This is a genomic window from Pseudomonas sp. S2_E02 (assembly GCF_054668355.1).
Map to the genome: position 1 here is coordinate 4,271,473 of NZ_CP162761.1, position 56,210 is coordinate 4,327,682.

55 protein-coding genes and 1 pseudogene (2 of these 56 only partly in view) are annotated in these 56,210 nt (G+C 59.4%); 30 read left to right on the forward strand and 26 right to left on the reverse strand.

The features are described from left to right. The 4 genes in view from dapF to AB4O01_RS19285 are tightly spaced (at most 13 nt apart) and all read left to right on the forward strand, a layout consistent with a single transcriptional unit that may run on beyond the window. Positions 1-677 carry the 3' portion of a diaminopimelate epimerase gene (dapF, locus tag AB4O01_RS19270; RefSeq protein ID WP_257356594.1) on the forward strand. 154 nt of this gene lie to the left of the window's left edge, so 677 of the gene's 831 nt are visible here — the last part of the coding sequence; its start codon lies beyond the left edge, outside the window; it ends in the stop codon at positions 675-677. A 13-nt stretch (positions 678-690) separates the two neighbouring features. Next, positions 691-1,416, forward strand: a complete 726-nt coding sequence (locus AB4O01_RS19275; RefSeq protein WP_064116398.1) for a DUF484 family protein — start codon at positions 691-693, stop codon at positions 1,414-1,416. Between the two features lie 2 nt (positions 1,417-1,418). Then, entirely contained in the window at positions 1,419-2,318 is a 900-nt protein-coding gene (xerC, locus tag AB4O01_RS19280) for a tyrosine recombinase XerC (protein WP_007950060.1), read from the forward strand. After that, a complete protein-coding gene (locus AB4O01_RS19285; RefSeq protein WP_460089249.1) occupies positions 2,315-3,022 on the forward strand; it encodes an HAD family hydrolase in 708 nt (235 codons plus the stop codon). The genes xerC and AB4O01_RS19285 overlap by 4 nt, the downstream gene beginning before the upstream one ends. 189 nt (positions 3,023-3,211) lie before the next feature. Here the strand turns inward: AB4O01_RS19285 and sutA are convergent, their stop codons facing one another. From sutA to glnK, 4 genes are all read right to left on the reverse strand, one after another. Beyond that, complete coding sequence (sutA, locus tag AB4O01_RS19290; RefSeq protein WP_093429713.1) at positions 3,212-3,538, reverse strand: transcriptional regulator SutA; 327 nt, start codon at positions 3,536-3,538, stop codon at positions 3,212-3,214. Positions 3,539-3,640: 102 nt separating this feature from the next. Beyond that, complete coding sequence (locus tag AB4O01_RS19295; protein WP_102901435.1) at positions 3,641-4,066, reverse strand: secondary thiamine-phosphate synthase enzyme YjbQ; 426 nt, start codon at positions 4,064-4,066, stop codon at positions 3,641-3,643. Between the two features lie 215 nt (positions 4,067-4,281). Continuing rightward, the gene (locus AB4O01_RS19300; protein ID WP_186620136.1) at positions 4,282-5,619 is read right to left on the reverse strand and encodes an ammonium transporter; all 1,338 of its coding nucleotides are present in this window, start codon (positions 5,617-5,619) and stop codon (positions 4,282-4,284) included. 38 nt (positions 5,620-5,657) lie between these two features. Beyond that, entirely contained in the window at positions 5,658-5,996 is a 339-nt protein-coding gene (glnK, locus tag AB4O01_RS19305; RefSeq protein ID WP_002555808.1) for a P-II family nitrogen regulator, read from the reverse strand. A gap of 413 nt (positions 5,997-6,409) precedes the next feature. On the opposite strand from glnK, the gene AB4O01_RS19310 reads away from it, so the two are divergent. After that, positions 6,410-6,670, forward strand: a complete 261-nt coding sequence (locus AB4O01_RS19310) for an accessory factor UbiK family protein (RefSeq protein WP_008086041.1) — start codon at positions 6,410-6,412, stop codon at positions 6,668-6,670. A 359-nt stretch (positions 6,671-7,029) separates the two neighbouring features. Then, complete coding sequence (locus AB4O01_RS19315; protein WP_460089252.1) at positions 7,030-7,557, forward strand: BRO-N domain-containing protein; 528 nt, start codon at positions 7,030-7,032, stop codon at positions 7,555-7,557. On the opposite strand, the gene AB4O01_RS19320 is transcribed toward AB4O01_RS19315, so the two are convergent. Continuing rightward, the gene (locus tag AB4O01_RS19320) at positions 7,552-7,821 is read right to left on the reverse strand and encodes a HigA family addiction module antitoxin (protein WP_460089253.1); all 270 of its coding nucleotides are present in this window, start codon (positions 7,819-7,821) and stop codon (positions 7,552-7,554) included. The genes AB4O01_RS19315 and AB4O01_RS19320 overlap by 6 nt on opposite strands. Before the next feature lie 913 nt (positions 7,822-8,734). Between AB4O01_RS19320 and AB4O01_RS19325 the strand changes: the two genes are divergently transcribed. The 3 genes from AB4O01_RS19325 to AB4O01_RS19335 all read left to right on the forward strand — a co-directional run bounded on the left by AB4O01_RS19325 (position 8,735) and on the right by AB4O01_RS19335 (position 11,057). Beyond that, positions 8,735-9,187 carry an N-acetyltransferase gene (locus AB4O01_RS19325; RefSeq protein ID WP_224794712.1) on the forward strand — a complete coding sequence of 151 codons (453 nt, stop codon included), beginning with the start codon at positions 8,735-8,737 and terminating at the stop codon, positions 9,185-9,187. A gap of 34 nt (positions 9,188-9,221) precedes the next feature. Next, positions 9,222-9,392, forward strand: a complete 171-nt coding sequence (locus AB4O01_RS19330) for a hypothetical protein (protein WP_163004674.1) — start codon at positions 9,222-9,224, stop codon at positions 9,390-9,392. Between the two features lie 171 nt (positions 9,393-9,563). Next, positions 9,564-11,057 (forward strand): YifB family Mg chelatase-like AAA ATPase, encoded by a 1,494-nt coding sequence (locus tag AB4O01_RS19335; protein WP_405122666.1) that lies wholly within the window; start codon positions 9,564-9,566, stop codon positions 11,055-11,057. Here the strand turns inward: AB4O01_RS19335 and AB4O01_RS19340 are convergent. The 3 genes from AB4O01_RS19340 to AB4O01_RS19350 all read right to left on the reverse strand — a co-directional run bounded on the left by AB4O01_RS19340 (position 11,054) and on the right by AB4O01_RS19350 (position 15,569). Beyond that, the gene (locus AB4O01_RS19340) at positions 11,054-12,268 is read right to left on the reverse strand and encodes an aldose 1-epimerase family protein (RefSeq protein WP_460089255.1); all 1,215 of its coding nucleotides are present in this window, start codon (positions 12,266-12,268) and stop codon (positions 11,054-11,056) included. The genes AB4O01_RS19335 and AB4O01_RS19340 overlap by 4 nt on opposite strands. 219 nt (positions 12,269-12,487) lie before the next feature. Then, positions 12,488-14,464, reverse strand: a complete 1,977-nt coding sequence (locus AB4O01_RS19345; protein ID WP_007920409.1) for a methyl-accepting chemotaxis protein — start codon at positions 14,462-14,464, stop codon at positions 12,488-12,490. A 184-nt stretch (positions 14,465-14,648) separates the two neighbouring features. Beyond that, on the reverse strand, positions 14,649-15,569 hold the full coding sequence (locus tag AB4O01_RS19350; protein WP_186620141.1) for a LysR substrate-binding domain-containing protein: 921 nt from the start codon (positions 15,567-15,569) through the stop codon (positions 14,649-14,651). Positions 15,570-15,727: 158 nt separating this feature from the next. On the opposite strand from AB4O01_RS19350, the gene AB4O01_RS19355 reads away from it, so the two are divergent. Further along, positions 15,728-17,122, forward strand: coding sequence for a NorM family multidrug efflux MATE transporter (locus tag AB4O01_RS19355; protein ID WP_093429680.1), 1,395 nt, complete (start codon positions 15,728-15,730; stop codon positions 17,120-17,122). Positions 17,123-17,230: 108 nt separating this feature from the next. Here AB4O01_RS19355 and AB4O01_RS19360 read toward each other — a convergent pair whose 3' ends face one another. Then, a complete protein-coding gene (locus tag AB4O01_RS19360; protein WP_093429679.1) occupies positions 17,231-18,904 on the reverse strand; it encodes a putative bifunctional diguanylate cyclase/phosphodiesterase in 1,674 nt (557 codons plus the stop codon). 262 nt (positions 18,905-19,166) lie between these two features. On the opposite strand from AB4O01_RS19360, the gene rep reads away from it, so the two are divergent. Beyond that, positions 19,167-21,176 carry a DNA helicase Rep gene (gene rep / locus AB4O01_RS19365; RefSeq protein ID WP_038359196.1) on the forward strand — a complete coding sequence of 670 codons (2,010 nt, stop codon included), beginning with the start codon at positions 19,167-19,169 and terminating at the stop codon, positions 21,174-21,176. Between the two features lie 59 nt (positions 21,177-21,235). Continuing rightward, complete coding sequence (locus AB4O01_RS19370; protein ID WP_007920398.1) at positions 21,236-21,808, forward strand: xanthine phosphoribosyltransferase; 573 nt, start codon at positions 21,236-21,238, stop codon at positions 21,806-21,808. Between the two features lie 137 nt (positions 21,809-21,945). On the opposite strand, the gene AB4O01_RS19375 is transcribed toward AB4O01_RS19370, so the two are convergent. The 6 genes from AB4O01_RS19375 to dadA all read right to left on the reverse strand — a co-directional run bounded on the left by AB4O01_RS19375 (position 21,946) and on the right by dadA (position 28,278). Then, positions 21,946-23,868, reverse strand: coding sequence for an acetyl-CoA hydrolase/transferase C-terminal domain-containing protein (locus AB4O01_RS19375; protein ID WP_460089258.1), 1,923 nt, complete (start codon positions 23,866-23,868; stop codon positions 21,946-21,948). A 377-nt stretch (positions 23,869-24,245) separates the two neighbouring features. After that, a complete protein-coding gene (locus AB4O01_RS19380; protein ID WP_175555627.1) occupies positions 24,246-24,662 on the reverse strand; it encodes a c-type cytochrome in 417 nt (138 codons plus the stop codon). 181 nt (positions 24,663-24,843) lie between these two features. Further along, the gene (locus AB4O01_RS19385; RefSeq protein WP_007920393.1) at positions 24,844-25,392 is read right to left on the reverse strand and encodes a cupin domain-containing protein; all 549 of its coding nucleotides are present in this window, start codon (positions 25,390-25,392) and stop codon (positions 24,844-24,846) included. 88 nt (positions 25,393-25,480) lie between these two features. Further along, on the reverse strand, positions 25,481-26,554 hold the full coding sequence (alr, locus tag AB4O01_RS19390; RefSeq protein ID WP_186620152.1) for an alanine racemase: 1,074 nt from the start codon (positions 26,552-26,554) through the stop codon (positions 25,481-25,483). A 94-nt stretch (positions 26,555-26,648) separates the two neighbouring features. Next, positions 26,649-27,002 carry a RidA family protein gene (locus AB4O01_RS19395; RefSeq protein WP_093429675.1) on the reverse strand — a complete coding sequence of 118 codons (354 nt, stop codon included), beginning with the start codon at positions 27,000-27,002 and terminating at the stop codon, positions 26,649-26,651. Further along, positions 26,974-28,278, reverse strand: coding sequence for a D-amino acid dehydrogenase (gene dadA, locus AB4O01_RS19400; protein ID WP_460089260.1), 1,305 nt, complete (start codon positions 28,276-28,278; stop codon positions 26,974-26,976). Before dadA ends, AB4O01_RS19395 begins: the two co-directional genes overlap by 29 nt. A 156-nt stretch (positions 28,279-28,434) precedes the next feature. Between dadA and AB4O01_RS19405 the strand changes: the two genes are divergently transcribed. Beyond that, positions 28,435-28,923, forward strand: a complete 489-nt coding sequence (locus AB4O01_RS19405; RefSeq protein ID WP_003177284.1) for an Lrp/AsnC ligand binding domain-containing protein — start codon at positions 28,435-28,437, stop codon at positions 28,921-28,923. A gap of 110 nt (positions 28,924-29,033) precedes the next feature. Here AB4O01_RS19405 and AB4O01_RS19410 read toward each other — a convergent pair whose 3' ends face one another. Beyond that, entirely contained in the window at positions 29,034-29,387 is a 354-nt protein-coding gene (locus AB4O01_RS19410) for a YkgJ family cysteine cluster protein (RefSeq protein WP_064389779.1), read from the reverse strand. A 147-nt stretch (positions 29,388-29,534) separates the two neighbouring features. Here AB4O01_RS19410 and AB4O01_RS19415 point away from each other — a divergent pair, with 147 nt between their 5' ends. After that, positions 29,535-30,845 carry an NAD(P)/FAD-dependent oxidoreductase gene (locus AB4O01_RS19415; RefSeq protein WP_460089262.1) on the forward strand — a complete coding sequence of 437 codons (1,311 nt, stop codon included), beginning with the start codon at positions 29,535-29,537 and terminating at the stop codon, positions 30,843-30,845. Between the two features lie 143 nt (positions 30,846-30,988). Here AB4O01_RS19415 and AB4O01_RS19420 read toward each other — a convergent pair whose 3' ends face one another. Continuing rightward, a complete protein-coding gene (locus AB4O01_RS19420; protein ID WP_095049332.1) occupies positions 30,989-31,234 on the reverse strand; it encodes a DUF1127 domain-containing protein in 246 nt (81 codons plus the stop codon). A 178-nt stretch (positions 31,235-31,412) separates the two neighbouring features. Between AB4O01_RS19420 and AB4O01_RS19425 the strand changes: the two genes are divergently transcribed. After that, entirely contained in the window at positions 31,413-32,834 is a 1,422-nt protein-coding gene (locus tag AB4O01_RS19425) for an aminotransferase-like domain-containing protein (RefSeq protein ID WP_186620155.1), read from the forward strand. Positions 32,835-32,894: 60 nt separating this feature from the next. Then, positions 32,895-34,463, forward strand: coding sequence for a phospholipase D family protein (locus AB4O01_RS19430; protein ID WP_093429670.1), 1,569 nt, complete (start codon positions 32,895-32,897; stop codon positions 34,461-34,463). Between the two features lie 86 nt (positions 34,464-34,549). Here AB4O01_RS19430 and AB4O01_RS19435 read toward each other — a convergent pair whose 3' ends face one another. After that, a complete protein-coding gene (locus AB4O01_RS19435; protein WP_093429669.1) occupies positions 34,550-35,692 on the reverse strand; it encodes an MFS transporter in 1,143 nt (380 codons plus the stop codon). Between the two features lie 188 nt (positions 35,693-35,880). Continuing rightward, positions 35,881-37,374: an aldehyde dehydrogenase gene (locus AB4O01_RS19440; RefSeq protein ID WP_016985821.1), complete on the reverse strand. Its 1,494-nt coding sequence runs from the start codon at positions 37,372-37,374 to the stop codon at positions 35,881-35,883. Between the two features lie 238 nt (positions 37,375-37,612). On the opposite strand from AB4O01_RS19440, the gene AB4O01_RS19445 reads away from it, so the two are divergent. Both AB4O01_RS19445 and AB4O01_RS19450 read left to right on the forward strand, forming a co-directional pair. Beyond that, the gene (locus tag AB4O01_RS19445; protein ID WP_093429667.1) at positions 37,613-37,975 is read left to right on the forward strand and encodes a cupin domain-containing protein; all 363 of its coding nucleotides are present in this window, start codon (positions 37,613-37,615) and stop codon (positions 37,973-37,975) included. Positions 37,976-38,208: 233 nt separating this feature from the next. Continuing rightward, positions 38,209-38,412: a hypothetical protein gene (locus AB4O01_RS19450; RefSeq protein WP_186620158.1), complete on the forward strand. Its 204-nt coding sequence runs from the start codon at positions 38,209-38,211 to the stop codon at positions 38,410-38,412. 147 nt (positions 38,413-38,559) lie between these two features. Here the strand turns inward: AB4O01_RS19450 and rpmG are convergent, their stop codons facing one another. Together rpmG and rpmB are read right to left on the reverse strand one after the other, a co-directional pair. Beyond that, on the reverse strand, positions 38,560-38,715 hold the full coding sequence (gene rpmG / locus AB4O01_RS19455) for a 50S ribosomal protein L33 (RefSeq protein ID WP_003177274.1): 156 nt from the start codon (positions 38,713-38,715) through the stop codon (positions 38,560-38,562). Between the two features lie 11 nt (positions 38,716-38,726). Continuing rightward, positions 38,727-38,960 carry a 50S ribosomal protein L28 gene (gene rpmB / locus AB4O01_RS19460; protein ID WP_007920377.1) on the reverse strand — a complete coding sequence of 78 codons (234 nt, stop codon included), beginning with the start codon at positions 38,958-38,960 and terminating at the stop codon, positions 38,727-38,729. A 448-nt stretch (positions 38,961-39,408) separates the two neighbouring features. Between rpmB and AB4O01_RS19465 the strand changes: the two genes are divergently transcribed. Continuing rightward, positions 39,409-40,995 carry an ABC transporter substrate-binding protein gene (locus tag AB4O01_RS19465; RefSeq protein WP_460089265.1) on the forward strand — a complete coding sequence of 529 codons (1,587 nt, stop codon included), beginning with the start codon at positions 39,409-39,411 and terminating at the stop codon, positions 40,993-40,995. Positions 40,996-41,128: 133 nt separating this feature from the next. Here AB4O01_RS19465 and radC read toward each other — a convergent pair whose 3' ends face one another. Next, on the reverse strand, positions 41,129-41,803 hold the full coding sequence (radC, locus tag AB4O01_RS19470; protein WP_093429665.1) for a RadC family protein: 675 nt from the start codon (positions 41,801-41,803) through the stop codon (positions 41,129-41,131). A 135-nt stretch (positions 41,804-41,938) separates the two neighbouring features. Here radC and coaBC point away from each other — a divergent pair, with 135 nt between their 5' ends. The 4 genes and pseudogenes from coaBC to argB all read left to right on the forward strand — a co-directional run bounded on the left by coaBC (position 41,939) and on the right by argB (position 46,226). Beyond that, a complete protein-coding gene (gene coaBC, locus AB4O01_RS19475; RefSeq protein WP_007920365.1) occupies positions 41,939-43,147 on the forward strand; it encodes a bifunctional phosphopantothenoylcysteine decarboxylase/phosphopantothenate--cysteine ligase CoaBC in 1,209 nt (402 codons plus the stop codon). A 5-nt stretch (positions 43,148-43,152) separates the two neighbouring features. Next, entirely contained in the window at positions 43,153-43,608 is a 456-nt protein-coding gene (gene dut, locus AB4O01_RS19480; protein ID WP_038359240.1) for a dUTP diphosphatase, read from the forward strand. A 318-nt stretch (positions 43,609-43,926) separates the two neighbouring features. Next, positions 43,927-45,303, forward strand: a pseudogene (locus AB4O01_RS19485) (phosphomannomutase/phosphoglucomutase); the annotation flags it as partial. Between the two features lie 17 nt (positions 45,304-45,320). Further along, complete coding sequence (gene argB, locus AB4O01_RS19490) at positions 45,321-46,226, forward strand: acetylglutamate kinase (protein WP_003229488.1); 906 nt, start codon at positions 45,321-45,323, stop codon at positions 46,224-46,226. Between the two features lie 167 nt (positions 46,227-46,393). Here argB and pyrE read toward each other — a convergent pair whose 3' ends face one another. Then, the gene (gene pyrE, locus AB4O01_RS19495; RefSeq protein ID WP_008078597.1) at positions 46,394-47,038 is read right to left on the reverse strand and encodes an orotate phosphoribosyltransferase; all 645 of its coding nucleotides are present in this window, start codon (positions 47,036-47,038) and stop codon (positions 46,394-46,396) included. A gap of 82 nt (positions 47,039-47,120) precedes the next feature. Here pyrE and AB4O01_RS19500 point away from each other — a divergent pair, with 82 nt between their 5' ends. After that, the gene (locus AB4O01_RS19500) at positions 47,121-47,900 is read left to right on the forward strand and encodes an exodeoxyribonuclease III (protein ID WP_007920349.1); all 780 of its coding nucleotides are present in this window, start codon (positions 47,121-47,123) and stop codon (positions 47,898-47,900) included. A gap of 78 nt (positions 47,901-47,978) precedes the next feature. Here the strand turns inward: AB4O01_RS19500 and gltS are convergent, their stop codons facing one another. From gltS to rph, 3 genes are all read right to left on the reverse strand, one after another. Then, positions 47,979-49,190 (reverse strand): sodium/glutamate symporter, encoded by a 1,212-nt coding sequence (gene gltS, locus AB4O01_RS19505; protein WP_093429662.1) that lies wholly within the window; start codon positions 49,188-49,190, stop codon positions 47,979-47,981. A gap of 357 nt (positions 49,191-49,547) precedes the next feature. After that, positions 49,548-49,916, reverse strand: a complete 369-nt coding sequence (locus tag AB4O01_RS19510) for a DUF4870 domain-containing protein (RefSeq protein ID WP_007920344.1) — start codon at positions 49,914-49,916, stop codon at positions 49,548-49,550. Between the two features lie 28 nt (positions 49,917-49,944). After that, on the reverse strand, positions 49,945-50,667 hold the full coding sequence (rph, locus tag AB4O01_RS19515; RefSeq protein WP_016985814.1) for a ribonuclease PH: 723 nt from the start codon (positions 50,665-50,667) through the stop codon (positions 49,945-49,947). Between the two features lie 271 nt (positions 50,668-50,938). Between rph and AB4O01_RS19520 the strand changes: the two genes are divergently transcribed. The 6 genes from AB4O01_RS19520 to AB4O01_RS19545 all read left to right on the forward strand — a co-directional run. Continuing rightward, positions 50,939-51,802 (forward strand): YicC/YloC family endoribonuclease, encoded by an 864-nt coding sequence (locus AB4O01_RS19520; RefSeq protein ID WP_093429970.1) that lies wholly within the window; start codon positions 50,939-50,941, stop codon positions 51,800-51,802. Positions 51,803-51,814: 12 nt separating this feature from the next. Beyond that, entirely contained in the window at positions 51,815-52,435 is a 621-nt protein-coding gene (gmk, locus tag AB4O01_RS19525; protein ID WP_008078609.1) for a guanylate kinase, read from the forward strand. 167 nt (positions 52,436-52,602) lie between these two features. Beyond that, positions 52,603-52,866: a DNA-directed RNA polymerase subunit omega gene (gene rpoZ, locus AB4O01_RS19530; protein WP_003177259.1), complete on the forward strand. Its 264-nt coding sequence runs from the start codon at positions 52,603-52,605 to the stop codon at positions 52,864-52,866. A 57-nt stretch (positions 52,867-52,923) separates the two neighbouring features. Further along, positions 52,924-55,029 carry a bifunctional GTP diphosphokinase/guanosine-3',5'-bis pyrophosphate 3'-pyrophosphohydrolase gene (gene spoT, locus AB4O01_RS19535; protein ID WP_064589822.1) on the forward strand — a complete coding sequence of 702 codons (2,106 nt, stop codon included), beginning with the start codon at positions 52,924-52,926 and terminating at the stop codon, positions 55,027-55,029. A gap of 24 nt (positions 55,030-55,053) precedes the next feature. Then, positions 55,054-55,434 (forward strand): RidA family protein, encoded by a 381-nt coding sequence (locus tag AB4O01_RS19540; RefSeq protein ID WP_003229509.1) that lies wholly within the window; start codon positions 55,054-55,056, stop codon positions 55,432-55,434. A 69-nt stretch (positions 55,435-55,503) separates the two neighbouring features. Continuing rightward, positions 55,504-56,210, forward strand: partial view of a hypothetical protein gene (locus AB4O01_RS19545; protein WP_460089267.1) — the 5' portion only. The gene runs 34 nt beyond the window's last position; the window shows 707 of its 741 coding nt (coding positions 1-707); the start codon lies at positions 55,504-55,506; the stop codon falls past the right edge of the window.

The window sequence follows — 56,210 nt, forward strand, 5'->3', positions numbered from 1 at the left end:
CACCGAGCAATCCGGACGTGGATTTCCGTTACCGGATCTTCAATTCCGATGGCTCGGAAGTCGAGCAGTGCGGCAACGGTGCGCGCTGCTTTGCACGCTTCGTGCTCGACAAGCGTCTGACCGCCAAACGGCAGATTCGCGTCGAGACCAAGGGCGGCATCATCGAACTGGACGTGCGTAACGACGGCCAGATCGGCGTGAACATGGGCGCCCCGCGTCTGGTGCCAGCGGACATTCCGTTCGAAGCGCCGGCGCAGGCCAGCAGCTATCAACTGGAAGTCGACGGCACCACGGTCGAATTGGCCGCCGTGTCGATGGGCAACCCGCACGCCGTGTTGCGCGTGCAGGACATCAACAATGCACCGGTGCATGAACTGGGGCCGAAAATCGAACACCACCCGCGCTTCCCGGCGCGGGTCAATGTCGGCTTTCTCCAGGTCATCGACCGCAACCGCGCGCAACTGCGCGTGTGGGAACGTGGCGCCGGGGAAACCCAGGCCTGCGGCACCGGCGCGTGTGCAGCGGCTGTCGCTGCGATCAGCCAGGGGTGGATGGATTCGCCGCTATTGATCGACCTGCCCGGCGGGCGCCTGTCCATTGAATGGGCTGGCCCTGGCCAACCGGTTCTGATGACCGGTCCGGCAGTGCGTGTATACGAAGGACAAGTACGTCTTTGAGTGAGCAGAAACCATGACCGATAAGCCTCAGGTACCCGCCCGACAGTCCGACGAATCAGCGTCCGAGAGCCTGGAGGCGGCAGCGGTTGCCGCATACCTGGAGGCGCATCCGGACTTCTTCGTCGAGCACGAAGAACTGCTGCCCGCCCTGCGCATTCCTCACCAGCGTGGCGATACCGTTTCGCTGGTCGAGCGGCAGATGACCATTCTGCGCGACCGCAACATCGAGATGCGCCATCGCCTCTCGCAATTGATGGACGTCGCCCGCGACAACGATCGACTGTTCGACAAGACCCGCCGTCTCATACTGTCCCTGATGGACGCCGCTAGCCTCGAAGACGTGGTGATCAGCGTCGAAGACAGCCTGCGCCAGGATTTTCAGGTGCCCTTTGTCAGCCTGATTCTGCTCGGTGACAACCCGGCACCGGTCGGTCGCTGGGTCACTCACGCCGACGCACAAGTCGCCATCGGTGGCTTGCTCACCGAAGGCAAAAGCGTCAGCGGCAGCCTGCGTGAGCATGAGCTGGATTTTCTTTTCGGCGAAGAACAGCGCAAACAGATCGGCTCCACCGCCGTGGTTGCGGTCAGTCATCAAGGCATCCACGGCATTCTGGCGATCGCCAGCCGTGATCCGCAGCACTACAAGAGTTCGGTCGGTACGCTGTTCCTCAGCTATATCGCCGAAGTCATGGGCCGTGTGCTGCCACGGGTCAATAGCTCCCTGCGCTCGGTACGCTGAGCATGGAACGGCAACTGGACGCTTACTGCGAACACCTGCGCAGTGAGCGACAGGTGTCGCCGCACACGCTCTCGGCCTATCGCCGCGACCTCGATAAAGTCCTTGGCTGGTGCGTCAAACAGAACATCGGCAGCTGGGCGGCGCTAGACATTCAGCGCCTGCGAAGCCTGATCGCCCGTCTGCATGCGCAGGGCCAATCCTCGCGCAGTCTCGCGCGGCTGCTCTCGGCAGTACGCGGGCTCTATCACTATCTGAATCGCGAAGGTCTTTGCGACCACGATCCGGCGACCGGTCTGGCGCCGCCGAAGGGCGAACGTCGCCTGCCGAAAACCCTCGATACTGATCGCGCACTGCAACTGCTTGAAGGGGCGGTCGAGGATGATTTTCTTGCGCGGCGCGATCAGGCGATTCTTGAGTTGTTCTATTCTTCCGGCCTGCGCCTTTCCGAACTGACCGGACTCAATCTCGATCAACTCGACCTCGCCGATGGCATGGTTCAAGTCCTCGGCAAGGGCAGTAAGACCCGGCTGCTGCCGGTGGGCAAAAAGGCCCGCGAAGCCCTCGAACAATGGCTGCCTCTGCGGGCCATGACCAACCCCGCAGACGACGCCGTGTTCGTCAGCCAGCAAGGTCGGCGCCTCGGTCCACGGGCGATTCAGGTGCGAGTGAAACTGGCCGGCGAACGCGAACTGGGGCAGAACTTGCACCCGCACATGCTGCGCCACTCCTTCGCCAGCCACCTGCTCGAATCCTCGCAGGATCTGCGCGCGGTGCAGGAATTGCTCGGCCACTCGGACATCAAGACCACGCAGATCTACACCCACCTGGACTTCCAGCACCTGGCGGCGGTCTACGACAGTGCCCACCCACGGGCTAAACGCATGAAAGGCGATGATTCATGAGCATCCAGTTGATCACCTTCGACCTCGACGACACCTTGTGGGACACCGCTCCGGTGATCGTCAGCGCCGAAGCGATATTGCGCGAATGGCTGAGCGAACATGCGCCGAATCTGGGTGCGGTGCCGGTGGAGCATTTGTGGGGGATTCGTGAGCGGGTGCTGGCCAATGAGCCGGGGCTGAAACATCGCATCAGCGCGCTGCGCCGGCGGGTGTTGTTCCATGCACTGGAAGAAGCCGGGTACGCCCATGACGAGGCGTCGGCGCTGGCGGACAAGAGTTTTGAAGTGTTTCTGCATGCTCGGCATCAGATCGAAGTGTTCCCTGAAGTCGAACCAGTACTGGAGATTCTCGCCAATCACTATGCGCTTGGCGTGGTCACCAATGGCAATGCTGATGTGCGTCGATTGGGCCTGGCGGACTACTTCAAGTTTGCGTTGTGCGCGGAAGATATCGGCATCGCCAAACCGGATGCTCGGTTGTTTCATGAAGCTTTGCAGCGCGGTGGTGCTACAGCCGAAACAGCCGTGCATATTGGCGATCACCCGGGCGATGACATCGCTGGAGCACAACAGGCGGGGTTGCGGGCAATCTGGTTTAACCCGGCGGGGAAGGTCTGGGAAGCGGATCGTCTGCCGGATGCCGAGATTCGCAGCCTGAGTGATTTGCCAGCCGTACTCGCACGCTGGAATGCCACCTCGAAATAATCCACAAACCCTGTGGGAGCGAGCTTGCTCGCGAAAGCGTCAGGTCAGTCACTGCAATGCTGTAAGACCTACCGCATTCGCGAGCAAGCTCGCTCCCACAAGGGAACTGCATTCACTTCAGCTCATTTATTCCAGGCATGAAAAAGCCCGCAGCGACGGCGGGCCTTTTCAGCAAGCCAGCGGCACGCCTCAGATAGGGCGGCTGCCGTACTTGTTGTCCGGCTTCTTGGGCGGATCGGCGACCACATTGGCCTCCACTTCCTGCACTTTTCCGCCACGCGACAGGAACTCTTCCATGGCCTTGGCCAGGGCGTCGCGTTCCTTGTTCTTGGCTTCAATGCTCGGCAATTCATCTACCGACACCGCGGCCTTGGCTTTGCCTTTGGCAGCCGGGGCCGGCGTATCGTCGCCACCATCGTCTTCAGCAACGTCTTCCGCTGCTGCTTCCAGACCTTCCTCGGCCTCGTCTTCGTCGCCTACTTCGAGGTCGTCGTTTTCCAGATCATCGTCGCTCATGTTCTACCTCATGACTTGCGAAAAGCAGATTAGTTATAGACCAGCTTTGGCAACTGTCGAAAGTCGCCGTTAAAAAATCAGTAACCATTGGTGACCAACGGTTTACGCCCCTTCACCGTGCAAGGTGGCGAGGACTTTTCGGGCACCGCCATGATCACGGTGCTCGCCCAGATAAACGCCTTGCCAGGTTCCCAGTGCCAGGCGACCTGCCGAAACCGGCAGACTGATCTGGCAGCCAAGCACGCTGGCCTTGAAGTGCGCCGGGAGGTCGTCCAGGCCTTCGTCGTTATGCTCATAGCCGTCTGTTCCTTGTGGGATCAGACGATTGAAAAATCGTTCGAAGTCGCGACGTACCGCCGGATCGGCGTTCTCGTTGATGGTCAACGACGCCGAGGTATGCTGCAGCCACAAATGCAACAGACCGACCCGGCACTCCCTGAGTTCAGGCAGCCCTTTGATCAACTCGTCCGTCACCAGATGAAAGCCCCGGGGCCGTGCCCGCAGGGTTATCAGAGTCTGTTGCCACATACAGTTCTCCGCACGTTCGGGGCGCATTCTAGCGCGCTCTGGGAAAAAACAAAGGCCCTAATATTCCTGCAATGATGTAAGCCATTGGCCGTAGAAAAACGCTCGTCGTAAACACGACCAAAGCCGTACGAAAAATCCTTTCAGCTGCTCTCTTTGCGACAAATTCCAGACAAAAAAATGCCCGGCGAACCGGGCAAGTTTTTTGCTGCGCGTACTTACAGGTTGTAGCCGCGTTCGTTGTGCTGTGCCAGATCGAGGCCGACCGATTCTTCTTCCTCGGTCACACGCAGACCCATCACAGCGTCCAGCACCTTGAGGATGATGAAGGTGACGATCGCGGTGTAGATCACCGTGAAGCCGACGCCTTTGCACTGAATCCACACTTGCGCGGCGATGTCGGTCACGGTGCCGAAACCACCCAGCGACGGAGCAGCGAATACGCCGGTGAGGATCGCGCCGAGGATACCGCCGATACCGTGTACGCCGAACGCGTCCAGGGAATCGTCATAACCGAGTTTGCGTTTAAGGGTGGTGGCGCAGAAGAAGCACACCACGCCTGCGGCCAGACCAATCACCAGTGCGCCCATCGGGCCCACGGTGCCGGCCGCCGGAGTAATCGCTACCAGACCGGCAACCACACCCGATGCGATACCCAGTGCGCTTGGCTTGCCGTGGGTGACCCACTCGGCAAACATCCAGCCCAGCGCGGCAGCAGCGGTAGCAATCTGAGTGACCAGCATAGCCATACCGGCAGTGCCGTTGGCCGCCGCAGCGGAACCGGCGTTGAAGCCGAACCAGCCGACCCACAGCATCGCCGCGCCCATCAGGGTGTAACCGAGGTTGTGCGGAGCCATCGGCGTGGTCGGGAAGCCTTTGCGCTTGCCCAATACCAGGCAGGCAATCAGACCAGCCACACCGGCGTTGATGTGCACCACGGTGCCGCCCGCGAAGTCGAGTACGCCCCAGTCCCACATCAGGCCGCCGTTGCCGGACCAGACCATGTGCGCGATCGGTGCATAAACCAGGGTGAACCAGACGCCCATGAAGATCAGCATCGCGGAGAACTTCATCCGCTCGGCGAACGCACCGACGATCAGCGCCGGGGTGATGATCGCGAAGGTCATCTGGAAGGTGATGAACACCGCCTCAGGGAACAGCGCCGCTGGGCCGGTCAGGCTCGACGGCGTGACACCGGCGAGGAACGCCTTGCCCATGCCGCCGAAGAACGAGTTGAAGTTGACGACGCCCTGCTCCATGCCGGTGGTGTCGAACGCAATGCTGTAGCCATAAATGACCCACAGGATGCTGATCAGACCGGTAATGGCGAAGCACTGCATCATCACGGAAAGAATGTTTTTCGAGCGAACCATGCCGCCGTAGAACAGCGCCAGGCCCGGGATGGTCATGAACAGCACGAGGGCTGTCGAGGTGAGCATCCAGGCAGTGTCGCCGGAATTGAGGACCGGGGCCGCCACTTCGTCTGCCGCCATTGCAAGGCTTGGCATTACGATGGACAACAGGGCTCCTAGCCCTGCGAATTTACGCAGAGTCATATTGTTTTCTCCTGGGGCGTTGGGGTTTGTGGCGGCGCTTAGATCGCGTCGGTATCGGTTTCGCCGGTACGGATGCGAATCGCCTGTTCCAGATTGACCACGAAGATCTTGCCGTCACCGATCTTGCCGGTGTTGGCCGCTTTGGTTATCGCCTCGATAACCCGATCCAGATCCTTGTCGTCGATGGCCACGTCGATTTTCACCTTGGGCAGAAAATCGACCACATATTCCGCGCCGCGATACAGCTCGGTGTGACCCTTCTGCCGGCCGAAGCCTTTGACTTCAGTAACGGTAATGCCCTGCACGCCGATTTCGGACAGCGACTCGCGCACGTCGTCCAACTTGAACGGCTTGATGATGGCAGTGACTAGCTTCATGAAACTCTCTCCCGAATTGGTGGACTTGCCCCAGGAAAACAAACCCGACTCAAGTCTAAGCGCAGTGCCTGGCTTTGTAACGCATCGTCGGCCTTACCTGCCCGACTGACGCCAGCTAACCGCTGCCGACGAAACTCCCCGCTCCGTCTGCCGCACTGCATTCGTCACAGCGACTGCATCAGTGCATGGGTCACTACCGACTAAGCAGAAAGCTTGCCATCTCGCCAAATTCCCCTGATTTCAATCCCTTGGCCGCTGCCACAGGCGTTAGCGCGAAAAAGGCCCGACGGTTACGCACAACAACGGTGCGTCGCCGCCCGCCCTCTTGCGCGAAAAGCGTGCATCCATGCCTACATCAGTGACTATAGACACTGCGTGATACACTGCCCGCCACTGTTTACAGGACACATTCCATGCTCGCGCCCAAAGACTTCCTCGACGCCCTGAGCGGCACCGCCTCCCGCCTGTTCAACGGCGACACCCCGCTGCCGAAAGCCGAAATCGAAAGCCAGTTCAAGATGCTGCTGCAGAGTGCCTTCAGCAAACTCGACCTGGTCAGCCGTGAAGAGTTTGATAGTCAGATGGTTGTGTTGGCGCGTACTCGCGCACGCCTTGAGAGCCTTGAAGCCAAGGTTGCCGAGATGGAAGCGAAGCTGACGCCGCCCGCGGAATAATCCGCGCCCCCTGTAGGAGCTGCCGAAGGCTGCGATCTTTTGATCTCCAGCCCTTCAACCATCCCGGCAACGTCCTACAACCTGAATGACCGCCGTCCGATTGCGCCGAAAAGCCCAGGTTTCTAAGCTCACCCGATGCTGAATGTTCAGCAGCGGGTTTGGCGACCCGAACAGCTTAAGGCGCACGACAACCATGATGGCGGCTACATTTACCGCCACATCGTTTCATGGCGGTTGTGCGTGGGAGACCTTCGGGTCTGCCGGGTTCCTTTTGCTCCGGTTCGCCAACCCGCGTACAACTGCCACCCAATCGTTTGGCGACGATTGAGGGCAGCCCCTTAAGCAAGAGGAACTGCTCAATGAATCAAGAAGAGACTTATCTGACCCCGCACATCTTTACCCGCCACAAACTCCCCCTCCACGCCCTCCTCATCCAGAACCAACCCTGGTTCTGCGCCCGAGACCTGAGTCGCCTGCTACACATCTACCTCAACGAACGCATGCTGCGAAAACTCGACCCCGACCAATACCAGACCCGCAAAACCCTGATCCACAATCAAATCGAAAACACCCTGCTGATCAGCGAATCCGGCATCTACGCCCTCCTCGTCTACCACTACTGCCCCGAATACCGAGCGCTACGCGAATGGCTCACCCACCAGGTCATCCCCACCCTGCGCGACGCCCAACACCCCACCACAAGCGAACGCCCACACCTGAGCCTGCTCAGTTGGCCGGACATGTCTTTGAGTTTGTTGCACTGGAATAACCAGCCGTGGATACGGCTGCAGGATGTGCCGTTGATGGTGGTGGAACGGGAACAGACCAAGCGCCCAATGACGGGGCCATGGTGGAAAAGGGCTTCGCGGATGCTGCAATCGCTATAAACCCGCATGCCGGAGCTGGACCCTGCGCAAATCGTAAGTCGATTGCAGATTCATCCAGAACTCAGGCGTAGTGTTGAGATGAGAGGCAAGGCTGATTGCCAGATCGGCGCAGATCCTGAGCTGGCATTTCACAAGCTTTTCGATCTCACTTTCGGGCCATTTCGTGGGCATGGCCAGATCCATGACAGTCATGCCCAACGGCTCCATGAATTCCTTACTCAGAACCTCGCCCGGATGAATCGGGCGCATACCATTGCGGTCCATTGTTCGCCTCCAGAGACTGCGTTGAGTGGCCAAACTGGAGCATCCGACTCCGCGATACAAGACCGTCGAAACCCTTTCGCCGACGTCCTACAACTATTAGGGCATTGCCCTACAAACATCAGAGTCTGCGCCCAGTTACGCAGCCCTTACGCATGTCATTACATTGGCAAACGAAATACGCCCATCAAAATGGAGGTATCTGTGAAGGATAAGAAGAGGAAGGAAAAGCTATTTCAGATTGTTGATTTGCACCTCGAAGCACTCCGTTTGGCTGGGGATATGTCAGCCAACCAACGGCGATTTATTGAAGTTGCTGTTACATGTGGGCCAGCGCTTGAGCCAAGCGGCGCGCTGGCCGGTAGAAGGTCCTGAGTGAAAAATAAAAAAGGCGTCCATAGGACGCCTTTTTTTGTTCGGAGGAATAGTCGCAGCGATTCTTTAGCTCCTGGCTTTACGGCCTTGGGTTCAGAATCCGACAGGCTAGCCCGTCGTCACTACTTCAGAGAAACCAGCTTTCTCTGCTGCCAAAAATGCGGGGGAGCTTTTGCTGGTGCCCAGTCCCGACGAATGCGCAGTTGCAGTCCTCGAACGTGAGGATCCTTCAGTACCGCTCAGGAGTCAAAGCTCATTTACGATCGAGAGCAGCGCAAAACCCTCATCCATGCCGGTATAAGGTATTGCCTCTCCGCCCTCTCACAATCTGAACTGGCCATCTCCAACGTCCTTCACTAACGCAAGCACAGTCCTACGAGGACCGTCCCCTACGTCTGATTACGTAAGCATCAATGCCTTCGATATCGTCTGCAAATTGATCCCACAGAACAAGACGATGCGAAGAAAAGGCAAAGGTACCGAACTTCGAAATCAGACACTCAAATCTGAATCCCGAAAACTCGCACATCAAACAATGTCCATGGACCCAGAAGCCCTGGCAGCTGGAGTTGATGCTCTATCACTCAGGATCGATCCGATTACTCCAGTAGCAATCAACGCATTCCACCAGTGGACCGGCCCCGTTGGGTATCCATGGGACGCTGTTTTGGACTGGAAGACCAAAGATGCAAAAGGGCTGGACTTGGCGTTCTGGTACGAAGAAGAACTGTGCGGACTGTGCTACGCAACGCCGCGAAGAAGCACGATCTGCATGAAAATCGTCCTTTTGCAGGGACACACCTGCAAGACGAATACCTTGCGGGGCTGGATCGCTCCGATGGCATTGCTGACAACAGAGTTCTACGCCCGGAAGCTGGGGTGCACACAAATCGAAGTACAAGAGCCAGATTCAGGTGCCATCCCTTACTATCAAACGCTGGGATTTTATTTTGATACAACCGGTCGCCTTGTCTTTCCATTGGACGACCAATAAGATCGAATCAAGCATCCCGGCACGTGAGGTGTTTATGAAGCAGAAGAAGCAGAAAACCCAACCGGCACGGGTTTCCAAACCGGGTACCGAGGAACTCGGTTTGCCGGACAGAGTTTCAGCCAGTCAGCGGCATTTTCTGAAAGTGGCCGCGACCTATGGCAAGGAAATGGAGCCCGATGGTTGGCTCGCCGGTGGTGGAACCTGAGTACCGCAAAAATGACCGCCAAACAGGCGGTTTTTTTATGCCTGAGGATTAGTGCCTTCAGCAACATCCAGTGAAAGTTCGCCCTTAAAACTGTCCGACCAACGCCCTCTCCCCAGACTACCCTTCAAAAACCCGCAGGAAGCGGCCCCCGATTCAGCTCAAGGAACGACCATGTCCCTCTCCATCGTCCACAGTCGCGCCCAGATTGGCGTGGAAGCCCCCGCTGTCACCGTCGAAGTCCATCTGGCCAACGGTCTGCCGTCGCTGACCATGGTCGGCCTGCCCGAGGCGGCGGTGAAGGAGAGCAAGGACCGGGTGCGCAGCGCGATCATCAATTCCGGGCTGCAGTTTCCGGCGCGGCGGATCACTTTGAATCTGGCGCCGGCGGATCTGCCCAAGGATGGCGGGCGGTTTGATCTGGCGATTGCCTTGGGGATTCTGTCGGCGAGTGTGCAGGTGCCGTGTCTGACGCTGGACGATGTGGAATGTCTGGGAGAGTTGGCATTGTCCGGCGCAGTAAGGGCGGTGCGCGGGGTTTTGCCGGCAGCATTGGCGGCGCGCAAGGCGGGGCGTGCGCTGGTGGTGCCGCGGGCGAATGCCGAAGAGGCCTGCCTGGCCTCGGGGTTGAAAGTGTTTGCGGTGGATCATTTACTGGAGGCGGTGGCGCATTTCAATGGGCATACGCCGGTTGAACCTTATGTCTCCGACGGGCTGATGCATGCCAGCAAGCCTTATCCCGACTTGAATGAAGTACAGGGGCAAGTGGCAGCGAAACGAGCGTTGCTGATTGCTGCTGCTGGTGCCCATAACTTGCTGTTCAGCGGGCCGCCGGGGACGGGTAAGACATTGTTGGCGAGTCGCCTGCCGGGGCTGTTGCCGCCGCTGGCCGAAAGTGAGGCACTTGAAGTGGCGGCGATTCAGTCCGTCGCCAGTGGCGCACCGCTGACCCATTGGCCGCAGCGTCCCTTCCGTCAACCGCACCACTCGGCATCCGGGCCGGCACTGGTCGGCGGCAGTTCGAAACCGCAACCCGGTGAGATTACCCTCGCCCACCATGGCGTGCTGTTTCTCGATGAGCTTCCGGAGTTTGATCGCAAGGTCTTGGAGGTTTTACGCGAGCCTTTGGAGTCGGGTCATATTGTGATTTCCCGAGCCAAGGATCGCGTACGTTTTCCCGCGCGCTTCCAATTGGTGGCGGCGATGAACCCGTGCCCCTGTGGATATCTTGGCGAGCCGAGCGGCAAGTGCTCGTGCACACCGGACATGGTGCAGCGCTATCGCAACAAGCTTTCGGGGCCGTTGTTGGATCGGATTGATCTGCACCTGACGGTGGCGCGGGAAGCGACGGCGTTGAACCCGCAGGTAAAGCCGGGAGAAGACAGCGCCAGCGCCGCAGCGTTGGTGGCCGAGGCGCGAGAACGGCAGCAAAAGCGTCAAGGCTGCGCCAATGCGTTTCTCGATCTGCCGGGATTGAAGCGACACTGCAAGTTATCCACAGTCGACGAAGCCTGGTTGGAGTCGGCCTGTGAGCGTTTAACGCTATCGCTGCGTTCCGCGCACCGGCTTCTCAAGGTCGCCCGCACGCTGGCAGACCTTGAGCAAGTCGATGCAATCAAGCGTGAGCACTTGGCCGAGGCGCTGCAATATCGGCCGGCGACACCTTAATGCTCGGTCAGATCCACCAGCGGCGTCTGCCGCACTTCAGTTTCGCGCCCAGACTGAATCTCGCTCACACGCTTCAAGGCGTTATCCACAGCACCTTTGTCCGCGAGCAGACTGTAGCTGATCTGGAACTGTTTTTGTTCTTTGGGCGCGATGGTCGGCACCAGATTCAGCGGACGCTGATAGCGACGGTTGTAGGAAAAACTGGTTCCCGGCTCCAGCCCGGTGACATAGCCCTGGCCTTGAGTGTCAGTGTTTTTCCACAGGGAGAACACCGGCAACTGCTGGGTATTGAAGCCAACGGAAACACCGAGGCTGCCCGCTTTGTTATGCAGAACAGTCAGGGTTTCGCCTTTGGCGTCGGCGTAAGGCACGACGTTGTAGACGGTTTCGTCATAGTCCTTGGTCGGCGCGCGATAGGTCTGCCAGTCCGCAAGATCACCCTTGGCCTTGTCGTTGAAAGGCGAGACCTGTTTTACCGGTGCAGCAAAACGGGCGCCTTGCTCGAGAAACGGCGTACTGAAGTTGCTGTGATACAGCGCCTGGTATTCCTTCGGATAATCACCGTTGTTGGTCAGCGTGTCATTGAGGGCGAAACGCGCAGTGCCGGGTTCGGTGACCAGCTCGGTGACGACCGAGAAATCGACTTTCTTGAACGCCTGCTCCTTCAGCTCGCCGCGCAGGCTGATGGCGTAGGGCGGCTTTTCATCGATGTGCAGGGTGACGGCGCTGGCCGGGATGTTGGCGGCGCGGCCGTGCAAGGTCAGCAGTTCGCCATTGTCGATGCCGGGATGGCCGACCCATTCGTAACCGCAGCGGGCGACCAGTTCATTGAAGCCCTCCAGCCAACCCAGCCCACCACGCCCGTTGAGCTCGATAAAGGCCGGGTTGACCACGTCCTTGACCGGCGAATCCCAACCCATCCGCACGTCGCCGACAGAAGCCTGCAAGACGTTCATGCCTCGGGTGGGCACCACCGAGAGTTTCATTGTGCCGTTATCGATATCAACAATGCTGACGCCTTCCTGCCGCCCACCGTGCAAGGTACGCAGGCTCACGGAGAAGGGTTTGGCGGTTTTCACGCCGAGCTGCTCACTGGTGATGGTCCAGTTTTGCGCGGGCTTGTTGGTATCGAGAAGGACGTAATCCCAAGCCATGGCGTGGGAAGCAGCAGAGAATGCGCCGAGGGCGACGGCGAGTTTGAGCGGGGTCATGGCAGCAGCCTTTATTGGAGTTGTGCCATTTTTATAGCGCTGCGGAAACGTTTCAGCAAGTGTAGCGGAGCTTGCGATCGTGTGATTTATCAAGAATTGGCATGGATGCATTCGCGAGCAAGCTCGCTCCCACAAGGTTTTCGGGTGTTCACACAATTTGTGAGCTACCCCGGAAAATGTGGGAGCGAGCTTGCTCGCGAAAGCTATATCAAGGCTGTATCAACGGAAGCGATCAACCTCGGAACGCAAATCCGCCGCCAGTTTCTCCAGCTCTTTAGCCGTCACCGCCAGGTTCGACACAACCTCACGCTGCTCACTGTTGGCCAGCGCAATGCTCTGCAAATTGCTGCTCAACAACGTCGCGGTGCTGCTCTGCTCCTGAGTGGCCGTGGTAATCGCGGCAAACTGCTGTCCCGCCGAACGGCTCTGTTCATCGATTCGCGCCAGCGCCGACGCCACGTTGGCGTTGCGCGACAAGCCTTCCTGCATCAGCACATTGCCCTGCTCCATGGTGCTGATCGCGTTGCCGGTTTCCTGCTGGATGCTGTGGATCATGCTGGAAATTTCATCAGTCGCCTGACGAGTACGCGAGGCCAGGCTGCGCACCTCATCGGCCACCACAGCAAAGCCACGACCCTGCTCACCGGCACGGGCAGCTTCGATTGCTGCGTTAAGTGCCAGAAGGTTGGTCTGCTCGGCGATCGAGGTGATCACACCCACGATGCCGCCGATCTCCTGCGAGCGCTGGCCAAGGGTGTTGATCACCGTCGCAGTGCTATTCAGGGCGCCAGCGATTTGCTCCAGCGAGGACGACGCTTCTTCCATCGAGCTGCGGCCAATCTGCGTTTGCTGGGCATTTTCCTGCGCCAGACGCTGGGTCGCGCCCATGTTGTCGGCGATGTTCAACGACGTCGCACTGAACTCTTCCACCGCGCCGGCCATGCTGGTGATTTCGCCAGATTGTTGCTCCATGCCTTCATACGCACCACCGGACAAACCGGACAGGGCCTGGGCACGGCTATTGACCTCTTCCGAAGAGCGGCGGATGTGCTCGACCATGGTCGACAGCGCCTGGCTCATCTGGTTGAACGCGCGCGACAACTGACCGATTTCATCGTTGCTCGATACGTTCAGGCGAACGCTCAGATCACCGGCGCCCAAGGCCTCGGCCTGACGCACCAGATCCCCCAGAGGCGCCAGTTTGCTGCGCAGCAGCCAGACCACAGATCCGACCGCCAGCAGCATCGCCAACAGACTGCCAATGGCCAGTTGCGTACCCACGCTCCAGGTCACCGCGCGGATCTCGGCTTTCGGCATGCTCGCCACGACCGACCATGGCCCGCCATCGAACGGCACGGCAATGCTGTAGAAATCTTCCGAGGTGTCGCTCCAGAACTCACCCTTGCCCGGCTTTGCAGCCAAACCTTTGATCACCGGAACGGCTTGGTCCAGCGCCTGCACCCCCGCCGGCGCGACCAGCCATTTGTTTTGCTCGTCGAGCAACGCCAGCGAACCGCTCTGGCCAATGCGGAAGCGCTTGAGGTTATCGAACTGGATGTTCTGCGCGTCGGTGTAATCGAAGCCGACGAACAGCACCGCAATCACCTTGCCGCTGCCATCGCGCACCGGGGTGTATTGGGTCATGTAGGAGCGATCGAACAGCAAGGCGCGACCGACGTAACCCTGCCCCGCCATCAACTTCGCGTAGGCCGGGTGCGCGTGATCGAGCAAGGTGCCGATGGCACGGGTGCCATCCTGTTTGGTCAGCGAAGTGCTGACGCGGATGAAGTCTTCGCCGCTGCGCACGAACAGTGTGGCGACGCCGGCGGTCATCTGCTTGAACTCGTCGACTTCCTTGAAGTTGTTGTTCAGCACTTCGCTGCCCAGATGCAGACCCGGGGTCTGGGTGCCGGCAACATTCACCGGCTCACTCGGGTGAATGCTCAGACCTGCGCTAAAGCGCTTCTCGAACAGCCCGCTCAGGCGCTGGGTGCTTTCACGCAGCGTGCCGTGGAAGGTGCTCAGTTGGTCGGCCAGCAGCCGCGCCTCACTGGCCAGATGCTCTTCACGAGTGGCGAGGTTGGCGGAGTCCAGCGAACGCAAGGCGAACACCGTACTGCCACTGATAACTATCGCCAGTATTACAGCGAGCGCGAGGCCCAGCTGCGAGGCGATCCGAGCGCGAGGTTGAGACATGGACAGCTCCTGGCCGAGCCACGGGATCCTCCTTGATCTCGACTCGGAAATTTTTCTGGTTGTGGGGGTGAATCGTGGATACCGGCACGACGGTTCCACAAGCACGTATTCGGCGGTGGATCCAAATACTTGAGCGGAAAACAAGGTTATGGCACAAGGCCGGCATTGTGGCGGCTCTAACGTTTCAGCTCAAGCGCACGACCGCCGGCAACTCCATGGCGCGGACTTCGCTTTGCAGAAAGTCGCTGAGACGGCGCAAACGTTCACCTCCCGGGCGGGTCTTTGGCCACACAAGGTAGTAATTCAAGCCGCTGGCGACCGCGGTTGGCCACGGCAGGCTCAGCCTTCCCTGCGCCACATCTTCGGCGACCATTAACAGGTCGCCCATCGACACACCGTACCCGCGCGCCGCCGCGATCATGCCCAATTCGAGGGTATCGAACACTTGCCCACCCTTGAGTGACACCTGATCGGACAGCCCCATGTGTTCCAGCCAACTGCGCCAATCGCGACGGTCCGGTGTCGGGTGAAGTAATTCGGTGCAAGCCAGTCGAGCCAGATCCCACGGCTGATCATTCAGCAGGTTCGGCGCCCCCACCGGAATCAGCTCTTCGGGAAACAATAAACTCGCCTCCCAATCCGGCGGAAAATGCCCGTCACTCAACAAAACAGCGCAGTCGAAAGGCTCATCGTTGAAATCCACCGAATCGACGTCCATCCACGCACTGGTCAGTTGCACTTCGTTGCCAGGCTGCAAATGGCGGAAGCGACTCAGGCGCGCGAGCAACCAGCGCATGGTCAGGGTCGAGGGCGCTTTCATGCGCAAAATGTCGTCCTCGGCACGCAAGGTATTGCAGGCCCGCTCCAGCGCACTGAAGCCTTCGCGGATCCCGGGCAGCAGCAACCGCGCCGCTTCGGTCAGTTGCAGATTGCGCCCGCTGCGATGAAACAGCCGACAGGCGAAGTGATCTTCGAGGGTCCGAATATGCCGACTTACCGCACTCTGGGTGATCGACAATTCCTCGGCAGCCCGGGTGAACGAACTATGTCGCGCCGCCGCTTCAAATGCGCGCAGGGCATACAAGGGAGGAAGACGACGAGACATGCAGAAAGCTCCGATAGCGGGATAAAGCCAATCTTAAACCGTTTACCTAGGATGAGTTTTAATCATGCCACCCATCCTTTTTATCCCTTTGTGCAAAGCCCGCCAAGCGCCGAGAATCGACGGTCTCCTGTTCCCTCTGAAATTGAGTGGTGATGACCATGCAGCATCCTGTGCGTACCGAACTCTGGGCCATTCTGCGGCTGGCAGGGCCGTTGATTGCTTCACAGTTGGCGCACATGTTGATGGTGCTGACTGACACGTTGATGATGGCGCGCCTGAGTCCTGAAGCGCTCGCGGGCGGCGGTCTCGGTGCGGCGACTTACTCGTTCGTGTCGATTTTCTGCATCGGCGTGATTGCAGCGGTCGGCACATTGGTGGCGATTCGCAAGGGCGCCGGCGACATCATTGGCGCTGCGCGTCTGACCCAGGCCGGGTTGTGGCTGGCGTGGCTGATGGCGCTGGGCGCCGGGTTGCTGCTGTGGAACCTGAAACCGGTGTTGCTGCTGTTCGGCCAGACCGAAACCAACGTCAACGCGGCCGGGCAATTCCTGATTGCCCTGCCCTTCGCCCTGCCCGGCTACCTCAGTTTCATGGCCCTGCGCGGTTTCACCAGTGCAATCGGCCGGGCGACACCGGTGATGGTCATCAGCCTGGCCGGCACGGTGGCGAATTTCCTGCTCAATTACGCGCTGATCACCGGCATGTTCGGTCTGCCGAAAATGGGCCTGACGGGCATCGGCCTGGTCACAGCGATTGTCGCCAATTGCATGGCGTTGGCGCTGGCCTGGCATATTCGCCGGCATCCGGCCTATGACGCTTATCCATTGCGCGAAGGCTTGTCGCGACCCAACCGACAGTACCTGAAAGAGCTGTGGCGCCTCGGCCTGCCAATCGGCGGCACCTACGCGGTGGAAGTCGGTTTGTTCGCCTTCGCGGCGCTGTGCATGGGCACCATGGGCAGCACGCAATTGGGCGCGCACCAGATTGCCCTGCAAATTGTCTCGGTGGCATTCATGGTGCCGGCGGGGATGTCGTACGCGATCACCATGCGCGTCGGCCAGCATTACGGCGCCGGGCAACTGAGTGATGCGCGGATGTCCGGACGGGTCGGGATCGTCTTCGGCGCCGTGGTGATGCTGGGTTTCGCCATGGTGTTCTGGCTGTTGCCGAACCAGTTGGTCGGGTTGTTCCTCGATCACAATGATCCGGCGTTTGCCGAGGTGATTCGCCTGGCGGTGAGCCTGCTGGCAGTGGCGGCGTGGTTCGAGCTGTTCGACGGCACGCAGACGATTGCCATGGGCTGCATTCGTGGCCTCAAGGATGCAAAGACCACGTTTCTGGTCGGGCTCGCTTGCTATTGGCTGATTGGCGCACCGGCGGCATGGTGGATGGCGTTCCATTTGAACTGGGGGCCGACGGGTGTCTGGTGGGGATTGGCGCTGGGCCTGGCGTGTGCGGCGGTGAGTTTGACGCTGGCGTTTGAATGGAAGATGAAGCGGATGATTCGGCTGGAGCCGCAATCTCGGGGCTTCAACATCCCTCAACCTGAATGAAGTTCCCCTGTGGGAGCGAGCTTGCTCGCGAAAGCGGTGTACCTGACACATGTGTATTGAATGTGTCGCAGCCTTCGCGAGCAAGCTCGCTCCCACAGGGTTATGCGTTCAGCTCACGATTTCGAGGGCTGACTGTTGGCTTGAGCCGAAGGTTAGATATTCAACCAACTCCGCCAACGGCAACGGCCGGCTGATCAGATAACCCTGCACCTGATCGCAACCAAACCCGCGCAACAGTTCTAGCTGTTCAGGGGTTTCCACCCCCTCCGCCACCACTTCCAGATGCAGGTTGTGCGCGAGATTGATCATCGCGTGCACCAGTTTGCGGTTCTCTTCGCGCTGCTCCATGCCGCCGACAAAGCTTTTGTCGATCTTCAACAAGGTGATCGGCAGGCTGTTGAGGTGCACGAACGACGAGAACCCGGTGCCAAAGTCATCCAGCGAGAAGCGCACACCGAGACGGCCGAGAGCGTCCATGGTCTGCTTGACCAGATCGCTACGGCGCATCACGGCGGTTTCAGTCAGTTCGAATTCCAGCCACTGGGCCTCAACGCCACGCTCGGCAATCAACCGGCTCAGCGTCGGCAACAACTGACTGTCTTGAAACTGGCGGAACGACAGGTTGATCGCCATGTGCAGCGCCGGCAGTCCGCGCTCGCGCAACGCCTGCATGTCACGCAAGGCCCGGGAAATCACCCAGTAACCCAGCGGCACAATCAAACCGCTCTGCTCGGCCAAAGGGACAAATTCACTCGGCGGCAGCAAACCGCGCTCGCCATGACGCCAGCGCACCAACGCTTCGAGGCCGACAATCTGGCCATCCTCAAGATTCAGGCGTGGCTGGTAATGCAATTCCAGCTCATCGCGACGCAACGCTCGGCGTAGCTCGCTTTCGAGGTCGGCCATGCTCCGCGCATTGCGGTTGATCCGTTCGTTGAAGATATGGAAGGTGCAGCCCTGGGTGCTCTTGGCCTGCTGCATGGCGATGTGGGCGTGCCACATCAGCGGATCAGCGCCGCCCTGCGCACGGGCGTGGGCGATGCCGAGACTGGAGCCGATCAGCAGGCTTTCGCCATCGACCCAATACGGTTCGGCGAGCGCTTCGGTGATGCGTTCGGCCATCCACTCGGCGCGCTGCGGTGCACGGCGGGTGTCGATCAGCAGGGCAAACTCATCGCTGCCCAGACGCGCCAATTGATCACCGGCTTCGAGCTGACTTTTCAGCCGTGCGACCACTTGCAGGATCAAGCGATCGCCCGCCTGATGGCCAAGCGCATCGTTGGCGTGGCGGAAGTTGTCGAGATCGAGATGCCCGAGGGCCAGGCCGCGACCGTCGTTTTCCGCGAGGCGCGCAGCAAGCAAGGTCTGGAAACCCTGACGGTTGGCGATGCCGGTCAGCGGATCCTGCTCGGCGAGGCGTTGCAGGGTGTTTTCGAGAACGCCGCGTTCGCGCACATGGCGCAGGCAGCGGCGCAGCATGCCGGCGTCGAGGGCGTCGAACACCAGCCAGTCACTGACGCCAACCGGCGCGGTGTCCGGTTCATGTTCCAGCAGCAAGACCGTCGGCAGGCTGCAACGGCCCGGTGCCGGTTGCAATGCCGGAAGGGTCAACAACACCGCATGGCGGTTGTCTTCGAACAAACTGCTGACCGAATCCCAGCTCGGCGCGCTGATCAGCACCGCCGCGCTCCCCATCGGAGCCAGACACTCACGCAATAACGCTGTCCACGCTGGCTCTTCGGCCAGTAGCAGCAAACGCAAGGGTTCGACAGGCGTAGACAAGCTAGCTCCCTAGACTCTGCAATGATGTGGGCGGGGCATTATGCCGTTGCGCCGTTCAATGACCAAATGACAACGGTTATCAAAACGTTATTTTGTGTCACGAATGAGAACATTAGCCGCAAAATCACCGCGCATCCTCCGCGAAAGTAACAAAACCGGCAAATTTGAATCGCGTGGTACGTCACAAGTCGGAGAGAGCAGCACAAATCGCTGAGCCTGTTAAAATGCCGGCCCATTTCGTCAACGACTCCCGAATTTTCGTATGTCCCGACTCAATCCCCGGCAGCAAGAAGCCGTGAACTACGTCGGCGGCCCTCTATTGGTGCTCGCCGGTGCTGGCTCCGGCAAAACCAGCGTGATCACGCGCAAAATCGCGCACCTGATCCAGAACTGCGGCATCCGTGCCCAGTACATCGTCGCCATGACCTTTACCAACAAGGCCGCGCGCGAGATGAAAGAGCGGGTCGGCACTCTGCTGCGGGCCGGCGAAGGTCGCGGCCTGACCGTCTGCACGTTCCACAACCTCGGTCTGAACATCATCCGCAAGGAACACGTGCGGCTGGGCTACAAACCCGGTTTCTCGATCTTTGACGAGACCGATGTAAAAGCGCTGATGACCGACATCATGCAGAAGGAATACGCGGGGGACGACGGCGTCGACGAGATCAAGAACATGATCGGCGCCTGGAAAAACGACCTGATCCTGCCGCCTCAGGCGCTGGAGAACGCGCGCAATCCCAAGGAACAGACCGCCGCCATCGTCTACACCCACTACCAGCGCACGCTGAAAGCGTTCAACGCGGTGGACTTCGACGACCTGATCCTGCTGCCGGTAAAACTCTTCGAAGAACATGCCGACATCCTCGAAAAGTGGCAGAACAAGGTCCGTTACCTGTTGGTCGACGAATACCAGGACACCAACGCCAGCCAATACCTGCTGGTAAAAATGCTCATCGGCAAGCGCAACCAGTTCACCGTGGTCGGCGACGACGACCAGTCGATCTACGCCTGGCGCGGTGCGCGGCCGGAAAACCTGATGCTGCTCAAGGACGACTATCCGTCCTTGAAAGTGGTGATGCTCGAGCAGAACTACCGCTCCACCAGCCGCATCCTGCGCTGCGCCAACGTGCTCATCTCGAACAACCCGCACGAATTCGAAAAGCAGCTGTGGAGCGAGATGGGCCACGGCGACGAGATCCGCGTGATCCGCTGCCGCAACGAGGACGCCGAAGCCGAGCGCGTGGCCATGGAAATTCTCAGCCTGCACTTGCGCACCGACCGTCCGTACAGCGATTTCGCCATCCTTTATCGCGGCAACTACCAGGCCAAGCTGATCGAACTGAAGCTGCAGCACCACCAGGTGCCGTATCGCCTGAGCGGCGGCAACAGCTTCTTCGGCCGCCAGGAAGTGAAGGACCTGATGGCCTACTTCCGCCTGATCGTCAACCCGGATGACGACAACGCCTTCCTGCGGGTGATCAACGTACCGCGCCGCGAAATCGGCTCGACCACCCTGGAAAAACTCGGCAACTACGCCACCGAACGCAAAATCTCGATGTACGCCGCCACCGACGAAATCGGTCTGGGCGAGCATCTGGACAGCCGCTTCACCGATCGCCTGTCGCGCTTCAAGCGCTTCATGGACAAGGTCCGTGAGCAATGCGCCGGCGAGGATCCGATCTCGGCGCTGCGCAGCATGGTCATGGACATCGACTATGAGAACTGGCTGCGCACCAACAGCTCCAGCGACAAGGCGGCCGATTACCGGATGAGCAACGTCTGGTTCCTGATCGAGGCGTTGAAAAACACCCTTGAAAAGGACGAAGAAGGCGAAATGACCGTCGAGGATGCCATCGGCAAACTGGTCCTGCGCGACATGCTCGAACGTCAGCAGGAAGAGGAGGATGGCGCCGAAGGCGTGCAGATGATGACGCTGCATGCGTCCAAGGGTCTGGAATTCCCTTACGTGTTCATCATGGGCATGGAAGAGGAAATCCTCCCGCACCGCTCCAGCATCGAAGCCGACACCATCGAAGAGGAACGCCGCCTGGCCTACGTGGGCATCACCCGCGCGCGTCAGACCCTGGCCTTCACCTTCGCCGCCAAGCGCAAGCAGTACGGCGAGATCATCGACTGCGCGCCCAGCCGCTTCCTCGATGAGCTGCCGCCGGACGATCTGGCGTGGGAAGGCAACGACGACACACCGACCGAAGTCAAAGCCGTGCGCGGCAACAACGCATTGGCCGATATACGCGCGATGTTAAAGCGCTAGAATTGACCACTTTTTTTACTAGACCTTCGGCGCACAAAGCGCCAAAAGAGGACAGCTTCATGGAAGCATTGCACCAGAAAATCCGCGAACAAGGCATTGTGCTTTCCGACCAGGTCCTGAAGGTCGACGCCTTCCTGAACCACCAGATCGACCCGGCCCTGATGAAGCTGATCGGCGACGAATTCGCCTCGCTGTTCAAGGACTCGGGCATCACCAAGATCGTCACCATCGAGGCCTCAGGGATAGCCCCTGCGATCATGACCGGTCTGAACCTCGGCGTGCCGGTGATCTTCGCCCGCAAGCAACAGTCCCTGACCCTGACGGAAAACCTGCTGTCGGCGACCGTTTACTCGTTCACCAAGAAGACCGAAAGCACCGTGGCCATCTCCCCGCGCCACCTGACCAGCAGCGACCGCGTGCTGATCATCGACGACTTCCTGGCCAACGGTAAGGCGTCTCAAGCGCTGATCTCGATCATCAAGCAAGCCGGCGCGACCGTTGCCGGTCTGGGCATCGTGATCGAGAAGTCGTTCCAGGGCGGCCGCGCCGAGCTGGACTCGCAAGGCTACCGCGTTGAATCGCTGGCTCGGGTGAAATCGCTGAAAGATGGCGTGGTCACCTTCATCGAATAACCGCTGAAAGCCGCAAGCTCACCGCAATACCTGGCGGAGCGAGCTTGCTCGCGAAGGCGTCAGATCAGTCCCCTCTTCAGTGACTGACTAACCGCTTTTCGCGAGCAAGCTCGCTCCCACAGGTTTTTTGTCGCTTGTTACTGCGCGGTGGCTTTGAGGCCGGTGAGCAGCAGGCGTTGGAAGAGGTCTTCTTTCAGGCCTTCCGGGTTTGTCAGCTGCATGCGTTGAAGATGCTCGGGATACAGCGAAGCCTCCGGCGCATCGAGGGCCGCCTTGCCGAGTTCGAGGATTTCGGTGAGTTTGAATTTGCTCTTCAGCCAGTTCAGCGCCCGCAATAAATCCCGTTCGATCGCAGTGAAATCACAACCCAGCGGATACTCCGGAAACAGGTTCGGATGCCGGGCGGCGATCGCTTGCAGACGCTGCGGTGTGTTGTCGGCAAAGCGCGGATCAAGGCGAAAATCCTTTGGCAATTTGCCGACTTTTTGCGCTTGCTCAATCAGGCCCTGCTGGAAGCGGGAATCGCTGATATTCAGCAATGACTCGATCACCACCGCATCGGACTTGCCGCGCAGATCAGCGATGCCGTACTCGGTCACGACGATATCGCGCAAATGCCGTGGGATCGTGCAGTGGCCGTATTCCCAGACGATGTTGGAACTGACATCACCACCCGATTCACGCCAGCTACGCAGGATCAGAATCGATCGGGCATCGTGCAGTGCGTGGCCCTGCGCGACGAAGTTGTACTGCCCGCCGACACCGCTGAGCACGCGCCCGTCTTCCAGTTGATCCGCGACGCCCGCGCCCAACAACGTCATGGTGAACACGGTGTTGATGAAGCGCGCATCAAGTCGCTGCAGGCGCTTGAGTTCTTCCTGCCCGTACAGCTCGTTGATGTAGCTGATGCGGGTCATGTTGAATTCGAGGCGTTTGTTTTGCGGCAACTCGCGCAGGCGCTCGTAGAAGCTGCGCGGTCCGAGGAAGAAACCGCCATGCACCGAAATCCCGTCAGTCTGCGCGGCCTCGTCGAGTGTGCCGGCGTTGGCCTGTTCCTGCGTTGGCACATCCGGGTAGACCTTGCGCCGGATGATCCCGGCATCCGCCAGCACTAGCAGACCGTTGACGAACATTTCACTGCAGCCGTAAAGGCCCTTGGCGAACGGGCCGGTGCCGCCTTCGCGGTCGATCAATTGCGCCCACTGGCTGAGGTTGATGTCATTGAGTAACGCCGTGTATCCGGCGTTATCCGCCTGACGTGCGAGCAGTGCGGCGGTCAGCGCATCGCCCATCGAGCCGATGCCGATCTGCAATGTACCGCCGTCGCGCACCAGCGTGCTGGCGTGCAAGCCAATGAAATGATCCTGAAAGCCCACCGGCATGTTCGGCGTGGAAAACAGCGTGCTGCTGTCCTTCGCGTCGATCAGCAGGTCGAAGGTGTCGATATCGACTTCGGCATCACCGGGCATGTACGGCAGATCGGTGTGCACCTGACCGACCAGCAAAATGGTCTCCCCGGCGTGGCGGCGCTTGGCGATCATCGGCAACAGGTCGAGGGTGATGTCCGGGTTGCAGCTCAGGCTCAGACGATCCGGGTGTTCGCTGCTACTGGCGAGCAATTGCGCTACCAGATTCAGCCCGGCGGCGTTGATGTCGCGCGCGGCGTGGCTGTAGTTGCTGCTGACGTAATTCTGCTGGGCCGGCGCGCTGTTGAGCAGGCTGCCGGGCTGCATGAAAAACTGCTCGATGCGGATGTTGGCGGGCAGGCTGTCGCGGTGCAGGTCGCCAAGGAAATCGAACTCCGGGTAGTCACCGAAGACGCGTTCGACGAAGGGTTCGATAAAGCGCTTCTGCAAACCATCGCCCAGGTTCGGCCGGCCGAGGCACAGCGCGGTGTAGATCGTCAGTTGCCGCTCGGGCAGGCCTTTGATCCGCCGGTACAGCGCGTTGACGAAGTGATTGGGCTTGCCCAACCCCAGCGGCATGCCCATGTGGATATGCGCCGGCAACCGCGCCAGCACGTCGTCCACTGCCTGTTCGATCGAACACAACTGCACCATCTGAAGCCTCCTGCCCGTTCCGTGAATAGGGGTAGACCGAGCTTGCCTTGAGTTTGCTGCAAAGGACAGCCCAAAAGTCCTGGACGATTGTCGGCCACAGGAGTTTTTTATGGCTGGAGATCGCTTGCCCTCACCCTAGCCCTCTCCCAGAGGTAGAGGGGACAGATTGGGGGATATTGGGGAGGTATGCCGACGTGAAAGTGATGTGCTGAATCCATAATCGCTAAGGTCTCTCAGGTCGATGGATAGCGAAAGACACCTCGGTCGGCCCCCTCTCCCTCAGGGAGAGGGCTGGGCGGGCGGCGTTCCGATGAGGCTACTGAATCGCAGGCACAAAAAAACCGTCCGAAGACGGTTTTTTTCGCCAGAGACGCGGCTTATTTCAGGCCAGACATCTTCTGGATCGCGCCCTTCAACTCATCATCCGAGCAATCGGCACAGGTGCCTTTCGGCGGCATCGAATTGATACCGGTGATGGCTTTGGCGAGGATGCCATCAAGACCGCCCTGATGATCAGCACGCTCTTTCCACGCTGCGGTGTCACCGATCTTCGGCGCGCCCAACAACCCGGTACCGTGGCAAGCGTTGCAGTGCTTGGCAATCACTTCATCCGGGGTTTTCGCCCCGCCACCGCCGCCTGCGGAAGCGGCAACTTCCATCCCCTTGCATTCCTTGCCTTGCACACACACCTGGCCAACAGGCTCGAGGCGTTTGGCAATGTCGTCATTCGTCGCAGCTTGAGCGCTGACAGCCCAGAGGGCCAGTACGGTTGCTGGTGCAGCCAGCATTTTCATAATTAGGTTCACGCGTTCACCCTCAATGGTGGCTATTCACGCCTGCGGCCACGGTTCGCAGGCGGGCGGAAGTATAGCGGGTAGCCCGCCACACTGAAACAACCCCATAGTCGAAGGGGTTATACCGCACGGTAGAAAAACTCTCCGGATGCCTTTGCCATCATGGCTTGACACCTCTTTGTTAAAAATTCGCCGGCGTGGCTGCGCTGATTAGTCGCGCAGGCGCGTCGAACGGATTACGAAAACGGTGCGGCTTGGTACTTTCAAAGTAGTAGCTGTCGCCGGCTTCGAGAATAAAAGTTTCCAGACCCACCACCAGCTCCAGACGACCTTCCACCAGAATCCCGGTTTCTTCGCCTTCATGGGTGAGCATTTCTTCGCCGGTGTCGGCGCCCGGCGGGTAGATTTCATTGAGGAAGGCGATGGCGCGGCTGGGGTGCGCACGGCCGACCAGTTTCATGGTCACGGCGCCGTCGGAAATGTCGATCAGCTCGTTGGCCTTGTAGACGATCTGGGTCGGGACTTCCTGCAGGATTTCTTCGGAAAAGAACTCGACCATCGACATGGGAATCCCGCCCAGTACCTTCCTCAGCGAACTGATCGAAGGGCTGACGCTGTTCTTTTCGATCATCGAAATGGTGCTGTTGGTGACGCCCGCGCGTTTGGCGAGTTCACGCTGGGAAAGCCCTTTGAGCTTGCGGATCGATTGCAGTCGTTCACCGACGTCCAAGGCGGGAGCCTCCTGATGTTGTAAGAATATTGAGCGTTATCATGGCGACAGCGTTCAGTATTTACAACACTTGGCCCCCGCAGCGGCGTCAACCCTCGGAATAGAGCCTTGGCACCCGACGCAGGTTGCAGAAGATCTGGTACGGAATGGTGTCCGCCCACTGCGCCACTTCGCTGGCGAGGATGTTTTTACCCCACAGCTCAACGCTCGAACCGAGGCCAGCTTCAGGCACATCGGTGAGGTCGATGCAGAGCATGTCCATCGACACGCGACCGAGAATCCGACTGCGTTTACCCGCCACCAGTACCGGCGTGCCGGTCGGCGCCTGACGCGGGTAGCCATCGGCATAACCCATCGCCACCACGCCGACGCGCATCGGCTTGTCGGTGATGAATTTGGCACCGTAGCCGATCGGCTCACCGGCGGGCAGTTCACGGACGCAGATGACTTTCGACTCCAGGGTCATCACCGGTTGCAGGCGATCAGCCACGGCGTTGGCCTCCTCGAACGGGGTCGCGCCGTAGAGCATGATGCCCGGACGTACCCAGTCGCTGTGAATCTGCGGCCAACCGAGCACGGCCGGCGAGTTACGCAGGCTGACTTCCGCCGCCAGGCCCTGACGCGCCGCTTCAAACACCGCGACTTGCTCGGTGCTGCTCTGCGCGTGCAGCTCATCGGCGCGGGCGAAGTGGCTCATCAACACGATCTTCGCCACTTTGCCGCTGGCCAGCAGACGCTGATAGGCCGCCGGATAGTCCTTCGGATGCAGACCAACGCGATGCATGCCCGAATCGAGCTTCAGCCACACGGTGATCGGCTTGCTCAGTGTCGCCTGCTCGATCGCTTCGAGCTGCCACAGCGAATGCACCACGGTCCAGAAATCATGCTCGACAATCAGCGCCAGCTCATCGGCTTCGAAGATGCCTTCGAGCAACAACACCGGGGCCTTGATGCCGGCCGCGCGCAACTCCAGCGCTTCTTCGATGCAGGCGACGGCAAAACCGTCGGCCTCGGTTTCCAGTACCTGGGCGCAACGCACCGCGCCATGGCCGTAGGCGTCCGCCTTGATCACCGCAAGCGCCTTGGCGCCAGTGACTTCGCGGGCAATTCGGTAGTTGTGGCGCAGGGCTTCTAGGTCAATCAGGGCACGGGCAGGACGCATGGCGGCAGACTTCTAGGCGGTCATGGGAAGAAAAACCGGCGCCGACTGACGACGTGAACCGCCAACAGCGCCGGGAGAGGGATCTTTACAACGGTTACGGCAGCGCGGCGACGATGGAAATTTCCACCAGAATGCTCGGTTTGGCCATTTTTGCTTCGACGGTGGCACGGGCCGGGGCGGCGCCTTTGGGCAGCCACTGGTCCCACACCGAGTTCATCCCGGCAAAGTGGGCTTCGATGTCGTTCAGGTAGATCGTCGCCGACAGCAGATGCTGTTTGTCGGTGCCGGCCAGATCGAGCAAGCGCTCGATATTGGCCAGTACCTCGCGAGTCTGCTGTTCAATCCCGGCGTCGAAGTCGTCGCCGACCTGCCCGGCCAGATACACGGTGCCATTGTGGCTGACGATCTGACTCATGCGCTCATTGGTGAGCTGGCGCTGGATTGACATGTTTTGCGGACTCCTGGGTCTTGTTGCCGTAACGGGAAATATCGAGGCCTTCGGCGCTGATCTGTGGCTTTTTCTTCGCCATCAGGTCGGCCAGCAAACGACCGGAACCGCACGCCATGGTCCAACCGAGCGTGCCGTGACCGGTGTTGAGGAACAGGTTCTTGAACGGCGTGGCGCCAACGATCGGCGTGCCGTCCGGGGTGGTCGGACGCAGGCCGGTCCAGAAGCTCGCCTCGGACAGATTACCGCCCTGAGGATAAAGGTCGTTGACGATCATCTCCAGGGTTTCACGGCGACGCGGGTTCAGCGACAGGTCAAAACCGGCGATCTCGGCCATGCCACCAACACGGATGCGGTTGTCGAAACGGGTGATCGCGACCTTGTAGGTCTCGTCGAGAATAGTCGACGTCGGGGCCATTGCCGGGTTGGTGATCGGCACGGTCAACGAGTAACCCTTGAGCGGATACACCGGCGCCTTGATGCCCAGCGGTTTGAGCAGTTGCGGCGAGTAGCTGCCGAGCGCCAGTACGTAGCGGTCAGCGGTTTCCAGCTTGCCGTCGATCCACACACCGTTGATGCGATCACCGGCGTAGTCGAGTTTCTGGATGTCCTGACCGAAACGGAATTCGACACCCAGCTTCACCGCCATTTCGGCGAGACGTGTGGTGAACATCTGGCAGTCGCCAGTCTGGTCGTTCGGCAAGCGCAGGGCACCGGCGAGAATGTCGGTGACGCCCGCCAGGGCCGGTTCGACGCGGGCAATGCCGGCGCGGTCGAGGACTTCAAACGGCACGCCGGATTCTTTCAGCACAGCGATGTCTTTGGCGGCGCCATCAAGCTGTGCCTGAGTGCGGAACAATTGAGTCGTGCCGAGGCTGCGGCCTTCGTAGGCGATGCCGGTTTCCGCACGCAGTTCATCGAGGCAGTCGCGGCTGTACTCGGACAGACGCACCATGCGCTCCTTGTTCACCGCGTAACGGCTGGCGGTGCAGTTGCGCAGCATCTGCGCCATCCACAGGTACTGGTCGATGTCGGCGGTGGCCTTGATCGCGAGAGGGGCGTGGCGTTGCAGCAGCCACTTGATCGCCTTCAGCGGCACGCCCGGCGCGGCCCACGGCGAGGCGTAGCCCGGCGAGACCTGGCCGGCGTTGGCGAAACTGGTCTCCATGGCCGCGGCTGGCTGCCGGTCGACCACCACCACTTCAAACCCGGCACGGGCCAGATAGTAAGCACTGGCGGTACCGATGACGCCGCTACCCAAGACCATTACGCGCATTTTTGTATCCCTCATCGCGGCAGGGCCGCGTACGTCTGTTGTTAGAGCAATGATGGGCGCAGTGTAAAAAAGAAATGCCAGTGCTTTTCACTATATAAGCGCCTATATTTGGCGACAATTCTCGGCAAAAACCCTTTTCACGGAGGCGCATCCCCTATGCGTACCAACACTCAGACCAAACGTGAGCTGGACAAGATCGACCGCAACATCTTGCGGATCCTGCAGGCGGACGGGCGGATTTCCTTTACCGAACTTGGGGAAAAGGTCGGCCTCTCCACCACGCCCTGCACCGAACGAGTACGGCGTCTGGAGCGTGAAGGGATCATCATGGGCTACAACGCCCGGCTGAATCCGCAGCATTTGAAGGGTAGCTTGCTGGTGTTCGTCGAGATCAGCCTCGACTACAAATCCGGCGACACTTTCGAGGAGTTCCGACGCGCGGTGCTGAAGTTGCCGCACGTGCTGGAGTGTCATCTGGTGTCGGGGGATTTCGACTATCTAGTGAAAGCGCGGATTTCCGAGATGGCGTCTTACCGCAAGCTGCTCGGCGACATTCTGCTGAAGCTGCCGCATGTGCGTGAGTCGAAGAGCTATATCGTGATGGAAGAGGTGAAGGAGAGCTTGAGCTTACCTATTCCGGATTGAAGATCGCTGGCGCTCCATTCGCGAGCAGGCTCGCTCCCACAGGGAAATGCATTCCAAATGTGCGAGCGAGCCTGCTCGCGATGGCGTCGACTCGGTTCCGAGTGAACGCGTTAAACCAACACCTGCCGATTCGCCGCCATGTACTCGAATATCTGCTTCTCCACTCTCGGATGAATCAACTCCACCGGGCGCCGCTCATTCGGGCAAGGCAAGGTCTTGGTCGTGCCGAACAAACGGCAAATCAACGGCCGTTCTTCATACACCGTGCAGCCGTTCGGCCCCAGGTGCACACAGTTCAGCTCTTCCATCGCCGCATCCTGCTCGGCGCGGGTCTTGCGCGGCAGGCGCGCCATTTCTTCGGGCGAGGTGGTTACCGGACCGCAGCAATCGTGACAGCCGGGCACGCACTCGAACGAGGGTATCTGCTGGCGCAAGGTGCGGATTTTCTGGCTGTTGCAGCTCATTGCAGCGCTGACCGAGGAGGAATTTGCGGCAATTGTGCCGCAAAAGCCGCGATCCAGACACCGCAGGCCGACCAATGTTGCCCACGTTCGGGCGTGCGGCTTATGCTCCGTCAAATTTTCTCGACACTTAGCCGTTGGATGACGCCCATGACTGCCCGCGCCTTTACCTCCGCGAGCCAACCCCACGTTGCCTCTTACTACGCCGCCAGCAGCCTGCCGCAGCCCGATCACCCGGTGTTGCAAGGTGACGTGCTGGCCGACGTCTGTGTGGTCGGCGGCGGCTTTTCCGGATTGAACACGGCGCTGGAACTGGCCGAACGCGGCCTCAGCGTGGTGTTGCTGGAAGCGCACAAGATCGGTTGGGGCGCCAGCGGTCGCAACGGCGGGCAGCTGATTCGCGGGGTCGGTCATGGTCTCGATCAGTTCACCAACGTCATCGGTGCCGACGGCGTGCGCGAGATGAAACTGATGGGCCTGGAAGCAGTGGCAATCGTTCGCCAGCGCGTCGAGCGTTTTCAGATTGCCTGCGACCTGACCTGGGGCTATTGCGACCTCGCCAACAAACCGTCCGACCTCGAAGGCTTTGCCGAAGACGCCGAAGAACTGCGTGGCCTTGGCTATCGCTACGAAACCCGCTTGCTACAAGCCCACGACATGCACACGGTGGTCGGTTCCAAACGCTATGTCGGCGGCTTGATCGACATGGGCTCCGGGCATCTGCATCCGCTGAACCTGGCCTTGGGCGAAGCAGCAGCAGCGCAGCAACTGGGCGTGAAGCTGTTCGAACATTCGGCAGTAACCCGTATCGACTACGGCCCTGAAGTGAAGGTGCATACAGCGCAAGGCTCAGTGCGCGCGAAGACGTTGGTGCTGGGCTGCAATGCCTATCTCAACGATCTGAACCCGCAACTCAGCGGCAAAGTCCTGCCCGCCGGCAGCTACATCATCGCCACCGAGCCGTTAAGCGAAGCGCAGGCGCACAACCTGCTGCCGCAGAACATGGCGGTCTGCGACCAGCGTGTGGCGCTGGATTACTACCGGCTCTCGGCGGATCGCCGCCTGCTGTTCGGCGGTGCCTGCCATTACTCGGGACGCGACCCGAAAGACATCGCGGCGTATATGCAGCCGAAGATGCTTGAGGTATTCCCGCAACTGGCGGGTGTGAAGATCGATTATCAGTGGGGCGGCATGATCGGCATCGGCGCCAATCGCTTGCCGCAGATCGGCCGCCTCGCGGATCAGCCGAATGTGTATTACGCCCAGGCGTACTCAGGGCACGGCGTGAATGCCACGCACCTGGCGGGCAAATTGCTCGCCGAAGCAATCAGCGGGCAGCACAGCGGTGGCTTTGACCTGTTTGCCAAGGTGCCGCACATCACCTTCCCGGGCGGCAAGCATTTGCGTTCGCCGTTGTTGGCGTTGGGGATGTTGTGGCATCGGATGAAAGAGTTGGTCTGATGGTTTTGCAGTGATCTTGAGGCCGCTTTCGCGAGCAGGCTCGCTCCCACAGGGGATATGCGGTGGATGGGAATTTTGTATCCACTGAAGATCAATGTGGGAGCGAGCTTGCTCGCGAATGGATCGAAAGAACAATACAGATCTCAGATCCGCCAGAAAGGCTTCAACCCCTCCTCCTGCGCTTGCTCACGCGTCAGCCCGATGTCCTTGAGCTGATCCGCCGTCAGTGCCAGCAACGCCTTGCGCGTGTGCAGACGATGCCACAACAGACTCCAGCGACTCAGGCCGGACGGCGCATTGCGCATGATCTCATTGCGCGCACTGTCCTTCTGCCCTGCCGCCAGTTCCTGACCGTGTAACGTCAACCGCACATCGCTCAAGCCGTTCATTTTCAATGCTCCTGTTTACTTGGGTAGCCAGAGATTCCATGATGCGCGGGCGAGCAAAACCATTACAGATTCAAAGACACTGTATTAACTCCATACAGATTTGCCGCTTTGTCGACTGAATTGTCGATTTTTGCGAGATCTGTACTGATTTATCGAATCACCGCACCGAGGCTGCGCCATGACCCTTTATGTAAACCTCGCCGAATTGCTCGGCACGCGCATCGAAAACGGCTTCTATCGCCCAGGTGACCGGCTGCCATCGGTGCGCGCCTTGAGCGTCGAACACGGGGTCAGTCTGAGCACGGTGCAACAGGCCTATCGCGTGCTCGAAGACAGCGGCCTGGCCACGCCGAAACCCAAGTCCGGCTACTTTGTGCCGGTCGGCCGCGAACTGCCGGAGCTGCCCGCCGTCGGCCGTCCGGCGCAGCGCCCGGTGGAGATTTCGCAGTGGGATCAAGTGCTGGAGTTGATTCGCGCGGTGCCGCGCAAGGATGTCGTGCAACTGGGTCGTGGCATGCCGGACATCAGCTCGCCGACGATGAAGCCTTTGCTGCGTGGGCTGGCGCGGATCAGCCGCCGTCAGGACATGCCCGGTCTGTATTACGACAACATCCACGGCACTCTCGAACTGCGCGAACAGATCGCTCGACTGATGCTCGACTCCGGCTGCCAGTTGAGCGCCAGCGATCTGGTGATCACCACCGGTTGCCACGAAGCGCTGTCTACCAGCATCCACGCGATCTGCGAACCGGGCGATATTGTCGCGGTGGACTCGCCAAGCTTTCATGGCGCCATGCAGACCCTCAAAGGCCTGGGTATGAAAGCCCTGGAAATTCCCACCGACCCGCTCACCGGGATCAGCCTCGAAGCGCTGGAACTGGCACTGGAACAATGGCCGATCAAGGTCATCCAGCTCACGCCCAACTGCAATAACCCGCTCGGCTACATCATGCCGGAGTCGCGCAAACGCGCCCTCCTCAACCTCGCGCAGCGCTTCGACGTAGCGATCATCGAGGACGATGTGTATGGCGAACTGTCCTACACCTACCCGCGCCCTCGCACGATCAAATCCTTCGACGAAGACGGCCGTGTGCTGTTGTGCAGTTCGTTTTCCAAGACCCTGGCGCCGGGGCTGCGCATTGGCTGGGTCGCGCCGGGTCGATACCTTGAACGGGTGTTGCACATGAAATACATCAGCACCGGCTCGACCGCGCCGCAGCCGCAGATCGCTATTGCCGAATTTCTCAAGGCTGGCCATTTCGAACCGCATTTGCGGCGCATGCGCACGCAATACCAACGCAGCCGCGACCTGATGATCGATTGGGTGACCCGCTATTTCCCGGCAGGTACCCGCGCCAGCCGGCCGCAAGGCAGCTTCATGTTGTGGGTCGAGTTGCCGGAAGGTTTCGACACCTTGAAACTGAATCGTGAGTTGCACGACCAAGGTGTACAGATTGCCGTCGGCAGTATCTTTTCCGCCTCAGGCAAGTACCGCAATTGCCTGCGGATGAACTACGCTGCCAAACCGACAGCGCAGATCGAAGAGGCGGTGCGCAAGGTCGGCGAGACCGCTGTCAGATTGCTGGCGGAAGCCGACTGACCTTTTTCCAGAGAACCGCGTCCATATGCCGAACCTTGCCGCCAACCGGAATGATCCTACGTGAGCTTCAGACAGCCCCTACTCGCTTTGCTGTTACTCGCCTCGTTCCTGAGCGGCTGTGCCAGTCTCGATGTCCCGCGCGAGCCAAGTCAGGCGTTGCCGGCCGCTGATTCCAGCTTCGGTCGTTCGATTCAGGCGCAAGCGGCGCCCTACCAGGGCCGCTCAGGTTTTCGCCTGCTGTCCAACAGCAGCGAGGCGTTCACCGCCCGCGCCGAACTGATCCGCAACGCCCAGACCAGCCTTGATCTGCAGTACTACATCGTCCATGACGGCATCAGCACGCGAATGCTGGTGGAGGAACTGCTCAAGGCTGCCGATCGCGGCGTGCGCGTGCGCATTCTGCTCGACGACACCACCAGCGACGGTCTGGACCAGATCATCGCCACGCTGGCGGCGCATCCGCAGATCCAGATCCGCCTGTTCAACCCGCTGCATCTGGGCCGCAGCACCGGCGTCACCCGCGCGGCGGGCCGCTTGTTCAACCTGTCGCTGCAACACCGGCGCATGCACAACAAGCTGTGGCTGGCGGACAACAGTGTGGCCATCGTCGGCGGGCGCAATCTCGGTGACGAATATTTCGACGCCGAGCCAAACCTGAATTTCACCGACATCGACATGCTCAGTGTCGGGCCGGTGGCCGAGCAGCTCGGGCACAGTTTCGACCAGTACTGGAACAGCGCCCTGAGCAAACCGATCGACGAATTTCTCTCCAGCCGACCTACCGCCAAGGACCTGCAGAACACCCGCACACGTCTGGAAGAATCGCTGGAGGAAACCCGCAAACAGAATCACGCGCTGTACCAGCAGTTGATGACATTCAAGACTGCGCCGCGCATGGATATCTGGCGCAAAGAGCTGATCTGGGCATGGAATCAGGCGCTGTGGGACGCGCCGAGCAAGGTGCTGGCCAAGGCTGAACCGGATCCGCAATTGCTGCTGACCACGCAGTTGGGCCCGGAGTTGAAAAACGTCAGCAAAGAACTGGTGATGATCTCGGCCTATTTCGTTCCGGGCCAGCCGGGACTGGTCTACCTGACCGGTCGTGCCGATGCCGGCGTCTCGGTAAGCCTTCTGACCAACTCGCTGGAAGCCACCGATGTGCCAGCGGTGCACGGCGGCTATGCGCCGTATCGCAAAGCGTTGCTGGAGCATGGCGTGAAACTGTATGAACTGCGCCGTCAGCCTGGGGATAACTACGGCAGTGGCCCGCATGTGTTTTACAGCAAATCGTTTCGCGGCTCTGATTCAAGCTTGCACAGCAAAGCGATGATCTTTGATCGGCAGAAGTCGTTTATCGGCTCGTTCAACTTCGACCCGCGCTCGGTGTTGTGGAACACCGAGGTCGGGGTCTTGGTCGACAGTCCGGAGTTGGCCGAGCATGTGCGTGAGCTGGCCTTGCAGGGGATGGCGCCGGCGCTGAGTTACCAAGCGAAATTGCAGGATGGCCAGATCATTTGGGTGACCGAAGACAACGGCCAGCTGCACACGCTGACCAAGGAACCGGGGAGCTGGTGGCGGCGCTTCAACGCATGGTTCAGCACCACTGTCGGCCTTGAGCGGATGCTTTAAAAAGCAAAGATCGCAGCCTGCGGCAGCTCCTACAGTTGAAATGCATTCCCCCTGCAAGAGCTGCCGCAGGCTGCGATCTTTTGACCTTAAGCCGTTTGCACCGTACCGAATGCACCTTGCCGCATCAGCAGAATCACCAGTCCAAACGCCCCAACCGCCATCAGCAGCGGCAACGCATGTCCGCTGATCCACTGACTGCCCGCCCCCGCCATCAGAGGCCCGATCAGACAGCCAACCCCCCACAGCTGCGCAATATGTGCATTGGCCCGCACCAGTGCATCGTCACGATAACGCTCGCCAATCAGGATCAGTGACAGGGTAAACAGCCCGCCGGCGCTGGCACCGAACAGCACCCACAGCGGCCAGATCAACAGCGTGTCGATCAACATTGGAATCGCCAGGCTCGACAGCATCAGGATCACTGCGCACCCAGTGAACAGGGTGCGCCGCGACAGATAATCGGCCAGCGCACCAATCGGCAGTTGCAGCAGCGCATCGCCCACCACCACCGTGCTGACCATCGCCAGCGCGATCTCGGCAGTGAAGCCCTGTTGCAGGCAATACACCGGCAGTAACGTCAGGATCATCGCCTCGAATGCGGCGAACAACGACACCGCCCAGGCAATCGCCGGCAACTCACGGGCGAAGCCCCACAATTCCTTGAACGTTACGCTGCTGGCTCCACTGCTCGGCGCACCGCTGCGGCCCAGCAAAAGCAATGGCGACAGCAACAGCAAAGCGACACCGACCCAGAAACCATAATCATGCTCGGTGCCCAGCGCGCCCAACAGCAACGGACCCGACAGTTGGCTCAACGCATAACTGCTGCCATACAGCGCCACCAGCCGCCCGCGCCAGTTCTCGACCACCAGTTGATTGATCCAGCTCTCGCCGAGGATGAACACGATGGTCAGGATCACCCCGATCATCAGCCGTAGCACCAGCCAGATCGGGTAGCTCGGCAGCAACGCCAACAGACCGATCGACAGCGCACCGGCCCACAGGCACAGGCGCATCAGGTTCGCCGTGCCGAAACGTGCCGCCAGATGGCTGGAAATCTTCGCGCCCAACAACACGCCAATCGCCGGCATCGCCGCCATCACGCCGATGGCAAAGGAGCCGTAGCCCCAACCTTCGAGGCGCAACGACACCAACGGCATGCTGACCCCCAGGGCCAGGCCGACACTCAAGACAGACGCCAACACGGCGAAATACGTCGCCCACCGCATGTTCCACGCTCCTGTGGATTATTTTTATGTGCACCACAAAACCAATGTGGGAGCGAGCTTGCTCGCGAATACGGTTTCACATTCAGCAGATCTGCTGACTGATACACCGCTTTCGCGAGCAGGCTCGCTCCCACAGGGATCTGCCTCGTCTGGAGGATCTGCTCTTGCGAACAGACCCTCCTAACGGCTTACAGCTTGATCCACGTCGCTTTCAGCTCGGTGTACTTGTCGAACGCGTGCAGCGATTTGTCGCGACCGTTACCCGACTGCTTGAAGCCGCCGAACGGTGCGGTCATATCACCACCATCGTACTGGTTAACCCAGACACTGCCTGCGCGCAGTGCCTTGGCGGTCAGATGCGCCTTGGAGATGTCCTGGGTCCATACCGCAGCGGCCAGGCCATACGGCGTGTCGTTGGCGATCTGGATCGCTTCTTCAGCCGTATCGAAAGCGATGACCGACAGCACCGGGCCGAAGATCTCTTCCTGAGCGATCTTCATCGCGTTGCTCACGCCATCGAAGATCGTTGGCTCAACATAAGTGCCGCCGGTTTCCTGAAGAATGCGCTTGCCGCCGGCGACCAGTTTGGCGCCATCGGTGTGACCGGATTCGATGTACGACAGCACGGTGTTCATCTGCTGAGTGTCGACCAGCGCACCGACGTTGGTCGCCGGATCCAGCGGATTGCCCGGCTTCCAGGTTTTCAGCGCCTCGATCACCATCGGCAGGAATGTGTCCTTGATCGAACGCTCGACCAGCAGACGCGAACCGGCGGTGCAGACTTCGCCCTGGTTGAAGGCGATGGCGCTGGCAGCGGATTCGGCAGCGGCTTGCAGATCCGGCGCATCGGCAAAGACGATGTTCGGGCTCTTGCCGCCGGCTTCCAGCCAGACGCGTTTCATGTTCGATTCGCCGGAGTAGATCATCAGTTGCTTGGCGATTTTGGTCGAACCGGTGAACACCAGCGTATCGACATCGTTGTGCAGGGCCAGCGCCTTGCCGACGGTGTGACCGTAGCCCGGCAGCACGTTGAGCACGCCTTTCGGAATACCGGCCTCAACAGCCAGCGCAGCGATACGGATGGCGGTCAGTGGGGATTTTTCCGAAGGCTTGAGGATTACCGAGTTACCGGTCGACAGCGCCGGGCCGAGTTTCCAGCAGGCCATCATCAGCGGGAAGTTCCACGGCACGATGGCACCGACGACACCCACTGGCTCGCGGGTCACCAGGCCCAGTTGGTCGTGCGGCGTGGCCGCCACTTCGTCGTAGATCTTGTCGATCGCCTCACCGCTCCAGCTCAGCGCCTGCGCCGCGCCTGGAACGTCGATGTACAGCGAATCACTGATCGGTTTGCCCATGTCGAGGGTTTCGAGCAGGGCAAGTTCTTCAGCGTGCTGCTTTAGCAGGCCGGCAAAACGAATCATGGTGGCTTTGCGTTTGGTCGGTGCCAGACGCGACCAGACGCCGGAGTTGAAGGTGGCGCGGGCGTTTTCCACGGCGCGCTGGGCGTCGGCGGCGTCACAGCTGGCGATCTTGCCGAGCAGACGGCCATCGACCGGGCTGATGCACTCGAAGGTCTCGCCGGAGACGGCGTCGGTGTATTCGCCATTGAGGTAGGCGCGGCCCTCGATTTTCAGGTCGCGGGCGCGTTGTTCCCAGTCGGCACGAGTCAGGGTGGTCATTTAAGTGTCCTCCTCTTGTTGAATACGAGCGCCGCACGATCGTCGCCAGCGTCCTCAAAAATTCTGCCCGGCCAGCCTGCATTTCGGCCCAAGGCACCCGCCACCCTAAACCAGCGACCGGGGTTGTTTCAATATATTTGACATAAGGCAGTCATACGGCCTTGCGGTGTTGATTTTAATCAACATAGACTTTGACCCTTTCCAGCCAATCGCGCCGTATTCACGGGGGATAACAACAATGAACATCCAGAACGTCGTCGACATCAGCCTGACCAGCAGCGAAGCCGAACGCTATCGCCCGGACCCGGCGAAAGTACTGAAGGGTGATCCTGAGCAAGCGGTGTTTCATCAATACGACAGCCCGTGTGGGCAGATGGGCGTTGGCGTGTGGGAAGGTGCGGTGGGTCAGTGGACGGTGAATTACACCGAGCATGAATACTGCGAGATTTTACAGGGCGTGTCGGTGCTGCGTGACGGCGAGGGCAATGCCAAGACCTTGCGCGTTGGCGACCGGTTTGTGATTCCGGCAGGGTTTCGGGGCACTTGGGAAGTGCTGGAGGCTTGCCGCAAGATCTATGTGATCTTTGAACAGAAGGCTTGAGGATTTTCGCTGATTTCGCCTACCTCTTCGCGAGCAGGCAGCACGAAAAACCGAAAAAACAAAAAAAGGCCCGTATCGCGAGATACGGGCCTTTTTATCAGAGGCACCTTCTGCGGGAACCTCGCTCCGCGTGAAAAAATCTCACCCGATATACATATGTACCGCACAAGGACAATGCGTGAAGCACAGCATGGGCGTCCCTAAGGACATTTTCTAATTTCAAGGATTAACCCATGACTGACAATGATGCCGCCCAGCCACTCAAGTTTCTGGTCGGAAGTTCGCTCAACGAACGACTAATGGAATTCATCCGCGGAGCTAACGCGTGCAAAGGCTTCCCGTTCGATTTCTCGATTCCGGAAAACAAAGAAATTAACGTCGTAGTCGATGATCAGGGGACCATTCAAGACCTGGTTTTATCTGACACTTCCGACTAATCAGCGTAACGCCGAAAAGGTCCGCGTCGAAAGACACGGATCTTTTTTTCATCCGCTGGAACGGCTCAGCAGGCATGGCAATTCATGCCAACAAAAAAGGCCCGTATCGTGAGATACGGGCCTTTTTTGTAAGTCGGGAAAAATCAATTACTTGATTTTGCCTTCCTTGTAGATCACGTGCTTGCGAACAACCGGATCATATTTCTTGATCTCGATTTTGTCCGGGGTAGTACGCTTGTTCTTGTCGGTAGTGTAGAAGTGACCAGTACCGGCGCTCGAGATCAAACGAATCAATTCACGCATGATTAGCTCCCTTAAATCTTGCCATCGCGGCGAAGTTCGGCGAGCACGACAGTGATGCCACGCTTGTCGATGATACGCATGCCTTTGGCAGATACGCGCAGACGCACAAAACGTTTCTCTTCTTCAACCCAGAAGCGGTGATGCTGCAGGTTCGGCAGGAAACGACGACGGGTTTTGTTGTTTGCGTGGGAAATGTTATTCCCAGTCACCGGACCCTTACCGGTAACTTGACATACTCTCGACATGCCTCAGCCCTCTAAAACCACATGCCCAACCCGGCATGGGTTGGCCGCTTAATCTCTCAGTCATTTGGCGCCAGGCGCCGCGTTTCTTTAGAGGTCTTACCGGCTACACCTACAGTGAAGGAACCGGGCCCCTAGAAAAGAGCGCTGCTTTATACCAGAAAGACTTCGGAGCAACAACATTCGGTGTGCAAACAATCCACAAAAAGGCGCTTTTTCAGCCTGCGAACGCCTTGGATAAAGGCTGGCATCGATTTTTACCACTCGTCGCAGAAAATCGTCCCTACGGGCGATTCAGACTTTTTACCGCGCACCGCGGTCTGAAAAACCGCCATCACTGTGCCCCGAAAATGCAAAAAGGGGATAGTCATTTGTAATCCAGACCTCTAGGGTAGGCCTTTTCCAGACTGCACTTGCAGATGGGCCTTCGATCTGTAAAAGGAAACCGACCATGCGCCTCGCTGCCCTACCCCTGTTGCTCGCCCCGCTCCTGCTGAGCCCCCTGGCCCAGGCCGCCGCGCTGAGCGTCTGCACCGAGGCCAGCCCTGAGGGTTTCGACGTGGTGCAGTACAACTCGCTGACCACCACCAACGCCTCGGCCGACGTGCTGATGAACCGTCTGGTTGAATTCGACACCGCCAGCGGCAAAGTCGTGCCGAGCCTGGCCGACAGCTGGGAAGTCAGCACCGATGGCCTGACGTATGTCTTCAAGCTACACCCGCAGGTGAAGTTTCATACGACTGACTACTTCAAGCCGAGCCGTGAGCTGACCGCAGAAGACGTCAAATTCAGCTTCGACCGCATGCTCGACCCTGCCAACCCGTGGCACAAAGTCGCCCAGAGCGGCTTCCCCCATGCGCAATCGATGCAGTTGCCAGCGCTGATCAAGAAGATCGACGCGCTCGATCCGCTGACCGTGCGTTTCACCCTTGATCACCCGGACTCGACCTTCCTGGCGACGCTGAGCATGGGCTTCGCCTCGATCTACTCCGCCGAATACGCCGACAAATTGATGAAGGCCAACGCCACGGACAAGCTCAACAGCCAGCCGATCGGTACCGGCCCGTTTGTGTTCAACCGCTTCCAGAAAGACGCGGCGATTCGCTACAAGGCCAACCCGGATTACTTCGGCGGCAAGCCTTCGGTAGACCCGTTGATCTTCGCCATCACCCCGGACGCCAACGTGCGCCTGCAAAAGCTACGACGCAACGAATGCCAGATCGCCCTGTCGCCAAAACCGTTGGACGTACAGGCCGCGCTGAAAGAGCCGACACTAAAAGTCGAAAAGACTGACGCGTTCATGACCGCTTTCGTTGGCATCAACAGCCAGCATCCGCCGCTGGACAAGCCAGAGGTGCGTCAGGCCATCAACCTCGCCTTCGACAAGGCCAACTACATCAAGGCGGTGTTCGAAGACACCGCCGAAGCGGCCAATGGCCCTTACCCACCGAACACCTGGAGTTATGCGAAGAACCTGCCGGGTTACCCACATGACGTGGCCAAAGCCAAGGCGCTGATGGTCAAGGCCGGTTTGAAAGACGGCTTCCAGACCACCATCTGGACGCGTCCTTCGGGCAGCCTGCTCAACCCGAACCCAAGCCTCGGTGCACAGTTGTTGCAATCGGATCTGGCGGAAATCGGTATTCAGGCGGAAATCCGCGTGATCGAGTGGGGCGAACTGATTCGCCGCGCCAAGGCGGGCGAGCATGACCTGCTGTTCATGGGCTGGGCCGGCGACAACGGCGACCCGGACAATTTCCTGACGCCGCAGTTTTCCTGCGCCGCGGTCAAATCGGGCACCAACTTCGCACGCTACTGCAACGCCGATCTGGACAAGCTGATCAGCGCCGGCAAGACCACCAGCGAACAAGGCGTACGCACCAAGCTCTATGAGCAGGCGCAGACGCAGATTCAGCAGCAGGCGTTGTGGCTGCCGCTGGCGCATCCGACCGCGTATGCGCTGACACGTAAGGACGTGCAGGGTTACTCGGTAAGCCCGTTCGGCCGACAGGACTATTCCAAGGTCAACCTGAAATAACCTGCCCTGCACATCACCTGTAGGAGTGAGCCTGCTCGCGATGGCGTCATTTCAGTCAACCCATTCGGTGACTGGAAAATTGCTATCGCGAGCAGGCTCACTCCTACAGGGGTTTAGCGTTTGTCCCTGAGAGTTACATCCAGCCACACTCCGCCATCGACAACGGCTCACCATCACCAACGATGAAGTGATCGAGTACCCGCACGTCAATCAACTCCAGTGCCTTTTGCAGGCGTTTGGTCAGCAGCCGATCTGCCTGACTGGGGTCAGTGTTCCCCGATGGATGGTTGTGGCACAGGATCAACGCAGCGGCGTTATTGGCCAAACATCGCTTCACAACCTCGCGTGGATGCACGCTGGTGTTGTCGATTGAGCCGCGAAACAGTATCTCGAAATTCAGTACTTGATGTTTGGAGTCGAGAAACAGGCAACCAAACACCTCATGCGGTTCGTGACGAAGCATCGATTTCAGATAATCGCGAACGACCTGAGGGTTTTCCAAGGCTGGTTTCTGCCGTGATTTCTCAGCCAGATGCCGCCTGTTCATTTCCTGAGCAGCTTGCAGTTGCGCAAACTTCGCCGGCCCGAGCCCCAATTGTTTGCTGAATTCGTCCTGATCGGCCTCAAGCAGCAAACGCAGGCTGCCGAATTGAGTCAACAGATTGCGCGCCAGATCCACAGCACTTAGTCCGGGCAATCCGGTGCGCAGAAAAATCGCCAGCAACTCAGCGTCTGAAAGGCTCGCTGCCCCGTGTTCCAACAACCTTTCCCGCGGACGTTCCGCCGCAGGCCAATCGCGAATACTCATAGCACTTCCCTGTCTGTGGGCGCCGCTGTTCCGTAGCGGTCGCTGTGATATCGTAGCCCATCTTTTTTGCGGGCGAATTCACCCTGGGGAGGGGGTTTCGCCACGTATGTCACCCACGAAATGAAAGGCAGACCTATGCAGCGGCTGTATCGGAAACGCATCGTGCTCGGCGTCGGCGGCGGCATCGCGGCCTACAAGAGCGCCGATCTGGTTCGTCGCCTGATCGATCAGGGTGCCGAAGTACGCGTGGTCATGACCCATGGCGGCGCCGAGTTCATCACCCCGCTGACCATGCAAGCGCTGTCCGGCCACCCGGTCCACCTCGACTTGCTCGACCCGGCTGCCGAAGCCGCGATGGGCCACATCGAGCTGGCGAAATGGGCCGATCTGGTACTGATCGCCCCGGCCACTGCCGACCTGATCGCCCGCCTGGCCCAAGGCATCGCCAACGATTTGCTGACCACCCTGGTGCTGGCCACCGACGCCGTTGTGGCAGTCGCGCCGGCAATGAATCAGGCGATGTGGCGTGATCCGGCGACCCAGGCCAACCTGCAACTCCTGGAAAGCCGTGGCCTGAAGACCTTCGGCCCGGCCTCGGGTAGCCAGGCCTGCGGCGACGTCGGCATGGGCCGCATGATGGAGGCCACCGACCTCGCACAATGCGCGGCGGACTGTTTCCAGCGCCAGGCGCTGACCGGCAAACACGTCGTCATCACCGCCGGCCCGACTCAGGAAAACATCGACCCGGTTCGCTACATCACCAACCACAGCTCCGGCAAAATGGGCTTCGCACTCGCTGAAGCCGCAGTTGAGGCCGGCGCCCGCGTCACGCTGATCAGCGGCCCGGTGCACCTGCCGACGCCGGATCGCGTCACGCGTATCGACGTGGTCAGCGCCCGCGACATGCTCGCGGCCTGTGAGTCGGCGATCCCGTGTGACGTGTTCATCGCCTCGGCGGCCGTTGCGGACTACCGCCCGGAAGTCGTCGCCCCGCAAAAACTCAAGAAAGATCCTACGAGCGGTGACGGCTTCGTCCTGCAAATGGTGCGTAACCCGGACATCCTGGCCACCATCGCGACCCGTCCCGACCGTCCGTTCAGTGTCGGTTTCGCCGCCGAGACCGAACACCTGCTCGACTACGCTGCACGCAAGCTGAAGGACAAGAATCTCGATTTGATCGTCGCCAACGACGTCGCCAACCCGAGCATCGGTTTCAACAGCGAAGAAAACGCCTGCAGCGTGATTGACCGTGCGCTGCACGCCACGGTTTTCGCCCAGACCAGCAAGAGCAAGATCGCTCGCCAACTGGTCACCTTTATCGCCGAACGTCTGAACCAGGTTTAATTTACATGCACGCTTTGCAAGCCAAGATCCTCGACCCACGCATCGGTACCGATTTCCCGCTGCCGCAATACGCCACCCCGGGTTCCGCCGGCCTCGACCTGCGCGCCATGCTGGATCAGGACATCGTGATCAAGCCGGGTGAAACCGTGCTGATCCCCACCGGTCTGTCGGTTTACATCGGCGACCCGAACCTCGCCGCGCTGATCCTGCCGCGCTCGGGCATGGGCCATAAGCACGGCATCGTGCTGGGCAACCTCGTCGGTTTGATCGACTCCGATTACCAGGGCCCGTTGATGGTGTCCTGCTGGAACCGTGGCCAGACCGATTTCACCATGACCGTCGGCGAACGTCTGGCGCAACTGGTGCTGGTACCGGTGGTACAGGCGCATTTCGAAATGGTTGAAGAGTTCGTCGAAACCGAACGCGGCACCGGCGGGTTTGGCCACACCGGCACCAAGTAACCGGAGTCATCTTCTGTAAGAGCTGCCGCAGGCTGCGATCTTTTGATTTTTAAGATCAAGATCAATAGATCGCAGCCTGCGGCAGCTCCTACAGGGGGAAGTTTCAGCAGATCAGCTGAAAGGTTTAACACCGAAAATCAAGGTTTTGCCGGCCGAAAGCCACGCCCGCCGAGGCGTCATGGCCCTTTCATACCACGAACTCTCCGTGGAAAACGCCGTCATACCCTTCAGTTTGAGCCTGCCGTCGAACGATTCGTCGGTCTGTCCCGCCACTTTCGAGATGGAGCATTTCCGTAGATGAGCACCCCAGCCAAGATCGCCCCGAAGCTGCCCGACAGCATTTTCCGCGCCTATGACATTCGCGGCACCGTGCCGGAATTCCTCAATGCCGAAACCGCTTACTGGATCGGCCGCGCCATCGGTTCGCAGAGCCTGGCCCAAGGTGAACCGAACGTTTCCGTCGGTCGCGACGGCCGCCTGTCCGGCCCGGAGCTGGTTGCAGAACTGATTCGCGGCATCGCCGAAAGCGGCTGCCACGTCAGCGATGTCGGCCTGGTGCCAACGCCCGCGCTGTACTACGCCGCCAACGTCCTGGCCGGCAAATCCGGGGTGATGCTCACCGGCAGCCACAACCCGTCGAACTACAACGGTTTCAAGATCGTCATCGCCGGCGACACCCTCGCCAACGAACAGATCCAGGCCCTGCACGAGCGCCTCAAGAGCAACAACTTGAGCAGCGGCACCGGCAGTGTCACTCAGGTCGAGATCCTCGACCGCTACAACACCGAAATCGTCCAGGACATCAAACTGGCACGGCGCATGAAGGTCGTGGTCGACTGCGGCAACGGCGCGGCCGGTGTGATCGCCCCACAACTGATCGAAGCGCTGAATTGCGAAGTCATCCCGCTGTTCTGCGAGGTCGATGGCAACTTCCCCAACCACCACCCGGATCCGGGCAAGCCTGAGAACCTCGTCGACCTGATCGCCAAGGTCAAGGAAACCAACGCCGATATCGGCCTGGCTTTCGACGGCGACGGCGACCGCGTCGGTGTAGTGACCAACACCGGCAGCATCGTTTATCCCGACCGCCTGCTGATGCTGTTCGCCCGTGATGTGGTCGCGCGCAACCCGGACGCGGAAATCATCTTCGACGTCAAATGCACCCGTCGCCTGGTGCCGCTGATCAAGGAATACGGTGGTCGTCCGCTAATGTGGAAGACCGGTCATTCGTTGATCAAAAAGAAAATGAAACAATCCGGAGCGCTATTGGCCGGGGAAATGAGCGGGCACATCTTCTTCAAGGAGCGCTGGTTCGGTTTCGACGACGGTATCTACAGCGCCGCACGGCTGCTGGAGATCCTCAGCAAGGAAAAATCCACCGCGGAAGAGCTGTTTGCGACGTTCCCGAACGATATTTCTACGCCGGAAATCAATATCCATGTGACCGAAGAGAGCAAATTCAGCATCATTGATGCACTGCACGACGCACAGTGGGGCGCAGGCGCTGACCTGACCACCATCGACGGCGTGCGAGTCGATTACGCCAAAGGCTGGGGCCTGGTGCGCGCGTCCAACACCACACCGGTGCTGGTGCTGCGCTTCGAGGCCGATGACGAGGCTGAATTGCAACGCATCAAGGATGTGTTCCACGCCCAACTGAAACGCGTTGCACCTGATCTCCAACTACCGTTCTGATCCACCCGGAGCCCTGAATGACCCTCGAACGCGAAGCCGCCGCCCATACCGCCCAGGTCCTGTCCGAAGCGTTGCCTTACATCCGACGTTATGTCGGCAAGACCCTGGTGATCAAATACGGCGGCAACGCGATGGAAAGCGAGGAGCTGAAAACCGGCTTTGCGCGCGACATCGTCTTGATGAAAGCCGTGGGCATCAACCCGGTCGTGGTTCACGGTGGCGGCCCGCAGATCGGCGATCTGCTCAAGCGTCTGTCGATCGAAAGCCACTTCGTCGATGGTATGCGCGTCACCGACGCCGCGACCATGGATGTGGTGGAAATGGTCCTTGGCGGCCAGGTCAACAAAAGCATCGTCAACCTGATCAACCGTCACGGCGGCAGCGCCATCGGCCTGACCGGTAAAGACGCCGGGCTGATTCGTGCGAAGAAGCTCACCGTCACCCGTCAGACGCCGGAGATGACTCAACCGGAAATCATCGACATCGGTCAGGTCGGCGAAGTGGTCGGGATCAATACCGAACTGCTGAACCTGCTGGTCAAAGGCAACTTCATCCCGGTGATCGCGCCGATCGGCGTGGGTGAGAACGGCGAGTCGTACAACATCAACGCGGATCTGGTGGCCGGTAAAGTCGCCGAGGCACTGAAAGCCGAGAAGCTGATGTTGCTGACCAATATTGCCGGCCTGATGGACAAGTCGGGCACCGTGTTGACCGGCCTGAGCACGCAGCAGGTCGACGACCTGATCGCCGACGGCACTATCTACGGCGGTATGCTGCCGAAGATTCGTTGCGCACTGGAAGCGGTTCAGGGCGGCGTGGGCAGCTCGCTGATCATCGACGGTCGCGTGCCGAACGCGATCCTGCTGGAAATCTTCACCGACACCGGTGTGGGCACGCTGATCAGCAATCGCAAGCGCCCATAAGCGCTGACGTAAACCAAAGACCCCGCTCAGCCTGGCTGAGCGGGGTCTTTTTTTGCACCACATTCCCTGTGAGAGCGAGCCTGCTCGCGAAAGCGGTCTCTGCATCACATCAATGTTAAATGTGAAGCCCTCTTCGCGAGCAGGCTCGCTCCCACAGTGCTCTGCGGTTAAACGCCGAACTGGGCGCGATAGGCTTCCACGGCGGGCAGGTGTTGCTTGAGCTGCGGATCATCGGCAAGGAATTCCAGCACCTGATTCAGCGAAACAATGCTGATCACCGGGATACCGAAATCACGCTCGACTTCTTGAATGGCCGACAATTCACCGTTGCCACGTTCCTGACGGTTCAGCGCAATCAGCACGCCCGCAGCCTTGGCACCGTCCTGGGAAGCGATGATCTGCATCACTTCGCGGATTGCTGTACCCGCCGTGATTACGTCATCAATGATCAGCACATCGCCAGTCAGCGGCGCGCCGACCAGGCTGCCGCCTTCGCCGTGGGCCTTGGCTTCCTTGCGGTTGAAGCACCACGGCAGATCACGGTCGTGGTGCTCGGCCAGTGCCACAGCGGTGGTTGCCGCCAACGGGATGCCTTTGTAGGCCGGGCCGAACAGAACGTCGAAGGGAATGCCGCTCTCAGCGATGGCTGCCGCGTAGAAACGCCCCAGCTGCGCCAGGGCCGAACCCGAGTTGAACAGGCCGGCATTGAAGAAGTAAGGACTGGTGCGCCCGGACTTCAGGGTGAACTCACCGAAGCGCAAAACGCCGCGATCGATGGCAAAACGAATGAAATCGCGCTGATACGCTTGCATGAAAAAAACCCCAAATACCACGGATTTAGCTAATTAGCTTGACGCCGTGTATCATACACGCACGCGATTTTTGGGGCCATTTATGCGGATCATCAGTGTGAACGTCAATGGTATTCAGGCTGCAGTCGAGCGTGGTTTGCTCAGTTGGCTGCAAGCACAGAATGCCGACGTCATCTGCCTGCAGGACACCCGTGCCTCCGCCTTTGAACTGGATGACCCAGCCTTCCAACTGGATGGCTACTTCCTTTATGCCTGCGATGCTGAAGTCCCTGCCCAAGGCGGCGTGGCTTTGTATTCGCGGTTGCAACCGAAGGCTGTCATCAGCGGTCTCGGTTTCGAGACGGCCGACCGCTACGGGCGCTACCTGCAAGCAGATTTCGACAAAGTCAGTATTGCCACCTTGCTGCTTCCTTCGGGGATGAACGGCGATGAGGACTTGAACCAGAAGTTCAAGCTCATGGACGACTTCGGCAAGTACCTGGACAAACAGCGGCGCAAACGTCGCGAGTACATTTATTGTGGCTCGCTGTACGTGGCGCAGCAGAAGCTCGACATCAAGAACTGGCGCGACAGCCAACAATCCCCGGGCTTCCTGGCGCCAGAACGCGCCTGGATGGACGAGATTGTTGGCAACATGGGCTACGTCGATGCCCTGCGCGAAGTCAGCCGCGAAGGCGACCAGTACAGCTGGTGGCCGGACAACGAACAGGCTGAGATGCTCAATCTGGGCTGGCGTTTCGATTACCAGATCCTGACCCCGGGCCTGCGGCGCTTCGTGCGCAGTGCTCGCCTGCCGCGTCAGCCACGGTTCTCGCAGCACGCACCGCTGATCGTCGACTACGACTGGACGCTGACCATCTAAGCGTAGTTTCGCAGTTAAAAATGCCCGTATCGCAAGATACGGGCATTTTTTGTGCCTCACAGTGCAGCAGATTCGAACTCAGACTGCCGCGAAGAACGGTAAGGCCAGATACAGCTTGATCACGATGACATTGATAATGTCGATGAAGAACGCTCCAACCATCGGCACCACCAGAAACGCGATCTGCGAGGGGCCATAGCGCTGCGTCACGGCCTGCATGTTGGCAATGGCAGTCGGCGTGGCACCCAGGCCAAAACCGCAGTGCCCTGCCGCCAGCACGGCCGCGTCGTAGTTGCGCCCCATCATCCGGAATGTCACGAAAATCGCGAACAACGCCATGACCAGCGCCTGCACTGCCAGGATGATGAAGATGGGCAGCGCCAATGCTGCCAGATCCCACAGTTTGAGCGACATCAGGGCAATCGCCAGAAACAGCGACAAGCTGACATTGCCCAGCACCGACACCTCACGCTCGAACACCTGATACAGACCCAACGCCGAAAGCCCGTTGCGCAAGACCACGCCAACAAACAGAACACAAACGAACGTCGGCAACTCGAATGCGGTGCCCTGCAGCAGGCCGTTCAACAGATTGCCCGCCAGCAAACTGACCGCGATCAGGGCGAGTGTTTCTATAAACGAAAACGGGGTAATCGAGCGTTCTTTGTTTGGTTGCTCGAAGCCTTTCGGCAACCGCAGCGGCGCATCCGGACTCTGACAACCGGGCACCTGCACTCGCTTGATGAGCAAGCGCGCGACTGGTCCGCCGATCAAACCACCCAGCACCAGGCCAAACGTCGCGGAAGCCATCGCCAGCTCCGACGCAGATGCCAGACCGTATTTCTCACTGAATACCGTACCCCACGCAGCCCCAGTGCCGTGACCGCCCGCCAAGGTGATCGATCCGGTCAGCAGTCCCATCAATGGATCGAGCCCGAGCATTGTTGCCAGCCCGATCCCCATCGCATTCTGCACTACCAACAATCCGGTGACTGCCAATAGAAATATCCCGACAACGCGCCCGCCTTTCTTCAAGCTGGCAAAGTCTGCACTTAGACCAATGGTGGCAAAAAAGGCCAGCATCAAAGGTGTCTGCAGCGAAGTATCGAAACGAATTTCAATATTGAGCGTTCGCAGCAGCAACAAGATCAAGGCAACTACCAGGCCACCCGCGACAGGTTCGGGAATGTTGTAACTGCGCATGAAACCAACACGCATAACGAGCCCGCGTCCTAGCAGAAGGACTAAGGAGGCGGCCACAAGTGTTCCGTAAAAATCGAGCTGAATCATTGGGATTATTCTTGGCTATATATTCAGAGGCGAGCTGTTTACCTGCACGCGCCTCATGAACCGGCTGATTGTCTCAACACTGATTACTCGGAAATTCAATAGCCTTCGATGGCTTGAATATATCTTAATATTTCAGGAGAAATATTATCCGAGCAACTTTAACAATCGTCGCCTTTGATTCCAAGGCCATGAATCCTAACTAAGCCGATGCAGTTGTGACTAAAAGTGTATATACAGAAAGAGTATCGACCGATCATCGCGATCAGATCATTCCTACCCATAATAACGATTAATTTTGTTGCATTAATAAAATGCCCTGACAGGTCAGGGCATTTGTTTTAAAACTTTTCGAGCGCCTTATTTGATCAGCCGCCAGGTAAACGGATATCGGTAAGGAAAACCTTCATTGGCCTTCACACCGGCGATGATGGTCAATACCAGCGCACCAATGGCCAGTATCCCCAACAGGAAGAACCCGATGATCAGCACCATCAGCAGGAAACAGATCAACGAGGCGATGGCGACGGTGATCTGAAAATTCAGCGCCTCCTTGCCTTGAGCGTCGATGAACGGGTCCGTTTCGCGCTTCATCTGCCAGAGGATCAACGGCCCGATCAGATTGCCGAACGGGATCCAGATCCCCAGCAAGGCGGACAAGTGACAAAACATCGCCCACTGGCGAACCTCCTGGCTCGGTTTGGGCAGCAACTCTTGTTCGTCACTCATCGCGTCCTCCTTGCGGTTATGAACCTGCTCAGTCGGCCAGTGCAGCCTTTTGCAGTTCGAAGATTTCGTTCATGCCTTGCTTGGCCAGTTCCAGCATGGCATTCAAGTCTTCAGGCTGGAACGGCGCGCCTTCAGCCGTACCCTGCACCTCGATGAAACCACCGGTGCTGGTCATCACCACGTTGAGGTCAGTCTCGGCGGCGGAATCTTCAAGATAGTCCAGATCCAGCACGGCCTCGCCCTGATACATGCCAACCGACACGGCACCGATCATCTGCTTGAGCGGATCGCCACCCTTCAGGCCGCCACGCTTCTTGATTACTTTCAGTGCATCAACCAGTGCAACCATGGCGCCGGTGATCGAAGCCGTGCGAGTACCACCGTCGGCCTGAATCACGTCGCAGTCAACGTACAGGGTCACATCGCCCAGCTTGGACATGTCCAGCGCAGCGCGCAGGGAACGGCCGATCAGGCGCTGGATTTCCAGGGTGCGACCGCCCTGCTTGCCACGACTCGCTTCACGCTGGTTACGCTCGCCAGTGGCGCGCGGCAGCATGCCGTATTCGGCGGTCAACCAACCCTGGCCCTGGCCTTTGAGGAAGCGCGGCACGCCGTTTTCGACGCTGACGGTGCAGATGACTTTGGTATCACCGAATTCGACCAGTACGGATCCCTCGGCGTGTTTGGTGTAGTTGCGGGTAATGCGGATCGAGCGGAGCTGATCGGCAGCGCGACCACTTGGACGTTTCATAGGGAATACCTGTACTGGGGACGGAAAACTGCCGAGCATTATAGAGCGCTGCACCGCGCGTGGGCACTCGTTAAAAATCCAGCCCGACGATCGAAGGCCCTGAAACACCCGTTACCGACGGGATGCAGCCCTTTGTCACACCGTGTGTTTGGGCGCATTCGCCGCACTGCGCTACAATCCTGCGCCTTTGCTGCCAGTCGGCTTAAATTCATACATATCGCGCCTGCGGAACACAGGTTTCGCGCCGATCTGCATTTGCGAGGTCACCGCCATGGTGCACAGCATGACCGCCTTCGCCCGCGTCGAAAAAGCCGGCGCACAGGGCACCCTGAGCTGGGAACTGCGCTCGGTGAACAGCCGCTATCTGGAACCGCACCTGCGCCTGCCGGAGTCGTTTCGCGACCTCGAAGGCGCGGTGCGTGAAGCGCTGCGTCAGGGCCTGTCGCGGGGCAAACTGGAATGCACCCTGCGTTTCACCGAAGAAAGCACCGGCAAAACCCTGCAAGTCGATCGCGAGCGCGCCGCGCAGCTGGTCGCAGCGGCTGAGACCGTGGCTGGCCTGATCAAGAACCCTGCCGCACTCAACCCGCTGGAAGTGCTGGCCTGGCCCGGCGTACTGGTGGGCGATGCGAGCGACCCGCAGGCGCTGAATGCCGACGCACTGGCGCTGTTCAATCAAGGCCTGAAAGAGTTGAAGGCCGGCCGCGAGCGCGAAGGCGCGGAGCTGGCACGCCTGATCAACGAGCGCCTGACCTCCATTGAAGAAGACGTGGTGACCCTGCGTGAACTGGTGCCGCAGATGCTCGCGACCCAGCGTCAGAAAGTCCTCGATCGCTTCGCTGACATGAAGGCCGAGCTGGATCCGCAGCGTCTCGAACAGGAAATGGTCATCCTCGCGCAAAAGAGCGACGTGGCCGAAGAACTGGATCGCCTGAGCACCCACATCATCGAAGTTCGCCGGGTGCTCAAGTCCGGCGGTGCCGCTGGTCGGCGCCTGGACTTCCTGATGCAGGAACTCAACCGCGAAGCCAACACACTGGGCTCCAAGGCCTTCGACCCGCGCAGCACCCAAGCCGCCGTCAACCTCAAGGTGTTGATCGAGCAGATGCGCGAACAAGTGCAGAATATTGAGTAAGGCTACCCCGACATGACCCACAGCACCGGCACCCTGTACATCATTTCCGCGCCATCGGGCGCGGGCAAGAGCAGTCTGGTCAAGGCCTTGACCGATGCCATACCGGAAATTCGCGTTTCGGTTTCCCACACCACCCGCGCCATGCGTCCGGGTGAAGTGGACGGCGTGAACTATCACTTCGTGACCCGCGAAGAGTTCGTGAAGATGGGCGAGCATGGCGACTTCCTCGAACGCGCCGAAGTCTTCGGCAACTTCTACGGCACCTCGCAAAGCCGCCTGCAGCAGACGCTGGACGAAGGTCACGACCTGATTCTGGAAATCGACTGGCAAGGCGCCGAGCAAGTACGCAAGCTGATGCCGCAAGCACGCTCGATCTTTATCCTGCCGCCCTCACTTCAGGCCCTGCACCAACGCCTGACCAATCGCGGTCAGGACAGCGACGAGATCATTGACGGGCGGATGCGCGAAGCGGTCAGCGAGATGAGTCACTATGTCGAATACGACTACCTGATCATCAACGACGATTTTGCTCACGCACTGGACGATCTGAAGGCGATTTTCCGCGCCAATCAACTCCAGCAGAAACGCCAGCAAGTACGTTTCGGCAAATTGCTGGCCGAATTGCTCGGATAATCAGCACTTCCCAAAACAGCTGCAAGCGCTTTACATTGGTGCTTGCAGCGCGTTGAAGGGCTTGGTCAAAAAATCAGCGCTTCCCTAATCGCTGGTGTTTTTTTAAACTGTTGAGTCCGCTCGCCCAACCGGGCAGCGCGCATATTGCATTCGCTCCGAGGAATACCATGGCCCGCGTAACCGTTGAAGACTGCCTAGAACACGTGGAAAACCGCTTTGAGCTGGTCATGCTCTCTACCAAGCGTGCCCGTCAACTGGCCACCGGCGGCAAAGAGCCACTGGTTCAGTGGGAAAACGACAAGCCGACCGTTGTCGCCCTGCGTGAAATCGCTGAAGGCCTGATGAGCTACGAGTTCATCGCCAACGCTGAGATCGTCGAAGACGAACCGCTGTTTGCAGCGTTCGAGGACGAGTCCAACGAGGCCGTCTAAGCCTATGCCTGGTCGACGTAGCACGGCGCGGGATCACAGCTTACGGCAGGAATCATCATGCCGAGCATAGACGCCCTCGCCGATCGCTTATCGACCTACCTCGGCAACGACCAGGTCAACCTGGTCCGCCGAGCGTATTTCTACGCCGAACAAGCCCATGACGGTCAACGCCGTCGTAGCGGCGAGGCGTACGTCACGCATCCTCTTGCCGTGGCCAATATTCTTGCCGACATGCACATGGACCATCAGAGCCTGATGGCGGCGATGCTGCATGACGTGATCGAAGACACCGGTATCGCCAAAGAAGCGCTGCAAGCGCAGTTCGGTGAAACCGTGGCCGAACTGGTCGACGGGGTCAGCAAACTGACCCAGATGAATTTCGAGACCAAGGCCGAAGCCCAAGCCGAAAACTTCCAGAAAATGGCCATGGCCATGGCACGCGACATTCGCGTGATCCTGGTCAAACTCGCCGACCGCCTGCACAACATGCGCACGCTGGAAGTGCTGTCCGGCGAAAAGCGCCGACGCATCGCCAAGGAAACCCTGGAAATCTACGCGCCCATCGCCAACCGGCTGGGCATGCATGCCATTCGTATCGAATTTGAAGACCTTGGCTTCAAGGCCATGCACCCGATGCGTTCCGCGCGGATCTACCAAGCGGTCAAACGCGCCCGGGGCAACCGCAAGGAAATCGTCAACAAAATCGAAGAATCCCTTGGCCATTGCCTCGCCATCGACGGCATCCAGGGCGAAGTCAGCGGTCGGCAGAAACACCTCTACGGCATCTACAAGAAAATGCGCGGCAAGCGTCGGGCCTTCAACGAGATCATGGACGTCTACGCGTTCCGGATCATCGTCGACAAGGTCGATACCTGCTACCGCGTGCTGGGTGCTGTACATAATTTGTACAAACCGTTGCCAGGGCGCTTCAAGGATTACATCGCGATTCCCAAGGCGAACGGCTATCAGTCGCTGCACACCACGCTGTTCGGCATGCACGGCGTACCGATCGAAATCCAGATCCGCACCCGCGAAATGGAAGAGATGGCCAACAACGGCATCGCCGCCCATTGGCTGTACAAGTCCAGCGGTGACGAACAGCCGAAAGGCACTCACGCCCGCGCCCGCCAGTGGGTCAAAGGCGTGCTGGAGATGCAGCAACGCGCCGGCAACTCGCTGGAATTCATCGAGAGTGTGAAGATCGACCTGTTCCCGGACGAGGTCTACGTGTTCACACCCAAAGGCCGGATCATGGAGCTGCCGAAAGGCTCCACGGCGGTCGACTTTGCCTACGCGGTACACACCGACGTCGGCAACAGCTGCATTGCCTGCCGGATCAACCGTCGACTCGCACCGCTGTCCGAACCGCTGCAAAGCGGCTCCACGGTCGAAATCGTCAGCGCTCCGGGCGCACGACCGAATCCGGCATGGCTTAATTTCGTGGTCACCGGCAAGGCGCGCACGCACATCCGTCATGCGCTGAAACTGCAACGTCGCTCGGAGTCCATCAGCCTCGGCGAACGCTTGCTGAACAAAGTGCTCAACGGTTTCGACAGCGCGCTGGAAAAGATCCCGGCCGAACGCGTCAAAGCCATGCTCACCGAGTACCGCCTCGAACTGATCGAAGACCTGCTCGAAGACATTGGCCTGGGTAACCGCATGGCCTACGTGGTCGCCCGCCGCCTGCTTGGCGAAGGCGAGCAGCTGCCAAGCCCGGAAGGCCCGCTGGCGATTCGCGGTACCGAAGGTCTGGTGCTGAGCTACGCCAAGTGCTGCACGCCGATCCCGGGCGACCCGATTGTCGGGCACCTGTCGGCGGGCAAAGGCATGGTCGTGCACCTGGACAACTGCCGTAACATCAGCGAAATCAGGCACAACCCGGAAAAATGCATCCAGCTCTCGTGGGCCAAGGATGTCACCGGCGAATTCAACGTCGAACTGCGCGTCGAGCTGGAACACCAGCGCGGCCTGATCGCCCTGCTGGCCAGCAGCGTCAACGCAGCCGACGGCAATATCGAGAAAATCAGCATGGACGAGCGCGATGGTCGCATCAGCGTGGTCCAGTTGGTGGTCAGCGTCCACGACCGTGTGCACCTGGCCCGCGTGATCAAGAAGCTGCGCGCCTTGACCGGGGTGATCCGCATCACCCGCATGCGTGCATAACCTGCCTATTACAAGGAGTCATATATGACCAAAACCGTAATCACCAGCGACAAGGCCCCGGCCGCCATCGGTACTTACTCCCAGGCGATCAAGGCAGGCAACACCGTTTACATGTCGGGTCAGATTCCTCTGGACCCAAAAACCATGGAACTGGTTGAAGGCTTCGAAGCCCAGACCGTCCAGGTATTCGAGAACCTCAAAGCCGTGGCTGAAGCCGCTGGCGGTTCGTTCAAGGACATCGTCAAACTGAACATCTTCCTCACCGACCTGAGCCACTTCGCCAAGGTCAACGAGATCATGGGCAAGTACTTCGACCAGCCATATCCGGCTCGCGCCGCCATCGGCGTGGCTGCCCTGCCAAAGGGTTCGCAGGTTGAAATGGATGCCATTCTGGTCATCGAGTGATGCGCACGGCGCGGCCTTCAAACGCCGCGCCGACTGCTCAGCAAGAAAAGGTTTTGAAAGGATTCCACCATGCGCAAAGCGCTAGCTCTCCTGCTGCTCGCCATTTTCCTCGGCGGCTGCGCCAGCAACCCTGCCGACCGTGACATCAGCGGCACCTGGATCAACCAGGTGGCGATCGATGCCGCAGCCAAGGGCGGCCCCCTGCGCGAAGCGCTTCAGGCTTACGGCCCGAACCTTGAGTGGGACGTCAACACCAAGGCCGGTCAGGCCCGCTACACCAACGGCTTTGAGAACGTCGAAGGACGGCTGCTGGGTGAGAAATCCGGCGCCTGGAAAGTCGACTTCTATGGCAGCTCCGCCAGCGAGCTGAAACGCGACGGCGGGCAACTGCAGCAAGCCGCCAGCGAGAACGAACCCGAGCAGGTGTTCGACCGCGCACAGATTCCGGTGCCGGAAGGCGCACCGATTGGCGCCAGTTTCGAGCGCGCGCTGTATTCCGCCTACATGGGCGGCAACTGGACAATCGCCAGCGGTCAGGGCGAAGGCGGCACCGTGCAGTTTCAGGCTGACGGCCAGGTCTCCGGGCTGCCAGGAGCCGACCGTTATGCCTTGTGCCTGGCAGGTGATTGCGCTTCGATGAGCAGCACCAACGACAACATGTGGTTGCAGCTCAACGGTCAGGGCAATGCCTACATCTTTGCGCGCAAGGGCAAGGAACTGGAGATTTTCCAGGCAGTGAACACCGCGCTGGCGGATGAAATGCCGCAATACACGCC

Coding starts and splice junctions, on each gene's coding strand:
- AB4O01_RS19275 (WP_064116398.1), top strand. CDS start 691: ATGACCGATAAGCCTCAGGTACCCGCCCGACAGTCCGACGAATCAGCG.
- xerC (WP_007950060.1), top strand. CDS start 1,419: ATGGAACGGCAACTGGACGCTTACTGCGAACACCTGCGCAGTGAGCGA.
- AB4O01_RS19285 (WP_460089249.1), top strand. CDS start 2,315: ATGAGCATCCAGTTGATCACCTTCGACCTCGACGACACCTTGTGGGAC.
- sutA (WP_093429713.1), bottom strand. CDS start 3,538: ATGAGCGACGATGATCTGGAAAACGACGACCTCGAAGTAGGCGACGAA.
- AB4O01_RS19295 (WP_102901435.1), bottom strand. CDS start 4,066: ATGTGGCAACAGACTCTGATAACCCTGCGGGCACGGCCCCGGGGCTTT.
- AB4O01_RS19300 (WP_186620136.1), bottom strand. CDS start 5,619: ATGACTCTGCGTAAATTCGCAGGGCTAGGAGCCCTGTTGTCCATCGTA.
- glnK (WP_002555808.1), bottom strand. CDS start 5,996: ATGAAGCTAGTCACTGCCATCATCAAGCCGTTCAAGTTGGACGACGTG.
- AB4O01_RS19310 (WP_008086041.1), top strand. CDS start 6,410: ATGCTCGCGCCCAAAGACTTCCTCGACGCCCTGAGCGGCACCGCCTCC.
- AB4O01_RS19315 (WP_460089252.1), top strand. CDS start 7,030: ATGAATCAAGAAGAGACTTATCTGACCCCGCACATCTTTACCCGCCAC.
- AB4O01_RS19320 (WP_460089253.1), bottom strand. CDS start 7,821: ATGGACCGCAATGGTATGCGCCCGATTCATCCGGGCGAGGTTCTGAGT.
- AB4O01_RS19325 (WP_224794712.1), top strand. CDS start 8,735: ATGGACCCAGAAGCCCTGGCAGCTGGAGTTGATGCTCTATCACTCAGG.
- AB4O01_RS19330 (WP_163004674.1), top strand. CDS start 9,222: ATGAAGCAGAAGAAGCAGAAAACCCAACCGGCACGGGTTTCCAAACCG.
- AB4O01_RS19335 (WP_405122666.1), top strand. CDS start 9,564: ATGTCCCTCTCCATCGTCCACAGTCGCGCCCAGATTGGCGTGGAAGCC.
- AB4O01_RS19340 (WP_460089255.1), bottom strand. CDS start 12,268: ATGACCCCGCTCAAACTCGCCGTCGCCCTCGGCGCATTCTCTGCTGCT.
- AB4O01_RS19345 (WP_007920409.1), bottom strand. CDS start 14,464: ATGTCTCAACCTCGCGCTCGGATCGCCTCGCAGCTGGGCCTCGCGCTC.
- AB4O01_RS19350 (WP_186620141.1), bottom strand. CDS start 15,569: ATGTCTCGTCGTCTTCCTCCCTTGTATGCCCTGCGCGCATTTGAAGCG.
- AB4O01_RS19355 (WP_093429680.1), top strand. CDS start 15,728: ATGCAGCATCCTGTGCGTACCGAACTCTGGGCCATTCTGCGGCTGGCA.
- rep (WP_038359196.1), top strand. CDS start 19,167: ATGTCCCGACTCAATCCCCGGCAGCAAGAAGCCGTGAACTACGTCGGC.
- AB4O01_RS19370 (WP_007920398.1), top strand. CDS start 21,236: ATGGAAGCATTGCACCAGAAAATCCGCGAACAAGGCATTGTGCTTTCC.
- AB4O01_RS19375 (WP_460089258.1), bottom strand. CDS start 23,868: ATGGTGCAGTTGTGTTCGATCGAACAGGCAGTGGACGACGTGCTGGCG.
- AB4O01_RS19380 (WP_175555627.1), bottom strand. CDS start 24,662: ATGAAAATGCTGGCTGCACCAGCAACCGTACTGGCCCTCTGGGCTGTC.
- alr (WP_186620152.1), bottom strand. CDS start 26,554: ATGCGTCCTGCCCGTGCCCTGATTGACCTAGAAGCCCTGCGCCACAAC.
- AB4O01_RS19395 (WP_093429675.1), bottom strand. CDS start 27,002: ATGTCAATCCAGCGCCAGCTCACCAATGAGCGCATGAGTCAGATCGTC.
- dadA (WP_460089260.1), bottom strand. CDS start 28,278: ATGCGCGTAATGGTCTTGGGTAGCGGCGTCATCGGTACCGCCAGTGCT.
- AB4O01_RS19405 (WP_003177284.1), top strand. CDS start 28,435: ATGCGTACCAACACTCAGACCAAACGTGAGCTGGACAAGATCGACCGC.
- AB4O01_RS19410 (WP_064389779.1), bottom strand. CDS start 29,387: ATGAGCTGCAACAGCCAGAAAATCCGCACCTTGCGCCAGCAGATACCC.
- AB4O01_RS19415 (WP_460089262.1), top strand. CDS start 29,535: ATGACTGCCCGCGCCTTTACCTCCGCGAGCCAACCCCACGTTGCCTCT.
- AB4O01_RS19420 (WP_095049332.1), bottom strand. CDS start 31,234: ATGAACGGCTTGAGCGATGTGCGGTTGACGTTACACGGTCAGGAACTG.
- AB4O01_RS19425 (WP_186620155.1), top strand. CDS start 31,413: ATGACCCTTTATGTAAACCTCGCCGAATTGCTCGGCACGCGCATCGAA.
- AB4O01_RS19435 (WP_093429669.1), bottom strand. CDS start 35,692: ATGCGGTGGGCGACGTATTTCGCCGTGTTGGCGTCTGTCTTGAGTGTC.
- AB4O01_RS19440 (WP_016985821.1), bottom strand. CDS start 37,374: ATGACCACCCTGACTCGTGCCGACTGGGAACAACGCGCCCGCGACCTG.
- AB4O01_RS19445 (WP_093429667.1), top strand. CDS start 37,613: ATGAACATCCAGAACGTCGTCGACATCAGCCTGACCAGCAGCGAAGCC.
- AB4O01_RS19450 (WP_186620158.1), top strand. CDS start 38,209: ATGACTGACAATGATGCCGCCCAGCCACTCAAGTTTCTGGTCGGAAGT.
- rpmG (WP_003177274.1), bottom strand. CDS start 38,715: ATGCGTGAATTGATTCGTTTGATCTCGAGCGCCGGTACTGGTCACTTC.
- rpmB (WP_007920377.1), bottom strand. CDS start 38,960: ATGTCGAGAGTATGTCAAGTTACCGGTAAGGGTCCGGTGACTGGGAAT.
- AB4O01_RS19465 (WP_460089265.1), top strand. CDS start 39,409: ATGCGCCTCGCTGCCCTACCCCTGTTGCTCGCCCCGCTCCTGCTGAGC.
- radC (WP_093429665.1), bottom strand. CDS start 41,803: ATGAGTATTCGCGATTGGCCTGCGGCGGAACGTCCGCGGGAAAGGTTG.
- coaBC (WP_007920365.1), top strand. CDS start 41,939: ATGCAGCGGCTGTATCGGAAACGCATCGTGCTCGGCGTCGGCGGCGGC.
- dut (WP_038359240.1), top strand. CDS start 43,153: ATGCACGCTTTGCAAGCCAAGATCCTCGACCCACGCATCGGTACCGAT.
- argB (WP_003229488.1), top strand. CDS start 45,321: ATGACCCTCGAACGCGAAGCCGCCGCCCATACCGCCCAGGTCCTGTCC.
- pyrE (WP_008078597.1), bottom strand. CDS start 47,038: ATGCAAGCGTATCAGCGCGATTTCATTCGTTTTGCCATCGATCGCGGC.
- AB4O01_RS19500 (WP_007920349.1), top strand. CDS start 47,121: ATGCGGATCATCAGTGTGAACGTCAATGGTATTCAGGCTGCAGTCGAG.
- gltS (WP_093429662.1), bottom strand. CDS start 49,190: ATGATTCAGCTCGATTTTTACGGAACACTTGTGGCCGCCTCCTTAGTC.
- AB4O01_RS19510 (WP_007920344.1), bottom strand. CDS start 49,916: ATGAGTGACGAACAAGAGTTGCTGCCCAAACCGAGCCAGGAGGTTCGC.
- rph (WP_016985814.1), bottom strand. CDS start 50,667: ATGAAACGTCCAAGTGGTCGCGCTGCCGATCAGCTCCGCTCGATCCGC.
- AB4O01_RS19520 (WP_093429970.1), top strand. CDS start 50,939: ATGGTGCACAGCATGACCGCCTTCGCCCGCGTCGAAAAAGCCGGCGCA.
- gmk (WP_008078609.1), top strand. CDS start 51,815: ATGACCCACAGCACCGGCACCCTGTACATCATTTCCGCGCCATCGGGC.
- rpoZ (WP_003177259.1), top strand. CDS start 52,603: ATGGCCCGCGTAACCGTTGAAGACTGCCTAGAACACGTGGAAAACCGC.
- spoT (WP_064589822.1), top strand. CDS start 52,924: ATGCCGAGCATAGACGCCCTCGCCGATCGCTTATCGACCTACCTCGGC.
- AB4O01_RS19540 (WP_003229509.1), top strand. CDS start 55,054: ATGACCAAAACCGTAATCACCAGCGACAAGGCCCCGGCCGCCATCGGT.